Origin of the sequence: Bacillus sp. 103mf (assembly GCF_900116295.1) — a bacterium.
GTDB classification, from domain to species: Bacteria; Bacillota; Bacilli; order Bacillales; family Bacillaceae_G; genus Bacillus_A; species Bacillus_A bruguierae.
On record NZ_FPAF01000008.1, the window covers coordinates 115,343 to 162,470 of the forward strand.

A 47,128-nucleotide genomic window follows, 5' to 3' on the forward strand; every position below is an offset into this window, starting at 1 on the left:
ATGGAATCGCCAAATCCTTCTACAAATTGCTTCTTTAAGGAGTACGCGAACGCTAAGTTAATTTGTTGCCCTAAAACTCCCCAACATAAAGCTTCAAATAAGTCGGGAATGCCGACGACTCGCAAACCATAGAATTTTCGGGCAGGCATTTTAAGTAATGGATCTGCTTTTGCCATTTCATAAAATGGGGTTAAATCGTTATCAAGATCAAACCATTCACGAATATATTTTACAATCTCTTCCCGTTGCCACTTTTCAATAGGCCTAGAATCATTTAAGAACTGAATAATCATTTGTTTATTATCGATTACTCTTACCTGTACCAAGGACCGAATTCCCCCAATGGCTATGACTCTTGTAATGATACCATTCTCGATTTCATACATGCATTCATTTTTTTCCCTTGTTAGATAGCCTAGGTTAGCATTCATGTCAAACTCTTCAGGTAATGTAATAATAATATCATCATTGACTTCATGCCATTTCACTTTTTCATCCCCCTCATCTTAATACTATCTCCTATAATATTCACAAAATAATTAGAAGGAAAACTCACACTGATTGAAGTTTTACTTTATCACATAATAATCTTGATTAATTTCGTTATCTTGCTATTACATTCTAAATACCTTACTTTTTCCTATTTATGAGGTTATAGTGTTAGTTATCAAGAATGCTAAATAGGAAGGGATAAAAATGGTTCAAGATATAAAAACACGTGTTAAAAGCTTAAATTGGGATTCAATTCAAAACGAATTAGATGAGCAAGGATTTGCAAAGCTTCCAGCAATATTAACAAAAGATGAATGTGACTTCTTCATAGAACTTTATAGTGAAGAAGGATCATACAGAACGACAATCAATATGACGAGATATCGTTTTGGGAATGGGGAGTACAAATACTTTTCCTATCCATTACCCAAAATCATCCAAAGTTTAAGAGAATCCTTTTATCCAGAGTTGGCTAAAACAGCAAATCGATGGTTGAGTTATTTAAAGAAACCAGAACAGTTTCCAGATCATCTTCAAGATTTTTTGAAAACATGTGAAGAATATGAACAAACTAGACCAACACCCTTAATTTTAAAGTATGAAAAAGGCGGGTTTAATTGCTTGCACCAAGATTTATATGGAGACGTATTTTTCCCATTTCAAGTAGTGTTTGTATTAAATCAACGAGATAAAGACTTTTGCGGTGGAGAATCCCTATTAGTGGAACAAATTCCTCGTGCTCAGAGTAGGGGGCATGTGATTACTTTGGAACAAGGTGGTGCGCTGATCTTTCCTACTAACCATAGACCTGCTCTAGGTAAAAAAGGATATTACAAAAATACGGTTCGTCACGGAGTAAGTACGGTTACTTCTGGAGAACGATACGGTCTTGGAATCATTTTTCATGATTCCAAGTAAATATTAAATTTCAATATCTTGCTATTTCATTCCTAGAATTGTACATTCTGAATTTATAGGGAGTATATTGTAAGGAGAGGTGAGATAAATGCCGGATAGTATCAATAATGAATTACAAGAGAGCCATGATCATAGAATTTTGAATGACGTGGACATGATGACAAATGAAAAGTGGCAAGCAATTATAGACAATGATGCTTCGTACAATAATCAATTTTTCTATGCTGTAAAGACCACAGGGATCTTCTGTAAACCGTCATGCAAATCTCGCGTTCCGAAAAAAGAAAATGTACGTATTTTCCCAAACGCAGAACAAGCTCTCCGTGCAAATTTTCGCCCTTGTAAACGTTGTAAGCCTACTAATGTGAGATTGCCTGATAATGAATGGGTGATACTTATCACAGAATACATTGATAAAAATTTTACAGAAAAATTAACTCTAGAAACGCTATCAGATATTGCTCACGGGAGTCCCTATCATTTGCATCGAACGTTTAAAAAGATTAAAGGCATCACGCCAGTTGAGTATATACAACAGGTTAGATTAAACGCGGCTAAAGAGTATTTGATTCAGACAAATAAAGCGATTGCGGATATCGCCATATGTGTGGGTATGGCTAACACGCCCTATTTTATTACCTTATTTAAAAAGAAAACCGGACAGACGCCAGCACAATTTCGTCAAATGAGCAAAATGGAGGAAATGTAAAATGGAAACAAAGAATAAACCAACCGTTTATTGGTCTTTACTAAAGTTTAAGGATTGGAAATTTTATATTGCTTCAACCTCTAAGGGTCTATGCTATGTAGGTTCACAGAACAAACCATTCGAAGAATTGTGCGAATGGGCTAAGAAACGCTTTCCAGGAAGTCCTCTTATTGAAGATGGTGAAAAGCTTGAACCTTATGCGGTTGAAATCACCCAGTATCTAGAAAGAAAAAGGAAAACCTTTACTGTTCCATTTGATTATAATGGGACAGCATTCCAGCTTGCAGTCTGGAACGCACTTTGTGAGATTCCATACGGACAGACGAAGTCCTATTCCGACATTGCAAATTATATAAATAAACCAGCAGCTGTTCGTGCTGTAGGGGCAGCCATCGGAGCTAATCCAGTATTAATCACCGTACCGTGTCATCGTGTAGTAGGAAAGAATGGATCATTAACTGGCTATCGTGGCGGATTAGAAATGAAGACACTGCTTTTGGATCTGGAAAGACAAGCTTCTTCCAGCAATGAGTGATTATTGCCGTACAATGAAGGAAAAGGAGGTTCCGTCATGAAAAGTGAATTGTTCTATAAAAACCCGAAAACCATTCTTAATAAAGGTACAGGCTTTCTTTCTGGATATACTCATTCACTAAATCCTTATACAGGCTGTTCATTTGGGTGTTCATATTGTTATGTACGCCAAATGCCTGTATCCCTTTTTCGAGAAGGGGAATGGGGAAATTGGGTCGATGTTAAAAATGGAGCTGCGAATTTACTAAGCAAGGAGCTTCATCGTGCCAAAGCCAAAGGGAATGTAACCATTTTTATGTCATCAAGCACAGACCCGTATCAACCAGTAGAGTATAAGGAAAAAGTAACGCAATCTCTACTAAAGGTTATGGTAGAAGATCCCCCTGACTTCTTATTAGTACAGACGAGGAGCCCGCTTGTAAGTCGAGATATCGATTTGCTGCAGCATTTAAAAGATAGAGTCCGGGTAAGTATGACAATTGAAACGGATTCGGAAACGATACGTAAACATTTTACTCCAGAGGCACCTCCTATTCAGGCACGCTTTAAGACATTGGAAAAATTAGTGGATGCGGGAATACCGACCCAAGTGGCGATAGCACCCATATTACCGAGTGGGGAATATTTTCCTGAGAAATTGAAGCCATTCGTCGATCGGATATGTATTGATGACTACTTTATGGGCGATGGCAGTGGAGGAAAACGGACGAGAAAACTTGGAATTGAAAAAAAATACGCCCAACTTGGTTTAGAAGAATGGTATGGACCGCAAGTTATTAAAAAAGTATATAACAGATTTATAGAAACCTTTCCGGAAAATCAGGTTTATGTGAGCCAGACAGGGTTCGAACCGTAAAAAAATAGGAAGTAATTGCATGTATAAAGATAATGAGAAAAGTGCTGAAAATAGAAAAAAGACATTCACCCTGTTGGGTGCCGATATGCATCCATATCAAAGTGATACACCGGGTATTTTTGGTGGGTATCGACTGAGTAAATTATATGGAAGATTAGATTGTCCCTCAGCGCTTAGAGCTATAGCAAAAGGTGGATACGTTAAACATCGCGTGTTTTTTGCCGATGAACAGACGGCTATATCGGCAGGTTTTAGACCATGTGCAGTTTGCATGTCTGAAAAATATGCACGATGGAAGAAAAAGAAAAGATAAGAGGTGCTGTATTTCTTTTCTCTACTTCACTATCCGCTTGTTCAATCGACTCCCCTCCACCTTTTTTGCTTTTCGATTTTGTTTGTATCCGTTTTGCCTTCTCCCAAGGAGGTACCTCTTCTTTCTTCGTAGGAGTTTCAGGAACCTCCCATCCATCCGTAATATGCGGCCGCTCTTATTTCAATAATTCTTTCAATATAGTTTGCGTATATAGCGCACCGCTTGCTATAAACACAGCAAGTAATAAACAAATACTAACTAAAAGCATCTGAAATACAAAACGCTTTCGTTTATATATCATACTCATGTAGGATCAATAACAATAAAAACTATTGATTATCCCCCTCTACTTTATTTCACCACTTGCAGCCATCCCCCATGTTTTTCAGGTGGATTCCCTATAATAATCGGAATTGCTCCAGCCTCTTGCTGGCGGAAACCTGTTTGATAAAAAAAGGAAGAAGATAACGGAACATCTCGATCTGTTAAGGACGATAATAATTGTAATGTTTTGTGCAATTGTTTTCGGTATTTACCAGCCGTTATATGGACAATTCCGTTTTCACACATACTATTCACCCATAGTTCAAAGGAACAATCTTGCGCTATTAGTTCCCGGCAAACGCCCGCTGTTACTTCGATTAAATACTCTATATCAGTACGCAGTGTATAACCCGTTGAACCTAATACATTTAAATAGACCGCATACCGATCACCTTGCGTATATTCATACTTTTTTGCACTTAATACACCTGTTTTGGCAGTGGCTCCCCAATGAATGGCACGAAATGACTCCTGTTCGTATGCCTTTACTCCAATGATTTTCGTTTCATCATAAAGAGGCGAAACAGCTGCAGTGCGAAATCCGTGCTTCCAGCTGTTTGTTTCCGGAATATTTACTTTGACAATGCGAGGATATATACGAAAGCACGGCATATTCTCTTTCCTTATTGGGATGTGAATGGTAATAAGATGAAATGGATCAGACAGAATGATTTCGGCTTCTTGCCAGCTATGTAGTCCTCTTTGCTGTGCTGATACATGTAAATCTATGTCTAACGTTTCCTGTTTTTTCAGCTGCAAAGGAATACGATAAGAATGAACAGATTGCTCTAATTCTCCTTCTAACCATTCCCATTTCATCTGTTCATCTGAGCGAAACCGAAAGGCAACTTCAAAAATCGGCAGTTTTGTTGGATTTACAATACGTACACGGCAATACCCGGTCTCATCAATAAAGAGACGTTCATGTTGTTGTGTTATTTCACAATATATTTGTGAAGCTTTCCGAACATACCAATGAGCAAAACTAACCATAAGCAAATAGAAAAAAGCAAGTACAAACAGAAAGAAATGTTGTACAAAGAGCCACATTAGTATTGTAATAAAGACGCCGATCCCTGCAACATACGTTTCTACAAACGGACGTTTCATTATTAATTTCTCTTTCATACATTCTCCACTGGAACAGCTACTTGCTCCAAAATCTCTTTCATTACATATGCTTTCGTCGTTTTCATATCTCCTTCAATACTAAGAGTTAATCGGTGAGCACAAACCGGCTCTGCTAGCGTATAAAAATCATCAGGTGTACAAAATTCTCTTCCCTTTAATAGCGCACGGGCTTGTGCTGCTTTCATAAAAGCTAATGAACCACGCGGGCTCACCCCGATTTCAACGAGTTCATGCTGACGTGTCTTTTGCACAATATCCAATAAATAATCTTCCACTTCTTCATGAATTTCCACCTGCTTTGCTTTTTCTTGTAGAGAAAGAATATCCGCAAGAGACACAACACTTTGTAAGCTGCGCAGCGGGTCTTGCTGGCGGAAACGCCGTAACATCTCCTTTTCGTGCACTCGACTTGGGTATCCTTGCCTGATCGTTAATAAAAAGCGATCTAACTGCGCATCGGGAAGCGGAAAAGTACCGGCAGACTCTAGCGGATTTTGCGTAGCAAGTACAATAAACGGCTGCGGCAATACATGCGTCTCCCCAGCAATCGTAACGGTACGCTCCTCCATTACTTCTAATAAAGCAGACTGTGTACGCGGAACGGCACGATTAATTTCATCGACTAACACGATATTAGCGAAAATCGGCCCCATCCTCGTTTTAAAATCAGATTCTTTCATGTCGAAATACTCTAAACCTACTACATCTCCTGGCAATGTATCTGATGTAAACTGTACACGCTGAAATTTTCCATCTATACTTTTCGCAAGACTTTTCGCTAATGACGTCTTCCCCGTTCCTGGAACATCTTCTAATAAAACATGTCCATTTGCTATTAATGCAATCATCGCTAAATCAATAACCTCTTCTTTTCCTACAATCACTTGCGAGACATTTTTTCGAATTCTTTCTAAAATTGACATACCCTCTTCATCCTTTCTCTTCCTATAGATAATTTTCTGTTTTTTCTGATATTTATTTGTAGTATAGCAAAATTCATGTACTAACTCCTTATTTTTTTGAGATTTTTTGTAAAATAAGTTTTCTTCTTACATATACTGAATTATAAAAAATACAATTCATTCCAAAAAAACATTTGCAAAAATAATTTAAATACTGTATATTATGAATCAACATACTAATGCTATAAAAAAGCAACGAAAAGGACACGAGATATTCTTACGGTTTTACAGAGAAGGAAGAATTGCTGAGATCTTCCTAAACGCAGGAGAATATACTTACCACCTTGGAGCTGTATTGGGGAAACAGAGTATCCAATGCCGTAGACGCTACGTTACAGCGAATGGAGCCATCGACGCTTTTTTAAGTACGATGGGAATCTGGGTGGAACCACGGGTTTTAACGCACTCGTCCCTGTTTTAGGGATGAGTGCGTTTTTTATTTTCTTAATTCCATATAACAATTAGCTATGAAAAGGACACGAGATATTCTTACGGTTTTACAGAGAAGGAAGAGTTGCTGAGATCTTCCTAAACGCAGGAGAATACACTTACCACCTTGGAGCTGTATTGGGGAAACAGAGTATCCAATACCGTAGACGCTACGTTACAGCGAATGGAGCCATCGATGCTTTTTTAAAGTACGATGGGAATCTGGGTGGAACCACGGGTTTTAACGCACTCGTCCCTATTTTAGGGATGAGTGCGTTTTTTATTTTCTTAATTCCATATAACAATTAGCTATGAAAAGGACACGAGATATTCTTACGGTTTTACAGAGAAGGAAGAATTGCTGAGATCTTCCTAAACGCAGGAGAATACACTTACCACCTTGGAGCTGTACTGGGGAAACAGAGTATCCAATACCGTAGACGCTACGTTACAGCGAATGGAGCCATCGATGCTTTTTTAAGTACGATGGGAATCTGGGTGGAACCACGGGTTTTAACGCACTCGTCCCTGTTTTAGGGATGAGTGCGTTTTTTTATATTATGAAATGGAGTGATAATGATGAGTAACAAAATGATTCAAATTCGTTTTCCAAATGGTCGTGAACAGGAGTATATGAAAGGAACTACATTAGAGGCAATTGCAGAATCAATTAGCCCTGGATTAAAAAAGAAAGCTATTGCCGGAAAAGTGAATCAGCAACTATTTGATTTACGCAGAAGCATACAAGAAGATGCAGAAATTGAGATTTTAACTTTAGAATCAAAAGAAGGCTTAAACGTAATGCGACATACAGCAGCCCATATATTAGCACAAGCCGTTAAAAGAATACACGGCCACATCAACTTAGGCGTTGGCCCTGTTATTGAAAATGGATTTTATTATGATACGGATCTTCCAAATAGTATTGCAGTTGAAGAGTTAGTTCATATTGAACAAGAAATGCAAAAAATTATTGATGAAAATTTGGAAATTCAACGAATTGAAGTAAGCCGCGATGAAGCAAAGCAAATATTTGAAGAGCTCGGTGACCATTTAAAACTAGAGCTATTACAAGATATCCCTGCTGATCAAAACATAACTCTTTACAAACAAGGTGAATTTTTAGACTTATGCCGCGGACCACATTTACCATCTACTGGTTTTATGAAAGCTTTTAAATTAACAAATGTTTCAGGAGCATATTGGCGCGGTGACAGTAATAACCAAGTCCTTCAAAGAATATATGGGGTTGCCTTCCCTTCTAAAAAGGAACTAGATGAGTATGTAATCTTTTTAGAAGAAGCCGCAAAACGCAATCATCGTAAATTAGGTAATGAATTGGAATTATTTATGTTCTCTGAAGAAGCGCCAGGAATGCCATTTTATTTACCAAAAGGACAAATTATCCGAAATGAAATGGAAGCTTTTTTAAGAGGGATTCAACAAAAGCGTAATTATCAAGAAGTTCGTACTCCTTTTATGATGAATCAAAAACTATGGGAAAACTCCGGTCACTGGGACCATTATAAAGAGAATATGTATTTCACAGAAGTGGATCATGGAAAATTTGCCTTAAAGCCAATGAACTGCCCTGGCCACATGCTAATGTTTAGAAATAAACTGCACTCTTATCGTGATTTACCCGTTCGAATGGCTGAATTTGGGCAAGTCCATCGTCATGAATTTAGCGGTGCTCTAAATGGACTTCTTAGAGTTCGTACATTCTGTCAAGATGATGCCCATATTTTTGTAACACCTGAACAAATTGAAAATGAAATAAAAGAAGTGATTGATTTAATCGATTATGTATATCGTACATTCGGTTTTGAATATGAAGTTGAGCTCTCTACAAGACCGGAAAATTCAATGGGAGACGACGAGTTATGGAACAAGGCGGAAGGCGCCCTGCAAAATGTACTAGAACAACTAAATTTCCGCTATAAAATTAATGAAGGTGACGGAGCGTTTTACGGTCCAAAGATTGACTTTCACATTAAAGATGCTTTAAATAGAAGCCATCAATGTGCAACTGTACAGCTCGATTTCCAAATGCCGGAGAAATTTAACTTAAGCTATATTAATGAAAAAAATGAAAAGCAACGTCCTGTTGTTATTCACCGTGCTGTATTCGGTTCACTTGACCGTTTCTTCGGAATCTTAATCGAACATTTTGCCGGAGCATTCCCAACATGGTTAGCTCCCGTTCAAGCGAAAATCATTCCTGTATCTGCCGAAGTACATGAACAATACGCAAAAGAAATAGAAGAAAAGTTAAAAGATGCTGGAGTGCGAGTAGAACTTGATCTTCGCAACGAAAAACTTGGTTATAAAATGCGAGAAGCGCAAGTTCAAAAAATCCCATATGTCCTTGTTGTTGGCGATCAAGAAGCCGAGCGTAACGAAGTAAACATTCGAAAATACGGAGAACAACAATCTAAAGCTGTACGATTTGACGAATTCTTTGCAAATATTCAGCAGGAAATTCAAAATAGAAGGTTATAATACAAAAAGAAACCGCAAGAAGGCCAAGAGATATAATTTGAACCTTTTTGCGGTTTCTTCTATTTGCTAAGATTGTTTCATATTTTTGATGCTCCTTATTCCACTAAAGCGCCTGTTAGTTCAAGAAGATTAATTGTTATTTTTATAGTAGAAGATGGTAGCAGCTAATTCACCATTTTTAGATTTCGCATAGTTAGGAATCCGTCCAGCTTGAATATAACCTAATGAAGTATATAGTTTATTGGAAGGGTCTCCTTCTCTTGTATCAAGAACTAATAATGACCTATCCTTCTGTTTTGCTATTTCTTCAGCCCTTTGCATAAGTAAACGACCAATACCATTACGTCGATAATTAGGGTGTGTCATTAATTTTGCGATTTCAGCTCTATGGCTTCCATTCTGCTTCGTCGATAATTGTAACTGTACACTTCCAACAATTTGATTGTTTAATTTAGCAACAAATAAAATCACTTCGGGGCTAAGAACGGTTTCCCAGTACTTCTCTGCATCTACTTTTCCTATTGGTGGTAAAAATCCAATCGAAGCCCCATCTTCTACGACCTTTATTAAAAGTTCCGAAAGCTCATTAAGATGTTCTTCAATTAAAAATAATTGTTCAATTTTCACATCAATATCCAAGACAATCACCTCTATTTTAAATTAGCAGTTAAATAAAGTAAAACTTCCATCAGCCCTCACCAATCGGGCTTTTACGGGCAGTTATCCCCCACCTATCTTCTTTAGAAAAGCGGAAGCGGCTCGCTCAGAAGCGCAGGACGTTGGAGTCCCCGACAAAGAGGCGCTTTTCGCCTCGTCGGAAGGGGCAAAACAACCGGAGATTCTAGCCGCTAGAGCTGGACAACGCTTCTCTCTCAATCTTGAGGTGGGGGGCTTACTGCCCACAAATAGCCGGATAAAAATTAGGTGTATCTGTGTTGCCTATCTAATTTCATAAAATAACCATTCGGATATGTGACCATTTTCCATTTAAACTAGAAACATTTCACACAACTATCCTGCACCTTTAGTGAAATAACAGAGTGTAGTTAATTTTAGTACATCTTTTTTATAAACATTAAACTTTTTTCAAAACAGTACAACTTTGTTTTAATTCAATAAAAACATAATTTGAGCTTCCTTGCGCTTTCTTTTATTTGCACCATTTATTTTTAACTATTAATATATGTAACCACTTCATTTATATAACAATCTAAAGGTTGTCCAGAATCAACAATCAAATAATGAGAATCAGATGGTTTTTTACTATTTTCAACCCATTCCTTAAATAATTCTTCTGATTCTACATACTGAATTTGACTAATCATTTGCTTCCGATTTTTTAATCGATTATCAATTTCTTGCATATCATTCAAATAACATTCCACATATTTGTATTTTGCATGATGTTTCTTAGCCACAGCTGTCCCCTTCTCCACCATTTCTACATACAAACAAGGACTATCAAGTATCACATCATGCCCTTGTGACAGATGAAAATCTATTAGCGCCCACTCAATATCATACGAAATTTTACCAGCAAGTCTTGTATCAATATCATCTACCCCAAAAGATTCTAGCAGTGCCGTTTTCACAATATCATGGTCTATTATAATAGCACCTGTCATTTTTGCTATTTCCCTAGACAAAGTTGACTTACCCGAACCTGGAAAACCTGACATTTGTAGAAAAAACATATAAATACCCCTTCTATACACTTTAGTCTTTTATTGTTTAACTCAGCTTTTTAACACAGAGAATATAAATACTTTCTACTCATACAAATTTCTATCATTATTATCAAGTAAATTAAAAATAATCTTTCATCAATTCCTTCATCCATATCGGAGAACGAGTATCTTCTCTTGAATCAAATTCTGATATATACGGCTTAATATCCAGAACTGGCGTCTTATTATTAGCATCTAATCCTTTTACAATCATTACATTATCTTCAATTGATACAATCTCAACAGTAGAAATTCCAATAGGATTCGGACGATACTTTGTTCTTTGTGCAAAACAACCCTTTGCATCTAAAGCTTCTATCCCTCTCGGTTTTCTAATCCAGGACTGCGTTTTTTCCTTAAATTGATCCATATAAAAAATAACTATCGCATGTGAATATTCTTCTAATCCAACTAGCCCATCTTTATATTCTGGATGAATTATGATTGTTGAAACAACCTCTCCCCACCGTTCATATACCTTTTCATCAATCATTGATGCTACTTCACCTATAGGAGACATATTTATTAAATTCAATTTTTGTTCCTTCTTTCTTTACATGGTGTACACTTATCGGCAGTAAATAAAATATCTTCCTCATTTGTTTACAACCCCAAAAGTAATTTTCATACTTGGAGCATAGTTTAAAGAGGAATTTATGTTGAATACCTCAGAAAATCGTAGTTCTGCTTTATACTGTTCATATGCTTCATTAAATGTGGCCCCTCGGTTTATTAAACGTTCAATAAATTCTTCTCTTTCAGCGGGAGCTATACCTAGTCCTTCTTCTTTGAGAGAATCATATAATCTCTGCTTATCTGTTTGATTTGCGTTAGAGTCAAGAAAATTAACTTTATCGCTAACTCGACAATCAATATTTTTTACACCTAAATTACTTAAGTATGTCGGTAATTTGATACCCATGTTTCCATCTTTTCCATTTCGTTTTGCATCTTCTTCAAACAGTTTCTGAAGAAAACCAAGCTGAATAATTTCTGATTGATTGTATTCACTAAGATTATACGAAGACATATTAGAGATCCAATGCGGTTCAAAACATATGATCTTCCCTTTATTAACAACCGAATGAATCATTTTCTGCAACATTTTTATTGGATCAGTCATATGTAGTAGAAAAGCATGACAAACTGCTATATCATATTTACTCTCTAATTCAATTTCAGTTACATCAGCCACTATGAATTCAGCTTCATAGGGAAGGGTTTGAAACAATTTTTTTGCATCATTAATCAATTTCTGTCCTTTATCAATACCTGTATATCTTGAACCTATCGGTAACAGTGGTAATAACTTAAATCCTAAATAACCATACCCACAACCGTAGTCAATAATATGTACAGGCCTAGAAATTTTCCAAACTGAATTCACTAAAAATCCTAAATAGTCATCGTTATAATATAAATCTCTTGTATTTTTTAAATAATCTAACTTATTATCCCAATAATAATCTTCCAATATAATAATCTCCTTTCTCTACATTTAGTTAGTATTTTCAGTTTGTATAAAATTCGTCAACAAAAGTGAAATTAAATATCTTTATCTTCTTTATCTAATAAACGTTTCATATCGTTTCTAAAAAACTTCAGTTCATTTTTTGTTTTAATTAGTTCATACATATAGAATAAAAAATAATGCTAATAACGTTAAGACTCCAATCATAATACTCACATCCCTTTTATATTGTGGTTTTATTTTACAAAATGGGGCTGTACTTGTTGTAAAATTGAGATCAAATGTCTCTAAGTGTAACTTAATTCATTGTTTTTCTAAGCCGATCCGCTATAACTGACAACAAAAACTTCGGTAATACAAGCTGCCGTTTTATTCTCTTCGGCTGTGTTACCAATCTATATAACCATTCTGTTCCTGTATCTCTCATAACTTTTGGAGCTCTTTTTACATTTCCTGATATAATGTCGATCATCCCTCCAATGCCAATGGATAAAGGTACATTTAGTTCTTGAAGATTATTATAGATAAACATCTCTTGCTTAGGAGAACCGAGGCCTACAAGCAGCAAATGCGGTTGAAACTGTTTCATATGACCTTTAACTTCTTCGATCTGTTCTTTATCTATAAAACCGTGTTGTCCTTCAAAAATAGCATGCGGAAAACTCACTTTTAAATTTCCAATCGCTTTTTCATTGTTTTCTGGTGAAGCGCCAAAAAGAAATACGCGATATCTATTTTGATTACAATAATCTATTAAGTCATACGTTAAATCTGCACCTGTCACCCGCTCTTTCAACTGTCCATTTAAAATTTTCGAACCGAGTATAATGCCGATTCCGTCAGCTGTGATTATGTCTGCAGATAACAAAATATTTTTGAAGTGTACAGATTCAGACGCTGTCTCTTTCGCAGACATTACAATTTCAGGATTGGCAGTAACGATAAATCTAGGTTTCTCGTTCTTTTCTGATAACCAATCTTTTAGTATATGTACTACCTGTTTATACTCCAAACTACAAAATGGTATTCCTTTTATATATTGTTGTTTCATTTCTTAAATCGAATTCCCTTCATATGTTTCTATCATTATGTAAATTTCCGCTTCAAACTACCATCATAGTACTTATGATAGCTAATATGTATCATATTTTAAAACACCTATCCATACATTCATCAGTCGCGTACACCCTTTTTAAAAGTAAAAGTTAAAAATTAAAATTACGAATAAGGAATTGAAGCTCTTGTTTTAATTCCTTTTTTTCACATTTCTCTTTAGTCTGTAAGGAGATTTTATCTGCTTCCATTAAGAAATATTTCAATTGCAAGTAACTGCTTAATGGAAATTCGTGTTCGGCCCATAATCTTTGATAACCCACAATTCCATATCTAAGTAATATTTTATCCGCTTCTATTATAACCATTTTAACAAAGTCAAGAAAATTACAAGTGGCATCTACAATGGTTACGCCTTCCTTTCCCTTAATATAGTCTAGTGTGTCATTATATTCTGTTATAGTTAAGAATAGTTCCTTGCTGTCTTGAAGCTCGAGTCTCCAACCTAATCCATGGGGCTCTTCCTCCCATAAAAAAGTTACAACACGTTCTTCACCACTTGATAAGTCAGTTAAACCACCTAATAAATCTCCAAATGCATCAGTTATATAACTGGGACTAAATAAAATTTTTTGGGAATTTAGTTCAATAAATCCGTTTGCCCAACCGGTACCAATTAACTCATATTTAAATTGCATATATACCTCCGACATTATTAATCTTAAAATGTGGCTCTCGTTCTTCACATAAGTATGATTATTAATCATTAATATTTCTTAATTTATATAAAAATATATACCTCTTGAAAATTAGAAGCAAAGCCTCCTACTTGAACATCTGTAATATTACCAAGGTCAGTAGATACATTTACAACAATTTCTGAAGGCTTATTCATTACATGCCCTTGCTCAAAGGTGAAGGTATTATATTTTTCAAATTTTTTATTATGTTTTATTAAATAACATGCTAGTGCCGCATTTGATGTACCAGTAGCGCTTTCTTCTGGAATACCAAACAAAGGTGAAAAATTTCTACAATGCGCTGTGGAATTATATAACGTTTCCAATGTAAATACATGATAACCTGTTACATTATATCTTTTACTTATTTCAGCAACCCTTTTCATGTTAGGAGAAATCTTTAACAGGTCTGAAAGTCCTCTTACAGGTATAATGATATCACGTAAACCTGTAGACACAATTTGAATGGGCATATCTGGTATTAATTTTTCTTTATCGAAACTTAAAGATTTCATAATTTCTTCACAGGGAAGTGTTTGAAGAAATTCCGGAAGATTTTGCTGTAAAGAGATTATTTTATTGTTATGTACCTCTACACTTAGTACCCCTGCTTTCGTTTTTATCGAGTATATCTTTGAGCTCATTCCTATAATCTGAACCAATAAAGAGAAAGTAGCGATTGTAGCATGTCCGCATATAGCAACTTCTTCATTTGGTGTAAAATATTTAATTTCATAGTCTGTATTTACAGAAGGAAGTACAAAGGCAGTTTCGGAAAAATTTAATTTATTTGCAATAGCTTGCATAGCTTTTGTTGTTAAACCCTTTGTGTCTAAAACAACCCCAGCCGGATTCCCACCTTTTCCGTCTTTAGTGAAGGCATTTAACATATATGCTTTAATCTTCAATCCTGTTATCTCCTTTTCCGACTGACATATATATTCCGTACAGAGTTAACGTAAAAAAGCTTGTACTTCCTTCATTTTGGTTTATACTTTCTTCTTTATTAGATTTTGTTAAGGAATAATTTGTCTCTAGAATCTCCCTCTACTCCATATGCTCCTCATACAATTGAACAACCTCAAGCGAGTTATCCAACTCCTGCAGCCTTTTCACTAAACTTTCCACACCAAATATTTCTGTAAATGTATGACTGCCTACAATAAGATTAATCTTTTTAAACTGTGCATACTGAACTGTATATAACGTCTTTTCTCCCGTAATGTATGTATCGCAGCCGCTGTCCAACGCTGCTTGAATATGATCAGTTGAATGACCTGCTCCTGTTATAATACCAACTCGTTTTACTTCTTTATCATTATTTTTCCACGCCTTCACCTTTTCACCTAGTTTATTCTCTACTTTTTCTACAAGCTCTGCAAACGGAATTGGATTTGTATATTCACCAACGCCAGGTAATTCTTCATCGTCACAAGAAGAATACGTTATTATTTCATCAATTTCGATTGTATGAAATAACGAAGTACACGTTCCGAATTCAACAAAATCTAACGGTGAATGCACCCAAAAATGATTGATGTTATATTCTTTCAGTTTTGTTGCACAAGCTTCTTCCATTCCGTATAGAAACTCCCATGCATCATGATGCGTTATCATCATATCTACATTCTCTTTCTTTGCTTCTTCAATCGTTTCAAGTGTTAAATTAGTAGCATAACCAATCTTATGAAAATGTTCATTGCTTACGTTTGTTATCCCAAACTGATCACCGTACTTACGTAAATGTTCTCCAAATAGTTCCTCAATGTATTGGTTGAATTGTTTTATATGCATATTTTTCTCTCCCCTTAATATTCTCATTTCCGCAAAAATTATAATTCAATGACTCTATCGCATACTTGTGCTACATATGGATCATGCGTGACAATAACAATTGTTTTTCCCTCTTTATTTAGATTTTTTAAAATTTGTATAATTTCATTTCTATTAGAATCGTCTAAAGATCCTGTTGGTTCATCGGCCAATATTAATTCGCAAGGCTTTAGGAGTATCCTTGCTATGGCGACTCTTTGTTGTTCACCACCTGAAAGCTCGTGTATTTTTTGCTGTAATGATACGCTCCTCAGCCCAACTTTTTCTAGGGCGACTGTTTTTAGTTCTTTCTTTTCCTTCTTTGTTTTTTTCGCATAAATCAAGGGAATTTCTAAATTTTTATTTACAGTATCATTGTCGATGAGTGCGTAATTTTGAAAGAGATACGACATTTTCGTTCTCAGAAGCTTATTTGCTTTACTAGAGTTCATACTAGGACTCTCTTCACCAAACAATTTAACAACTCCGTTATCTGGATTTTCAAGCATTCCCATAATATTAAGAATCGTTGTTTTACCAGATCCGCTTTTTCCAGTAATCGCAACCATTTCCCCTTCACAAATTTTTAAATTGAACTCATCTAGAATTGCATGATTTCCATAACTTTTACAAATATCTATCAGTTCGCATATATATTGCATTCGTTTCTATTAACCTCCTTTTATTACCGTTGTTTTTTTTCTTTGCTCTATAGTGATTAATGCGATAATAGACGCGGTAAATTCAATTAAAATAAGGACAGCCACCACCGTAAGCAATTTCAGATCAAATTCTTTTTTTACGATGAAGCAAATCGATAGTTGTACGACCCACGTCAATACAAATAACAACATGTATCCCTTATATGTTCTAAAAAAACCTACGCCAAATAAGCGATGCACCACTATTTTCTGCTGATTTTTATTAAAATATATAATCATATTTTGTGTAACCAGAAATAATATGCCGACAATTAGTCCACTAGTAACCGTCAATAACATTTTCATTGTTTTTTGCAGATCGTATATATCTTTTAAAATATATTGATCAACTGTTACAAGATATTTTAAATTATCATCTAGTCCTAACCTTTTAAGTTCTGGCTCCAAAGCCTTATAAGTTAATCCTGCATCTCTGTCAATTAACTTAATCTTTAAAGGATCGTTCGCCCCTCCGCCTAATATAAGATCTCTTTCTCCAACAAAACTATTCTTCTCTGTCATTACCTCTATAATTTCATCTCTAATTTTGTTATTGTCAGATTTATATACATCTGGATTGAAACTAAAGATCTCCTGATTATTCTTTATCCAAATAATGTCTATTTTTCGATTACGTAAATGATTCGGGACCTCTCTATGCATTCTTTTTTCTTCATATTCTATTGCTGGCTTTCTCCATTCTCCAAAATAACGAAGAATTTCTTTTTCCCTGTTCTGGTATTTTTTAGGTACTAATAAAATCCAGTTTTCTGTATCTTCAGAAACTTGCACTTGCTTATTATGTATATCGTATAGCGGAAATTCGAGAAGGTAATTATTATTCACTTTAATTGATCGGATTCCTTTGTAATCCTTATTTGTTAGATTTAGTTCTTCATACTCCTCGGAATCAATCAACACCGCTCCCATTTTATTTAATATAGGATAAAGCTCACCATTTATTATTGACACCGTTTTATCCATCCCTTGTTGAACTTCTTCATTCCCACCAGAAAGCGGATAAAAGACACCATAATCTTTGTTTTTCTCCCAGTTTTTTAAATTCTCTTGTTTTTCTTTCACTGTAATATATTGTTCTAAAATAGACGCCCCTAATAAAACAAATATTATTGAACAAGTAACTTTCAATAGCGAATTTAATACAAATATACCTTTTGTATCTTTTCTATTTTTAATCATTTGATTGACTTTAATTTTAGAAATATAAAAATATGAAACGAAAGATAATACTGTAATGATAAGATACGTTTTACATTGATCAAACACAATGGTGTAGATAAACCCTGAAGTTACATTTTTTACGAAAGCAGTTGCAAGTAAGGAAATACCTAACGATAAAACAAACATACTAGCAATGGTTTTACCTATAACGATAAACCATAAACGCACATTCGATACGCCGTGCATTTTTATAACACCAATTCTTTTCGCTTCGTTAAATACATAATAAATGAGAAAACATAGGAGCACGGTAAACACCATATACTGAATATAGGATAAAGAATTAATTGGTGAACCGAAAGCCTCTTCGTTATTACTAAGATTCCGTTTAAAATCGTCAGCAACAATATACTGTTTCGGCTTAAAATGTTGATTTAGCTTTTTAGAGAAAAGCTTTAAAAATGCATCGTATGATTTATCATCTACTACTTCTACGACATATCGTCCTGCCATAGGTAAGTGTTCATATGACGTTTGAAGCGGTTTAATTGTAATCTTATGATTATCCCCAAAGTCCTTTATAACCCCTTTTTGGTTTGTATCCTTCGTATGTACTGTCGATAAAAAAGCATCACCTTGCAATGTGTCTTTCGGCTTTAATATATTCCCGCTACTTACCTGAAACTGTTTGAAATATGCCGTTTTAGTTGTTAGTAACACATACTTCAAAATTTCTGCCTGTTCATCTTTGTGATACGTAACATTAGTACGAAAAATATTTGTATGTGACTCCTTTGCTGCATCAAGCAATATAGGATAAATTTCACTAGGATTACTAAAAAGCATCACATCTGGGATAACGAACTCTTTACCTATCCGCTGTTCTACCTTTTCCATTTTTTCAAATTCTTTATGATCGGTTTGTTGAAATGCAATAAACCCTGACAATATAGAAGCTACAATAAGAAAAAACACAACAACTTTTTTCATGACATCCTCCTCTGTCATATTTTAGTATATTTTTAGAAAAATGGAAACATTAGGGTGGATATTGTCTATATATATAAATTCATTTTAATTTTTCGACATATAAGTCACTGCTATGCAGAATACAACATGACCGCTACTTGCTTTCTCCTTTTGTTTTAAACCTTGCATGTAGTAGGAAAAGGCTCTGACCGCTTCTATGCATAGCCAGGTACTCTCGCTCGCCTAAAAAGAAAGCGGGTTTTTATGTCGATTTTTTAATTTATATTTATATAGCTTTATTTTTCACTTCAAAATGAAATCTATTAGTAGCTAGCAGCTATAAAGATATTCACTAAACTTGTACATAATAATTCGAAAATTATTGAAAATAAAATTCGAATTATATAGAATAAAATAAAGTGAAACTTTAATCAGTGGGGGTATTACTGCCCCAAAATAGCGGGATAAAAAAGGAGGCCAAACAATGAAAGTAATGAACCTTAATGCAACAAGAGAAACGTATTCTGTTCAAATTAAACATTCGATTTTTTTCGAAATGGGATTAGGTATTGCGGCTTTTACGTATTACGATTTTCACCATACTTTTGAAAAACCGATAGAGTATTGGAAGGAGATTGAGAAAAAATTACCTGCGGCCGTTCGCGAAGCACTACAGTATACACACAAGCACAACACATGGTTCGCTTTGCTGCAATTACTTCACTCTCGTATTTTTGATTCTCTTGAAAGTTTCTTTCATTTTCTTGATGAACTAACTGAAGAGGAATTACGTTGGCACTCTCTTCCTTATATCGGATTACAGCATGAAGATAATCGGCAAAAAGCATCCCAGCAAGACAGTGCAGCTATTGCTTCCCTTATAAAAGCTTGCCAACATCATAAATTCTTTCCAGCATATATGAAACATATTTCATCTATCGATACTTCCTTGCTTAAACAACATTTAAAAATCATTTCTGAAGGTTGGTATGAAACTGTGATACAACCTAATTACATCGAGTTTACCAGTATGCTTGAACGTGATGCCCAGCAAAAACGTGCGCTTCAATCAACATATCATCCAGAAGAGCTTGTCAAATATATAACCGGTAGTCCGTATCAACCTGAGCCTTCTATTCATCAAGTTATACTTATCCCGCAATATGTGTATCGGCCTTGGAATGTAGAAACAACTTTACCAGGGATGAAAGTATTTTATTATCCAATCTCAGACAATAATGTGAGTTTAATCGAAGATCCTTATTCTCCACCTTCTACATTAGTTCATAGTTTTAAGGCACTTGGAGATGAAACGCGATTAAAAATTATAAAGTTGCTAACAGAAAGAGATCACTCACTTCAAGAGCTAACCGAGCAGCTTAAAATTCCAAAAACGACTCTTCATCATCATTTGTCTTTACTTCGAGCAGCTCGCATCATTAATGGCAAAGGTTCTCGGTATTATATACAGCTTGATCATTTAACTTCTCTCCAAGAAAAATTACAGCGTTTTCTAGAAAAGAGGTGAAAAAATGAAGGAAAATCAACATGTATTTACCAACCGTTCTTTTTTATGTTTATGGCTCGGGGAAACCATTTCTGAACTAGGAGGAGCGATAGGCGCTCTATGTAATTCGTTATTATTGTATGAATTGACCGGGTCAAAGTCCGCTATGGGAACGCTATGGCTAACGTATTTTATCCCGTCTTTAATTCTTCAGCTGTTTATCGGCCCGTTCATTGACAGGATAAGTCGTAAATATATTATGCTGTGGGCTCAAATTTTAAGAGGAATGGTGTTTTTTATACCCGTTCTTCTTATGTTTTCAGGTCAGATTGAGATATGGAGTTTGTTCATTATTCAAATCGTACTTGGAATTCTGCAACCTCTATATGTTCCTGCTGCGTCAGCCCTGCTTCCTACAATTGTCGAACATAATAAACTGACACAAGCAAATGCTTGGCTTGACGGTACAGTCCGAACAATGAGCTTCTTAGCTCCTACACTAGGAGGGCTCATCATTGCTTACATAGGAGCTTCATCTACTTATATAATGGTAGGAGTTTTATTTCTTATAAGTGCAAGTAGCCTTGCTTATCTTCATGAGCCTTCCGTTACACACGATAGTAAAAAGGTGACTTGGTTAAAACAAATCATTTCTGGATATCAATATTTTTTCAAGCAACGTACGCTTATATGGCTTGGCTTCTTTACTTCTTTAGTTCAATTTAGCGTTGGGGTAACAATGGTAATCAACGTTCCATATATAATAGAAGAATTAAGCGGAACATCTTTTTCATATGGTATTTTTATGGGGAGTTTTCCTTTCGGTTATGTAATTGGTTCTTTTCTAGTCGGAAAATGGGGAAATACATGGCCGCAAAGATATGTTATGCTTTCTGGTCTACTTATGGGCGGGTTATCCTTTTTCTTACTTGGTTTTGTAACCTCCTTTCCTCTTGCTGTTTTATGCGAAATTCTTGGAGGTATTTGTTTCCCGTTTTTCAATATTTATCAAACGAGTCTTCTTCAAAAAATCGTTCCTTCTCATCTTATGGGACAAATATTTTCTGTTCGACTCTTCTTGATCCGAGCAACTATGCCTTTAGGGATTTTATTTGCAGGGCAAATTGTCGAAATATCAGGTATCCGTTTTTTGTATATCATGATTGGTAGCTTTATTATGATTCCTGCTTTATTTGGTATGTTACTTCCCTTCTTTTCCTTTTTAGATGAGGAGAATGATAGCGTTACTAACACGTAGTTTTCTTTATGTTATCCAAAAGATAGTATAATTTTATTAGGAAATATATTTACACTAAGGGGGATTTTTACCAATGAATAATTTAAAAATGACTTTGCTAGAACATGAAGTTCCATTTGATATTATTCATCACGAAAAACAAATACGTACCGCCCAAGAAGGTGCAGATTATTTCGGAATTGAGATTGGTCAAACGGCTGCAACATTAGTGATCAAGTCAGAAAAAGATTTTTTTGCGGTTATTGTTTCTGGAGCTCGCGGACGTGTAAATTTACAAGAAGTATCGGGAATTTTAAGATGCAATCAATTGAAAATGGCGACTCCGCAAGAAATTAAGCAAATAACTGGATACAATGTTGGCAGCGTATCTTTAGTTCTTCCACTACCTTGTATCTTAGATAGAGGACTTATGTGCTATCCATTTATTTACGGAGGTACAGGCGAACCAACATCAACGTTGAAGATTGACCCAAATGCGTTAGAAAACATAAATCAAGTTACTGCTTTTCTCGATTAAGGTAGTGACTCAAGAAGTTCACCTTTTTTCAGTACTGTTCCCATACCATCTAATAAAGTAACAAGTGGATTTATCAGAATTATAGAAACGAAAAGAAGATGAACATCTATTTACAATAGGTAGTTATCTTCTTTTTCTCTTTAAAAAGATTTTTTAGTATTCATTTTCTATTATTTAGATTGGTTTGGTAAATATTTTTTATATGAATCACTTTTTTAATAGAAAATACACATAGTAAAAACGAATCTAACTTATTTCGTTTTTATTACATCGAAAACTATTGGAGATTTCTTCCATACCCTGAAAACAGCTAAGTATTATTTACACTTAAGAACAACACATTATCGCCTTATTAAAGGCATCTTCAGGAATATACACTTTATTGTCTTTAATTTTATATGGAATATGATTTTTTTCAAGAATACCTGTATTAACAGAATCTACAGTGTCACCCCATCGTACATATTTACCACTGTAGCCTTTTGGGTAAAAAAACACTACTAAAAGAACAGAAAACATAAAAATAAAAATGCGATTCGTTTCTTTCCCAAAATTTTCACCTCTCCATTCATAATATAGCTATATAGAATTCATAAGTATGTTAAATATAAGTAGTCTGTACACCCATGCCCATCAACTTAAGCATCCTCTCTACTTCGTCATAAAGTTTTAATGCTTAAAGATAAAATAAAAAAGCCCTGACACTCAAATTTTTTAAAGTTAATGATATAGGCCTGATTTATAAAGTATAAACTACTATTTATGAACCGTCACAATTACTCCGTCCATATTGTTCCCTGAAATTTCATAATGCTGATTTACCGGGACATTAATGGTCGTATTTTTTGAAACTTTATAATAAGAAACCTTATACTTTTCTCCCCCAACATTAGTTGAAATCTCCTTTTTTTCCTTCAAGAAATCTAAGTATTCTTCTAAAGTAAATTTCTTTTTTTGCATGATTGCACTATGAGGCAAACCGACGTAACGTATATGCCATGGCTCATATTGAATTCCTGTAATATTACTTTTATTTTTCGGATAGCGTAAAACAAAACCGTATTTCCATACATTGTCTTCAATCCATTTTCCTTCAGGGGCTTTCTCCATTTTCATTTGAGTAGACCCTACATCAAGTGATAGCCCTAAATTATGTTCACTATATCCTGCTGGCAATGCATAATCAGAACCCATTTTTTCATATAGATTCCTTTGTTCTTTAAAATCCCGATAACCGCTACTGATCAAAAAATAATGAACCCCTTCTTTTTCTGCAGCATCTACAATCTTCAAAAAATTCCTCAAAATATCCTTTGATAAACGAAGATTTCTATCATGCACTACATATCCTCTTACTAATTCCGTATTTTGAAATACATTTATAATATCAGACCTTATGCTATCTTTCTGAACAGGATAATCTTTATTGACTAATAATAAATCACCCTTATAAATTTGTTCTTTTGTAATCTCTTTCTTTTCAGTATTTGTAGAGTTTGCCTTATCACCTTTTTCTGCGATTTTAACATCTACTCCATTTTGAAATAATGGTGCAATATAAATACCGACACATACTGTGCACAATATAAAAAGAGAAATAAATACCCACTTTTTCATTCCTAGTTCCTCCTTGACCTAACTTACGTATAGGATAGAAAAAACTATTTAAATAAATAGTGGGGTAAACTTTAAATTTTTATTAAATTATTAAATGAGATTCCACGTCATCGTCTTTCGGTAACCTCACTTCAAATATTGTTCTTATTACATTACTTTCTGCAGAAATCGTCCCATTATGCTGTTCCACAATATTTTTCGCAATAAATAACCCAAGGCCCGTACTATCCTGCTGTTGAGTTCTTGCTTTGTCTCCTGTATAAAACATATCAAAAAGATACGGTAAATCTTCCTTTGGAATGCTATCTCCATAATTAATAATTTGTACAACAACTTTTCCATTATCAATATACCCGTTGATATCAACAAATTGTCCATCATATCCGTAGCGAATTGCATTCGTTAAAAGATTTTCAAATACTCTTGCTAATAATTTCCCATCTCCATTAATAGTTAAGTGAGGATTCACATTCATTCTGGCTACTAAGTCTTGTTTCTCTAATAACGGATATAATTCTTCATCTAACTGTATAAGTAATTCACTTATATCAATTGGTCTCTTTTCCAGCTTCAGCATGCCATAGTTCATTCTTGTTATTTCAAATAATTCATCAATCAAGCTCTCAAGTCGTTGAGATTTCGTAAAAGCAATAGTAGAAAAATGTTTAATTTGTTCCCTCGTCAAATTCTCATCTTTAAGAATTAAATCTAAATAACCCAAAACAGATGTTAATGGTGTTCTTAAATCGTGAGCCAGATTGACAACTAACTGATCTTTACTGCTTTCTGCAAAATCTCCTCTTGCTACCGCTTCTTTTAACTTTTCACTTGCTAGGTTAATTTCGTGTGCGATATCCCCAAACTCGTCATTCGATGAAATAAGAACTCGGTTTGTAAAATCACCGTTAGCAAGATGATGAATCCCATTAGAGATTTCATGAAAATACTTCAAATATGGTCTGGTAAGAAAGAAGAAAAACAAAATAGATAAAGGAATAAATATAATTAAAAAGAAATTAATGTCTCCAATTTCTCTTATCGTTGAACGGAATTGAGCTAAAGGATCCTCATAACGAACCACTTTTTTATAGTAGAGTTGTAGCCCTTTGTAGATCATATACGTTACGCTACCAGCTAGTATCATACTTAACGCAAATAGTGCGATCATTTTTGAACGAAAGCTTCTTATCATTTTAGTCATTGAAAGTATAACCTACCCCCCAAACCGTTTTTATCAATTTATTCTTTCTTTTATCTTCTCCAAGTTTTTTCCTTAAGGTACGTATATGTACCATTACTGTGTTTCTACCTTCGTAATAATCTTCTGCCCATACTTGTTGAAAGATATTTTCCACACTGTATACTTTCTTCGGATGACTTGCTAATAAATATAAAATATCAAATTCCTTTGGAGTTAATTCAATTGGTTCTTCATATACACTAACTGTCCGTTGTTCAGGATAAATGACTACTCCACCAATTTCTAAAACTGATTTATTGTCCTCTGCTTTCGGTTGATTTAACATTAAAAATCGGCGTAATTGCGCATTTACACGGGCAACTAATTCAATCGGAGTGAAAGGTTTCGTCATATAATCATCTGCACCTATTACAAGTCCTGTCACCTTATCAAAATCAGATGTTTTTGCACTTAAAAAAATGATGGGCATATGATATTGTGCACGAATTTGACGCGTTACTTCATAACCGTCCATTTTAGGCATCATAATATCTAAAATCACCAAATCAATTGGTTGAGAGTGAATAACACGAATAGCTTCTTTTCCATCAGCTACTTTAATAACATGGTAGTCTTCTTTTTCTAAATGTATCGCAATTAAATCAGCAACTTCTATCTCATCGTCAGCTATTAAAATTGAAATTCGATTCATTTTACTCCACTCCTATATCATTTCGTTTCTATTCTATTAGCGCTCTAAAAAATTTGCTCATTATATATTTTCATACACCCGATTTTATACTAGTCCACTCTGCTTTTACAATAGGGAGATACAGTCGAGATACGTGTAAAACTAGATCATAGTACTAGGGAATCTGACTTCCAGTTTAGTGATCTCATCATAAATGCCCTTCAGCTTAAGATATTTTAATACCCAAAAGTACTTAAAAACCTTTATTTTTTCTAAACAAGCTAGATTAGAAAGGATGGCGCTTTTTATCTGTCTGTTTCTATATCTGACGAGATCTTGCTAGAAATATTAGTTTTGTGCAACGAACCAATAAGTATCAAGCAAATGTATGAATGAACCAATTTGTTTTGAGTATAGACGGGAAATGGCTGTCGGCAAGCATTTGATAGTTAAGTAAGCAACATGCACGATTCTGGAACAACACATTTAAGGGATTAAAAACAACTTACAGATCCTTATTCTACAGAAAATAAAAATAAATCCATAAAAAAAGTCTAATCAAAATAGATTCGTTACTTTTTAAATGAATATTTAGTTTTATAAAAAAGTTTAATCAAAACACATTTAGAATTCTTTAATTGAAAAGATAAAGCATCGCATCTTTTTATAAATGTAGTGTAGTGCCGAAAACAGCTGTTCTTTACCGTTTAAAACACTTACAGGGGTCACAACATATGCCATCAAGCTAGTGAAAAGAAATACCCCAAAACAGTAAAATTGACATCTCCGGAGTAAAAATGTACAAAATTATTGCTTTTCTAGCTTGAGAGAGAGATGGCGGGAACACATATAATATAAAAAAGGATGACTATCTGTATGTTAAAATATAACAGGGAGGAGGATTATGAATATAAAAAAGATTGTGATTTCTATTATAACTCTATTTGCTTTCATTTTCTTTGCTACTATAGTGAGTTTTTTATATTTTTCTTCTGCAAGTAAAGGGGACAAAGTTATACAAGAATACATAAAAGACAAATACGGCATTGATGTTATCGTAACAAAACAGGGCGACATAAATGAAGCGAATTTAGGACACACTTGGCACACGGTTCAAGTAAAAGATAACAAGAACATTCAGTTTCGTGTAGAAGTGACCGGTTTCTTTTTTTCTACAATAATAGGTGATGAATATGAATATGGTAGAAAGACATATGAAGCGTATAAAGAATTTAAACCTCTTTTAAAAGAAATTGAAACGTTAGGATACACCACAGTATCTGATGAAAATGTAATTCAATATATTATTGATGATAGTGAGATTAAGAATGAGGGCATTAATTTTGAAGATAGAAAGATTGATGAAGAAAGACCAACAAATGAATTGCTATTAACTTTAAAAGCGATCCCTAAGATTGATTATAGTCAATTTGAAACTAAAGAACTCGAACGACTATTTGCTCTCTTACAACTTGTTCAAGGCAATAACAAACAAATAACAAAAATTGAAATACTTGATAGCAAAGATAAGTCGCATGGATTGCATTTAGAAAATATACAGCAAATCACATCGAAAGACCAATTGTTATCTGTAATGAAAAATGTCTCAGAAGAGTACTGGACATATTTAATTCGTACACAGATCCATGACAAAATCAAAGAAGTTGAAAATGGACATGTAGCGTTCAAAAAAATTTCCTGTACTCATATAGAAAATGGAGAATGCAAAGTTTACGAAGCTACTTTAGAATTTAAAAATAACTCGTTGCAATATAAGAAAAATCCACAGTTAATCGACGACATCTATAAAGTAGTTTCTTTATTGCAAGCAGAAAAACCTAACAAAACAATTAGTATGGAGCTTATCAATACGGGAAAATCATTCTATGCAAAACATTTTCCTTTTGACACATTGCAAACAAGAGAGGATATTGAAGCCATTGTAAAAAAATATTTAGTTGAAGATCCGTATAAAAATTAAAGTTTTTAAATTTTGTTCTTAGAAATACAAAAAGAAGCCATTTTGAAAATAGATTAATCAAAATAGCTTCTTTTTTCCTCTATACTGAATAAAATCCTCATGATGAGTACTTACTCGCTCTCCATATTCGTCTGACAGTTCTTTTTGTTCTTCATCGCTTATTCTTTTTTCAACACACGTTATCTCTTTATCATGTCTTGGAGTAATATTTCCTTCCCCTTCTACAAAAGGTGATAAGACCCCTGCGGTAAGATTTTGCATGCCCTCACTGACTTTTTTATAACTTTTCGCAAACTTCGCCAATTCTTGCATATCTTCAGGACTTAACTTTTCAACCGCACTTACTACTTCGCTTTTATTTCCTTTTTCGAATGCTTCTAACACACTCTGAATCTTACTGTGCGTCTTCAATAGATTCACCTCCCTTATATGTTTTCTTGTTTTTCAATTCATACCATATTGTTATTCATATAATATATAACGACTTACTAAAAACAAAATACAACACAAAGAATTATTTCGACAAATCAAAAATTAAAGGACTAGATTAATTACAATCCAGCCCCTAAACTTGTTCTTACTGCTTTATTTCTGTTTGAAATATCGAATTGTTTGAAATGATTCCGTATCAAATAATTGGACCTTATCTTTGTCAAAGTACCGAATTGTATACGGTATTTCTTTTCTTGCGTCCTCTAGCAATTGACCACCTTCATATGCTTCTTTAATATGAAGAGCTAACTTATATCCATTAATATTATAATCCCAAGTACCTTTGAAGTAATCTGTTTTATTCGGATACGTACCTTTCACATAACACTCAAATGTTCCATCTTCCTTCAATATAAGAGAAACAGTGAGATTACCATCTTTTTCAAAACCCCAAGTACCTACTAATTCTTTACCGTCTTTTGACAAGTTCTTTCTTACTGTTGTCAAATCTATTCCGGCTGCTTTATCCAAATCATTTAAGTCCTTTGCAGATATAGTACCGTCCCCTATTTTTACTTCACCTGCAATATTGTTAAAGAATTTATCCCAATACTTATCAGCTTCATACATTTCGTCTTTTGCTTTGTCCGCAAGACTCTTATCTCGTTTAGAGTAAGCTTCTTTGCAAAGTTTAAATGCTTTTTCAAAATGACCCATTGATTTTTCAACGTTCTCTTGCGTTTCTTTATATTCACTCGGAGCTTCAATTGCTAAAAACTTATCTACTACTTTTTGAAGTTCATCTAGTTTTTTATAAAACTCCTCTTTTTCTTTACTACTTTTATTCTCTTTTGCTGCTAACTTTGTAAAGTCCGCAAATATTTTGTTAAACTCCTTACATAAATCAGCTATCTTTTTTGGGTAATCCTCTTTTGAAACCTTTTCCTTTTTGATTGACCGTTGTGTTTCGGCAGTTTTATTCTGTTTTTCTGTTGATACTTTATTTACCCCACAACCACCTAATAACATTAAAGGAATCACAACTGCTAATGCTTTTTTCATTTTCATGTTTCGTTCATACCCCTTTTCTACTGTATGAAATGTTAGAACGAACCATTACTCTTTTTCGTATTTAACGTCTTCTCAAAAGAAGTCCCCATCTTCAAGCACGTAACGAGCAAGAAGTGCACCTCAATTGTTAGGCACAGCTTAACTGATTTGTAAGAACTACCAACTGTTCATATGATGAATCCGTTTCACATCTGACATCTTCACTTGCTTATACGATTCAGATGGATTTTAGATCTTTTTCGTTTAGTAATTCTAACAATGAGGCTGTCCCATAAGTCAGGGTAATTTTAAAAAAGAACTATTGAAAAGGGAAAGAAACATCTATTAAATACTTCCTTTGAGTTGAATTAGCTAAGTACGTTCATATGATTTGACTAATTTTAAAATTCAACCATTAAACGTGGACAAATATACAGTCAGTTAAAATCGTGCAGAATAGATTTACATCGAAAACTATTGATCAATTTGACTCATAAAATTGTATAATCATCAAAATATTGATCAATACTTTGCAATTTTTCTACTTTAAAATTTGTAATAGCAAAAGAAGTACCATCTAACTCTAACTTTTCATCTAAAATAATTATGTTACTATCTTTATCAATAAGAATAAATGAATAAACACCCTCAATAGTGGCTGTTACTTTCCCTAAAGCTTTTTTATTCAGCCATATAGACAACCCTGCAAACAAGGTAGCAGTCACAATTACTTTACGATCTATAAATTCAACATTTATATAGTCTGGTCCGTCAACATCAAATAGCTCCACGTAGTCACATTCTGAACCCCTATACACTTCCATAAAATAACAAATAAAACTACTTATAAATTTTTCTTTGTTATTCAAATTCCCCATTATTTCAGTACTTTCGTTCAGTATAAATTCTTCCAATTTTTCGCTCTTAAATAATACATCATGTACTCCCATAACTTTTCCTCCTACAGAAGGTATATATATATAAATCCAACTTGACTTTCCAACACACAAGTCGCCGCCATGCTGAACAAAACATAACCTGCTATTTTTCTCTCTCTTTGTTTGAACTTCGCATATGGCAGGAAAAGGCTCTGACCGCTTCTATGCATGGCCAGATGCTCTCGCCCACCTAAAAAGAGGGGTTTTATGTCGGTTTTTAATTTGTATTTATATATTTTATCTCCCTTATTATAATATAGTGAAATAAAAGGTACATTCCGCTTAATCGTTTTTTATATTTATGAACAAAAAAGATAGACGAAGTAGAAGATTCTACTACTCTATCTTTTTTTGTATTATGAATTATTTAGCCTTAAATTCAATGACTTGAGTTTCATTTATTTTTCTATCATTCAATTTCTAAATCCACAATTAAATATGCAAAAATTACAACAAAATAAATACTTACTCCAGGAGCTGTTAATACATGACCTGCTATAAACGCAATACCTAAACTTAATGCTAGCGAGGTTGCTAATAATCCGTATTTTACTGTAAATACCTCTCTAAACCTAGTTATTAGCACGAAAAGAATTTTTACACCAAAGTATAAAAATGGAATTAAAAGTAGAGCAAAACCGATAATTCCAAATGCATAGAACCAATCATGGAAATCTCTTTCAATTAGCTTCGGACCCGGATTCTCTTTGAAATTTCCAGCATATCCCATGCCTAATAATTTTTGAGGTGTTGGAGCTTCTGTATAGTAGTCTTTATACGTTTTCTCAAATACCTCACGTCCACTGAAAATAAGCGCTTGTGTTTCCTCTTTCTTCTTTATTTCTTTTTCCTCTTGTGTAACAGGAGGTTTATGGTGTTGTTTACCTTCTTTCTTTTCCTCTGCCTCTTTCATCTCTTGTTTATTCTCAAGAAATTGGAAATGAAACCCCATATTTTTGAGGAATGGAGAAAACGGTGTATACGCTAATACTCCAGCAAAAACAACAGTTGCAATGATACCGTTCAGTAAATATGGTTTCTTTTTTCTATCTTTACGCTGTAAAAATGCTTGAACATAACACATAAACACAGCAACAATTATTGTACCAAAAATGGCCCCAACTCCCACCTTTGTACCAATAGAAAATAATGACAAAATCATTAAAAGAGAAGGAATCCAAAAATAACTCTTTGCTATACTTGTTGTTTTTTCAATTGAGTATAGAACAACAATTGGGCATACCACTGCTAAAATGGAACCTAATTCATTCCCTGCATAGAACCAACCGCGTGAACCGATTTTCATAGACGTGTAACTATTATAATCCGTTCCTGTTGCAATCGAAATAACCATGATTGCATTTATAATTAATGTTGAATATACGATATAAATACGCATTTTTGAATACGTATTTATTTTATTTTTTAATGATTTAAACACAAAGATGTAACAAGTAAGCATAATGAGTGGGTATAAAGATTTTGCTATAAATTTAATTTCTTCCCCCAATATGATAGGGCTTTTGACAAATTTATTATTTACAAAACCTGCCGCACAAACAATCCCAACTACTATTAAGTATATGATATATTTACGATTCTCTTTTTCTCTTGCTTGAAGCAAAATATAGATTCCACCAAGAGCCATTACAAATAAACGCGTAATAACTCCAATTGTTGTATCAATTTTTAAAACCATAATACAGAATGATGTGAGTAAATCTAAAATCGGTTGTAACATAATGAAAATCAATAAAAAATTTTCAAATTTATTACTTAAACTATTATTCTCTAACATCCCAAACCCCCATAATTATCATATCTCACTTTATACAACTTACAATAAACCTTTCACTCGTCTCAAATACTCATTATAAGTAAACATTAAGTAACTCCAAAATATACAATAACAGTTGATTTTGGAGTTATTTTTTGTTTGCTTCACTTTTTTTCGGTACTCTGCAACTAGATGGTAAATTCATTGACTCGGGCACAACAACCATATACTACCATTATTTATACTATTTTTCCAATTTCATTTGTATTTAACATAAGTGCCACAAAACAACTCAATCCTTTAGAAAGCCAGTTAATGTCTTTTATGACTGGTTTGCACGTAGGCGAACCGAAACAAGCCGTTGAATTGTGGATATTAGGCGTGAATAATCGAAGCGGTGCTGTTCAATATGCGATGTTGTCCCCTTCGCTTCAGAAAGAATCAAGGATAAAATTTGAGCAAACTCACTGGGTGACAGGTCAGTCAAGCCCTTGGGTTAGTAATTTTCGTTTTACCAAAGTAGAAAAGCTTAGCGAATCCAGAATGCGGTATACCGTTAAATATGATTTAGAGATCTCATATGCAGATTTTGGTAGTGGGCAGAAGATTATAACCGTGGAAAAGAATCTAGAACCATTTAGAGAGTATTGGTTTATTTCATCAATAACAACGAAATATAATCAATGGGAAGCATTTACCCCAGCCGAGACAGTTTTAAAATAGAGCATTGCAGTTTCTCCTTTTTGATAAAAAATTAAATAAAGGGTAAAGTTTGTGAATAAATTCACTTAAACAAACGTGTGCGTTAATAAAAATAGAAAACAAATCGGACCACTGTGTAATGATAATAAAGTTTTTTAATTTCTACGCTATAAACACGCATAACACCGTCCGAACAATCGAACGATGTTTAGAATAATTGTTTAATTTTATTTATCCTTCTCTAATTTTTAAAAAATCAGCAACAATAAAGTTTTTTAATAAGTTAAGTATTCTTCTGCAATAGTGGAACAATTGGATGAAATTTTATTTTTTAAAATTAATTTAAAAAAGTAGTTCTCCATGATAATTCTAAGTATAAATAATATTGTAAGTAGGTTTGATAACTCCATTAGAATACTGTTTCATGTCCACTAACTTTAATTTAAGACGTGGTTTTACGCTACCAAATAGAGAAATACCTTCACCGACTATAATTGGATTAACCTTTAATACTAATTGATCAATAAGTTTATGTTTAAACAACGACCCAGCCAATTCTCCGCCTCCACACAACCAAATTTTACCGTTATATTGTTTTTTGAGGTTCTTAATAAACCCTATAGCATCTCCTTTAATAAGTTCAACTTCCTCGTTTGCCTCAAACTGTATGGAGTTTGAAAATATGTAATGTTTTATGCCCTTATATCCAGGTTCACCAGGTTTAGCACCGAATTGAAACCCAAACTCATATGTTTTCCCCCCCATCAACACGGCATCGTATTCCTGAATATCTGCTAAAAAGTCTGGGACATGATCCCCCTCAAATAAAAAGAGAGAATTATTAATATTTCCTTCTATCATACCTTGATCCGCAATAAAATTGTCCAGTGAAACCGCAACATGATAAATCAATTCAGCCATTCAGTCATTCCTCCAAGATAATGAATTGCCTAATTAATTCTATGAAACCAGCTTAATTTCCTTTATGTATTAATCAAACTGCTCAGTTAACTGAATAAACTTTATTTCGTTAATTGAATACCATCACTGACATTTTTAAATAACTTTATTGTAAATGTAACGACTCCTTTGGAAATTCAACAATTTTATTGTCATTTTACAACCACAACATTTTAGATATGTCTAAAATGTTGTGATCCTTTTAATATCAAACGATACACTTACCTAACCTAAAGATAACTTTTAAGGCTCTTTTATATATATTTCATTCAAATACCATAACCCAATATCTTTCTCCCGTTTCTCCTTCTTCAACAACTTTCTTCCAACCTTTATTTTCATAGAATTTCATTGCTTTTTCATTTTTAGATACGCACTTCAATCTTAACGGTTTATTCATTTTTTCTATGGAGGCATGAATCAACGCTCCACCAACACCCTTACCGAAAAAATTAGGATGAACAAATAAATTATGTATAAAGTTTTCTGGCAAATATAAAGAAGCAAATCCAAGAATACGATTATTCTCTTCTGCTAAAATAATAAATTCTCCTACAGTATCCTTATCAAAATCTTCTAGAGTCATTTCCTCTATATCCGCCCAATGGAAACTTTTACGACGTGATTCTAAATATATCAACCTTAAAGCAGGGTAATCTAAATTATTTGCTACTCTAATATTCAAATTTCCACTCTCACTTTCTTTTACATAATGAATTCAATTTTTAATTTTATTCAGTTCTTTTAAAACAAAATTTTCTCGATGTATCCACCAATTACGTTCACATTGATTAATGATTTTTTCATTTTGATTAATCGCATCATTAAGCCTCACCCATTGTGGTGTAAATTCTTGTTCAAGCTCATAGTCTTCTAATTTTTGAGTGGTTTTCTCACCATCCACTTCACAAAAATAATAATGTGATGTCATTTGAAATATAGCATTTTCATCATATTCATCTATATATCTTTCAACGACCACACCCATTTTATTTCTAATTGCACAGTTAAGATAGCCTGTCTCTTCAGCTACCTCTCTCATTAATCCTTCTGCATGGCTTTCATTCTTTTCAATTCCACCTCCAGGAAATATATAATCCCCCAAGTTAGAATGAACGAGAAGAATCTTATTGTTTTGAATAATAATAGCTCTAACAGCTTCTCTGTAGTTGATCTTAACTTTGTTTTCATCAATAATTTCTGAAATTCCTAATAATGCATTCAAAATCTAAATACCTCCATCCGTTAACAATTGCCAAACATTTTTATAAAGTAACTTCAAACCCGTCCACATACACCGCACTTCCCGAAATCTCAACTTCTAAAATACCATTCCATTCTTTTCTCACCACTACTCTCACTCGTCCATCTTTCCCCATTTCGTGCCCTTGCTCTATTAAGAACTCTTTTTCCTCTTTACATTCCTTATCGATAAACGTAACGTAATATGCCCCCATAACGCCGGAAGCTGTGCCCGTTACTGGGTCTTCTATTGTACCCGCATATGCTGATGAAAAATGACGTGCATGCATGTGAGCATTTGAGTCGTATGTTTCGAAACAGAAAGGGTGAACCGAAGCCCGGGGCATTTCTTTTAAGATAGATGGGAATAACTTGTTGTTAGGTTTCATCTCTTTAAACGACGCAAGCTTTTTCACTGGAACTAATAGAGTCCAATTCCCTGTACTTCCATATACAATTGGTAAGTTTTCTTCTAAATCATTCTCATGTAAACCTATGGAAGCAGCTAACTCTTCTCTTGAACCATCAAACTTTTGAAACTGTGGATTTGCTTGTTTCATCATTATGTATGGTCTTCTATCAGAATTTAGCTTCACTTGTATTGGTAAAATTCCTGCTTTCGTTTCAATTGTAAAGTTTCCTGTCTCTTTTATGAAGCCTCTAGTTTGCAATGCGTAAATGGCAGCTACAGTTCCGTGACCACAAAGATCCATTTCATACCCTGGCGTAAAATAACGAATTCTCCAATCCGCTACGCTTGATTGCATTAAAAAGGCAGTCTCGTTAAATCCTACTTTATAAGTTATATTTTGCATCTCATCATCTGTTAATTTGTCAGCATGTAAAACAACTCCTGCTGGATTTCCCTTATTTGTTTTATTGCTAAATGCATCATAATGATAAACTTTTACTGTATGCAATGGATTCATCCCTTCGTCACATAAGATTCAAAAAATTTATTACTTCAAACTTCCCATATATACTAATCCATTAGAGCGGTTGCCATTCATCGTCACATATTCTACTTTTTCATATTCTAACTGCTGAAAATTGCTTGTCCATTCTTTTACTCGTTCCTCATGATGATGACGTAAAACTGCACCATCAGCTAACTCAAATACACCGTACAAATTCATGAATTGATTTTGTTTCAACTCAAGTAACGTTCTTCCATATCCACATCCATAATCTAATATGGCCGCTTCTTTGTTCACATATTTTGAAAACCAATCAAATTGAAAAGGTGTAGTAAATTGTTTTTCATTCGCTACTTCATTCCAGTATTCTTTTTGGTGATTCATCTCTTGCATTCCCTTCATTATTATGTAATATAGACGCTTCTATTTTTTTCATCTTGTTGAGAATGTTTAATCCTATCATAATTATCATTAAATATTTTATCTAATAATTTCAATTTCTTGTTGTTAAAAATCTCATTAATTATACGAATCTTTTTATTCTCATCGGTGTTTTTAAAATGTATATCATTGTTTTCTATAGGTTTTCCAACAGATAAAATGGTACTTGAATGATTTTCGTAATATTGACAGTATCAATCATTTGTAATTCCCATATAAATAATTGAAATACACTACGCATAGAGGTGAGATTATGAATGCTTCTTCATTTTACTCTATTGTAATCATAATTACTGCGTTGGTCTTATGGTGGAGAACTAGGGCAATGTATCGTCCAATTAAAGGAAATGGAATCCGTCTTCTTTTACCCATATTATTTCTACTATTACCTAGTCTTTTCACAATTCTGAATCCAAATGCACATGCCGCTGCCTGGGAATGGATTTGTGCAGTTATCTTTGGATTCCTTTTGTCAATTCCACTTATTTGGACCACTAACTATGAACTCCGATCAGATCAGCATATTTATGCTGTAAGAAACAAGAGCTTTATCATTACCTTTCTTATCGTATTTATTGTCCGATTTTTATTTCGTGATTATTTAAAATGGCTAGGTCCAGAAACAGAAGTAGCACTATTTATGACTGTAGCGCTGGGATATATCTTACCTTGGAGGATTATCTCTTTCATTAAATTTCGTCAACTATACAAAAATCGAATCCGAACTAACGATAACATTGACTTCCGATAACACTGATTCTGGAAATGAAAAGTCCCAGAATCAGTGTTATCGCTTGGCTTGTTAGGAAGAAATATCACTTATAAAAAATCATTTACACTTTCTATGTTAATTGAATATTGTATTTTTCTAATAAATCTTTAAAAGCGGGTCTTTCATTTCCATTTCGTCCAATAACATGTGTGGCAGTCACTAATGAGTTCAAAACAGCCTCTTCAGTAGCCTCGCCAATAGCTCGAAATGCTAAATCTATATCTTCTTCATGAATCATTGGAACCGAAATGCAATGTGCAGTTTTTTCATGGGATATTTTTGTAGCTGTTGAAAAACCAATTACCACCTCACCACTTCCAGTTGTAATGATAGAACCAGTACGTGATAAGCCTGTTATAGTTCTTTTTATAATCCGGTTTAGCTGCCTTTCTGATACGGGAAGATCTGTTCCAACAATTATAATAATTGAACCCTTATCTTGTTCCTCACGTGACTGAAGAATAGCATCTCTCAATTCTTCTCCAACAGCTTTTCCATTCACTTTTAAATCACTCAAGATTCCAAAGTTAGACAACACTAAAACACCCATCGTATAAGTTCCATGTTCCATTCTCATTAATCTGGAGGCAGTACCAATACCACCTTTTAATGAATAACACAGCATTCCAGTACCTGCTCCAACAGTGCCTTCTTGAACTTCGGATGAGGCATTGTTTAATGCTTGAATAACATGTTCTTTAGTTATAAATCTAGCTCGAACATCGTTTAATAGCATGTCGTTGCATTCACATACGATTGGATTAACAGTCCCAGTCGTTCGTCCTATTTCTGGATTATGTTCTAGCATATATTCAATTAATGCATCTGCAGCTGTTCCGATACTTAATGTATTCGTTAAAATTATGGGAGATTCTAATGTACCTAACTCATTGATTTGTATGGTCCCCATAGTCTTGCCAAACCCATTAATTACATAGCTTGAGGCAATTAGTTTTTCCTTAAATATATTGCCTTGATGAGGAAGAATAGCTGTGACACCTGTTTGTATATCCTTATCACTAAGAGTTACATGCCCAACAGTAACTCCTTCAACATCTGTAATAGAGTTATAGTAGCCTGTTTCTAAGCGTCCTATTTTCACACCATAATCTCTTATTCTTTTTTGACTAAACATAAATAAGCCTCCATTTTTCCAAACAAATGTGTTCAAATCAGATTATAGTTGGTTCTATTTTTACGAAAAATATTCTTTAGGACAGACCCTAAAGAAACTTGTTGCTAATTCTTTCAATAAAGAAGGTATGTCCAAACCACAAAAAAAATAACGAAGCAACACATTCCACACCGCTAATCCACTATATAGAAACAACGATTGAACATTTCCTTTTATTGTTATTCATCTTATAATATATAAAAATCCTCTCATTCCAGGAATGATATAAACTACAATTGAATAGCTACATGAGACTGTATTCATAAAAAGAACATATTTACAACACGTGACACCTTTTTAATGTATAAGTAAAAAATATAAATCATTCATCTATTCATTTTTGAAAAAATACTTTGAGGAGAAATTTATATATGACATATAAACGTAATCGATTACTGTACGCAATGATGACCATCATTGTAATTGTATTAGGACTATGCTCAAGAAAAATTGCTCATGTGTTACCACATATTTTGAATACATACTTAGGAGATACCCTGTGGGCGTTAATGATTTTTATTAGTTTTGGATTTATTTTTAAAAGCGTTCAAACAAAAGTTATTGCGTTACTTGCCATATCGTTTTGTTATATCATTGAGTTCAGCCAATTGTATCATGCTGGTTGGATTGATCATATTCGCGAAACAACTTTAGGTGGATTGATATTAGGTTATGGCTTTTTATGGAGTGACTTATTGGCTTATGCGATAGGCATTGGAATAGGTGTGATAAGCGAAATGTTATTTGTATGGATTCGAAAACCTAGCAATCTCAATTAAACTAGCTTCTAGAATCGAATTCTTACACATAGCCAATACGTAAAAACTTAGAGTTTCTATGTATTGGCCCATATTTCTTGAAAACATCCATTACTTGTCTATCGCTCATTAATCTCGTTTTTTGTTATGTTTTTGTACCAAAACTCCTTTTTCGATAGATAAAAAGTCAAATTCGGCTACAAAACCTTTTCCTTGTGGACTACAAGCATATACTCCGCATTGAAATACTTGTCCCTCAGTATCCTCCATTAATCTCGCAATACGTAGTTGAGTCCACTCGCGTTCCATCAGTTCACTTATTGAAAATGTTTTATCTTCTTCAACTTCCAAAAATTCGACGATATAATCTCCAGATTCCCTACGAATACGAAAATATAAATCTAATAGCCCCTGAGTATAATTTTGAGTAGACCAATCTGAGTATCCGTGATTTGTAACAACTGCTCCAAGTTTACATGAACCATTTGGTTCGTATTCAATAGATGTTTTGATCCAACAATCTTTAGAAAAGCGAACCATTAGTCCCGCTTGATCATATTGATGCACAGGGTATGATCGTACTCTAGTCGTAATAATGACATCCTCATTCATCTCTGTATAAAGAAAATGCCCATTGTCAATAGCAAAACCATAGTGAGTTTTTTGCCAATAATCAGTCATCTCATTAGGTTCAATGATAAGGCCAGCATTTTCCTTTTTTATGTTCCAATTCTCTGGTTGACAATACCACTTTAAATCCGAATGAATCGTATCACTTCGAAACGATTCATATAATGCTAATGAATTCATCTAATATATCCCCCTAAATTCTTCTCAATTATTACCATAATAATAATTTTATCAAATATTCCAATAAACATAAAATGTCTCATAATTTCTTTCTTGTTCTTCTACTCATGCCCATCAACTTAAGGATGGAAATAAACTGAACTTTCGTGTAGCTAAGTTCAAACGTTCTTAAAAATGAAATGAAAGGAACTACGCTTCTTCTTCACAATATTTCTTCCTTTTTTCTCTCCAAGTGATATATACAATACATGAAACGGCTACAATGATTGGAATCGCGATAAAAGAACCGATGAAAGGATAAGCTGCAAGACAAAGTATACAAGCTATCACAGCTAACACCTTACCCAAGACATTTGTAATCAACTTAACTCCAGCTGCTGTGCCAACAACATAAGTGGCGATTGCTAATGAGTTAGGAATAAATACTAACTGTTCTAATCCAATGTCAAAGATAAAACTTAACAATAAACCCATTGCTGCAATCGATCCTACTAATAAAACCGCACGACTAGGGGTTAAATATTTTTCGTTAATGTGATCCAACCATGACGGTGCTAGGTGTTCATGAGATAAGGAATAACCTAACCGACTCATACTCGCAATAAACGCGTTGTTTGTGCCTAAACATATAATAAAAGCGAGAATTGCTGTTACCCAGACACCATTTACCCCTGCAACTTTTTCCACAACTTGGGCTAGTGCTGCATTATTCATAGCCTGATTAACAGTTTGTTCTCCTGTTGAATAGGATTCCGTACCAATCACAGCCAAAATAATACCAAAGTACAAAACACCGATTATAACAATAGCTCCCCATGTAGATCGCATAATGTTTTGTTTTCTTGGGTTTTTAAATTCTGGTGCTAAGCTGGAGATAGCTTCCCATCCAAAAAATGACCAAAAAATAAGCATTGCAGCTTGACCAATTGGAATGAGGCTGTTCTTTGTAATATGGAGTGTTATACTCTCAAGGTTAATAACTGGAAAAGCTAACACTGATGTACTCAATAAAATAAAAAATGTAAGCCCGGCCAAACCTAATTGAACTTTCCCACTTGTTTGTAATCCCACATAGTTTCCGATAACCGCAATGATGAGCAATACGCTTGCAATGACATAGGCAGCAAAATGTGGCAAGTTAAATGCAAAAGCTATGTAAGTCCCACCTGTTAATGAGACAATGATTTGCCCTACACTTCCTGCAATGAAAAAAAACCATCCAGAGAGAGCACCTACATAATGCCCAAAAGCTTTATTTGCAAAAGTCAATATTCCTCCTGAACTTGGGAAATCAATTGAGAGAAAGGCAAATGTACAGGCTAATGGAATACTAAGAAGTATCATCATGGTCCATGAAATTAATGCGTTTGCTCCCGCGATACCAGCTGTCATACCAGGCAATATTAAAATTCCTGATCCTAAAACAGCTCCGACATATAAGGCGATTCCTTGTGGAACTGAAATGGTTTGCTTCAATGATTGTGACAAAATCATCCTCTCCTTACTATTTATGTATAACTGTATTATAGAAGGTTATTTACTTATTTTATATAAACCATTGAATATTTCAGACTGTTGAAACTTTATGTTTTGAATAAATAACAATATAATTATTTACAATTAGGAAAAGGAGAGGATAACTTTGGATAACATTGACCGAAAAATATTAGAACTCCTTCAGGAGGATGGACGAATAACAATTATTCAGTTATCGAAAAAATTGAATCTTAGTCGTCCTAGTGTAAATGAGCGATTACGGCGATTACAAGAAAATGGGGTCATTCAAGGTTTTACAGCACGTATTTCTCATGAGGAAATTGGAAAAAGTACACTTGTAATCATTCAAATAGGAAACTTAAAAATAGAGTGCCACCGATTTGAGGAGATAATTAAAGAGGAAATGGATATTCTAGAGTGTCATAGGGTGACAGGAACAAATAGCTATTTTATGAAGGTAGCAGTCGCTTCAATGAAAGATGTAACAGCCCTCGTAGATCGACTTATTCCTTTCGGACAATTAAACACATCTGTAGTACTTTCATCACCTATTATGTATCGCCCTTTGCTCCCTGTTAATGGTTACTAAGTTTCACTTAAATTGAAAGTCACCACTCTATAGATTCAGTTTTTTATTATTGAACGAACGATTAACAAGTTAAGAAATGTATTTCTCCTCAAAACGAAAAAACTGTTGATATTTTTTAACCAATATTCTACAACTATCCTGCTCCATTAGTTCAATAAAAAGGATGAAATGAAATCCCTTCGCCACTTAAATAAGTTATTTCAGTTCATCTTTTTTATAAACAGTACGACTTTCTTACAAACCGTGCATCTTTGTTTCAAACCGACAATGTAAGCATTTAAGTATTCAAAATGATCCCCATAATGAATAAACCATGCCACCAACAAAAAATGCTAAACCTAAAGCAAAAACAATCAAAGCGAGTATTCCATTTTTATTATTTTCCATAAAATTGTCTCCTTGTAATTTTATATTTGTTTCATTTTTTATACTAAAAAAACCTTTAGTCGTAATTATGGCTAAAGGTTATTATCATCATACTTCTCAGTTTATAAAAGTTTATATTCTCCATTTTAAAATTTAGAAGCATATAGTCCTAACGAATGTTTCTAATTCTAATTAAGATTGATAAATTGCTTAGTGTATATTTTCGTTAAAATGTAGGTGGGACCACATCCAATATTTACTGTTGTGTAGCAACATTTGAGCTCATCCATACACATAAAGCGACTAAATCTTTTGCTTGGTACTTACTAGTTCGCTGCACAAAACCAACATCTCTAGCAAGATCTCGTAAGATATTTGGGGATAAGAAGCTTTGAATTTCTTGAGCAAATAGTTGTAATTCATCAGATACAGAAATAGACATACAAAAACGCCATCCTTCCCTATGATTCTACAGAAAGAATAGCGTATTTTTTCATTTTGGGAGCTTTATAAAATTCTTAAGTTGATGGATGTGTGTCCCCCCTTCCAAGGTATCATTTTCCTCATAAAAGTGTATATTTGCAACCTATTAACATTTGAGAATCGGGTGTAACTAATCGCTTATCAACAACCTTTTCAGAGAAAGAAAAATGCCCCTTTTCTATCAGTTAAAAAATATTCATTTGTAATCAGCCCTTTAAAAATGATAGCAGTGCTTCATTAAATTCTTTGGCATGTGTTGCATTAAACCCATGTGGACCACCCTTTATTAAAGCTACCTTAGAATTAGGAATTGCTTCATGCGTTAGCTTTCCACTATATTCAAATGGAACAGTTGCATCTGAATCACCATGAATAACAAGGGTAGGTATATTAAACTTGGCTAAATCTTCTCTGAAGTCCGTTTTGCTGAAAGCAGCGATACAATCTAGTGTTCCTTTAGGCGATGCACCCGCTGCAATATCCCTATTGTAAAGTCGAAATGGTTCACTGACTAAGTCAGTTCGATCTCCAGCAGTAAAAAATCCTTTCGTAAACTCATCAAGAAATGCTAGGCGATCATTTTTTACTCCATTTTCAAACTCTTGAATTGCTGCATCATCTAATACTCCCTCAGGATGATCTGCTGACTTGTAAAGAAATGGTGGTACAGCTCCTGCAAATACAGCCTTCTCTACTCTATTTGTTCCATAGTTTCCGATATAGCGAGCTACTTCTCCACCACCCATTGAAAATCCGACCAGTGTGACATCTTGGAGATCCATATGCTCTAGTAACAGATGTAAATCAGTAGCAAACGTATCATAGTCATAACCGTTCCATGGCTGAGAAGATTTCCCGAACCCTCGACGGTCATAAGTTATGACTCTGTATCCAGCCTCAACGAGAGCAAGAACTTGGTATTCCCAAGATCGACCACTTAATGGCCAACCGTGAATGAATACTACTGGCTTCCCTGTGCCATGATCCTCATAATATAGCTCAATGGGTGCTTGATTTTCGGTTCCTACAGTAATTTTTGCCATTCTTCTACCTCCAAAAAATATTCTAATATATATCCTTTTCTTCAATAATCCGGATGAATCTCGTAACCTATTTATGCACGTCTATGTTGTGGACTCTAAGCATGAAACTCTATTGTTCCGCTGAATTCATTTTCTGTTTTTGTAACAATTCCCCATCTAATACCTTTTTCATCATGAAATAATTGCTGAACATTCCTCATATTCAATTCTAATAACAAAAATAGGTGACTATCAATATTGTTCTATCTATAGAATGTATAGGTAAAACCAATCAATTTTATGGTAAAAATAACTATAGTTACCATCTATGAAAATTATAGATAATTTAGAATTGATTAATGAATTGGTTTTCAAATACTATAAATTTGTATAGCGCTTCATGTTCTGTGAATGCTGCTATAACTAATATAACGAAACTAGGAATTTATGATAATATTCCACTGTTTAAACTTTCTTCGATTACTTAATTTTTAGGAGGAATACATAATGTCTGATCTCTATTCTCGTATTAACAAAGATGATGCTGTCGTTCTTTTAGTGGATCATCAAACTGGCCTTATGTCCGGACTAGTACGTGACTATGGTGTTAATGAATTCAAGAACAATGTTTTAGCTCTTGCTCACACTACTAAGTTTTTTGATTTACCAGTTATTTTAACAACAAGCTTTGAACACGGACCTAACGGACCTTTAATGCAAGAATTGGTTGATCTATTTCCTCACGCACCAAAAATAGCTCGACCTGGACAAATTAACGCATGGGATAATGATGATTTTGTAAAAGCAATCGAAGAAACTGGAAAAAAACAACTTATCATCGCGGGCGTAGTTACGGATGTTTGCGTTGCTTTCCCGGCACTTTCCGCTATAAAAGCTGGGTATGAAGTATTTGCTGTTACTGATGCTTCAGGAACTTTCAGTAAACAAGTTGCAGATGCTGCCAATACGCGTATGGCACATAGTGGCGTGCAACTTATGAACTGGTTTAGCGTAGCGTGCGAATTACAGCGCGATTGGCGCAACGATGTCGAAGGTTTTGGCAATTTGCTTGCTAGTAATCTTCCAGGTTATCAAAATATAATTGGAAGCTATATAGGAGCTCAGCGAGATCTTAGTAAACAAAATGCATAAATTTAGCGCTGGCTAAATCAGCGCTCCTTTTTAAATTAAGAAGTATAGCAAAGCTTTTATTTTTACGATTACAGCTAAAACTAATAGAAAATATAATTGTTTCAAAAAACTTTATTTGAAACAATTTTAAAAAAGGAGAGTTTTATTATGAGTAATTTAGAATTGTTAACTCCGGAGAACAGTGCATTAATTTTGATCGATTTTCAGCCTCAAATGACTTTTGGAGTTGCAAGCATTGACAGACAAACATTGATTAATAACGTTATGCTGCTTGCTAAATCAGCAAAAACTTTTAACGTACCTACTATTCTTACTACAGTTGAAACACGCAGCTTTTCTGGTTATTTTTGGCCACAAATTCTTGACATATTCCCAAACCATGAAATTATAGAACGTAGTTCAATGAACTCTTGGGAAGATCCAAAATTTGTTGAGGCAGTTAAAGCAACAGGTAGAAAGAAATTAATATTTGCAGCACTTTGGACTGAAGTTTGCCTTGCATTCCCTGTGCTTGAAGCAATTAAAGCTGGCTATGAGGTTTATGCAGTTGATGATGCTTCAGGTGGTACTAGTTTGACAGCACATAACGCTGCTATGCGTCGTGTAGAACAAGCTGGAGCAATTCCAGTGACAGCAATTCAAGTTTTACTTGAATACCAACGTGACTGGGCACGCAAAGACACTTATGATGCTGTTATGGAAATTGTAAAAGAACACACTGGCGCTTATGGTCAAGGCGTGGAATACGCATATACTATGGTACATGGCGCGCTTCCAAGCAGGAAAATATGAAACAAGAAAGAGTAACTGCCGGAGAAACTCATACAAGGAACACGATGAATGCTGGCGGTCCAGTAACAACGATTGTTACATGGGAAATTCAAGAAGGTAGAGAAAAACAGTTTGAAACATGGAGACATGAAATCGAAGCTGCCGCTACTAAATTCCCAGGGCATTTAGGCGTAAATCTAATAGTCCCCAATAACGGATCCAGAGGGTATACTGTTATTTTTCGCTTTGATACGTATGAGCATCTACATACTTGGCAAGAATCAGATATTCGTCGAGATTTGTTAAAAAAGGCAGAACAATTTCAAGCTACTAATCCAACTTACAAAACTGAAAGCAGTTTGGCTTATTGGTTTGTTACTCCTAAAACGCCAGTTCCACCGCCAAAATGGAAAATGTCTATTGTTACCGTTCTTGGTGTATGGCCTCTTAGCATGTTGGTTCCTAAAGTGATAGGACCTATTATAAAAAATATGAATCCTATTATTTCAGCTTTTTTTGTTTCTGTATGTATAGTGTCCTTGCTATCATGGGTAGTAATGCCGATTCTCGGTAAAATATTTCATCCATGGTTACAGAATAATAGGAAGTAGACGAGGTGTGAACATGAATTTACCGGATATGATCTTATATAACGGAAAAATCACTACCCTTGACCCATCTCAACCTGAGGTATCGGCTATCGCCATAACTGAAGGTTTAGTCACTGCAGTAGGTGGAGATGAACTTCTTGATAGTGCCACAGAAAAAACCCAAAAAATAGACCTTAAAAGAAAGAGAGCTATTCCGGGCTTGAATGACTCTCATATACACGTTATTCGTGGCGGTCTTCATTATAATATGGAATTGCGCTGGGAAGGTGTGCCATCACTTGCTATTGCTCTGGAAATGCTTAGAGAGCAGGCAAGGCGTACACCTGCTCCTCAGTGGGTAAGAGTAGTTGGAGGTTGGTCTGAATTTCAATTTAAAGAGAGACGGATGCCAACTTTGGAAGAGATTAATGCTGTTTCTGAATACACGCCTGTCTTTGTGCTACATCTTTACGATAGAGCACTTGTAAATCGTGCAGGGCTGCGTGCACTGGGATACACAAAAGATACTCCAGACCCTCCGGGCTGTTTAATTGAGCGGGATAAACGAGGTAATCCAACGGGTCTTTTAATTGCCAATCCTAACGCTTCTATTCTTTATTCAAGTTTGGGTAGAGCTCCAGTACTTGATTTTGACGACCAGATTAACTCAACTCGCCATTTTATGCGCGAATTAAATAGATTAGGTATCACAAGTGCCATTGACGCAGGTGGTGGATTCCAAAATTATCCTGATGATTACAAAGTTGTTGAACATTTAGCCGAGAAGGATCAATTAACTTTGCGTATTGCGTATAATCTATTTACGCAAAATCCAAATCATGAATATGAAGACTTTGCTTCATGGGCAAAAATTGTTTCTCCGGGTCAAGGAAATGATAAGTATAAAATGAATGGTGCCGGAGAAATGTTAGTATTCTCGGCAGCCGATTTTGAAAAATTTCAAATGCCGCGGCCCGAACTAGCTACGGTGATGGAAGCTGACTTAAAGAAAGTAATTTCTCTATTGGTGGAAAACCGTTGGCCATTCCGTTTACATGCAACTTATGACGAATCAATAACACGTTTCTTAAATGTTTTTGAGGAAGTCA

At 34.3% G+C, this 47,128-nt stretch carries 47 protein-coding genes and 1 pseudogene (1 of these 48 only partly in view); 18 read left to right on the top strand and 30 right to left on the bottom strand.

The annotated features are described in order from the left end of the window. Nucleotides 1-488, bottom strand: partial view of a DNA glycosylase gene (locus BM350_RS17585; RefSeq protein WP_090917315.1) — the 5' portion only. Its footprint begins 424 nt before the window's first position; 488 of the gene's 912 nt are visible here — the first part of the coding sequence; it begins with the start codon at nt 486-488; its stop codon lies off the left edge, out of view. A 208-nt stretch (nt 489-696) separates the two neighbouring features. Here BM350_RS17585 and BM350_RS17590 point away from each other — a divergent pair, with 208 nt between their 5' ends. From BM350_RS17590 to BM350_RS17610, 5 genes are all read left to right on the top strand, one after another. Beyond that, the gene (locus BM350_RS17590; protein WP_090917317.1) at nt 697-1,410 is read left to right on the top strand and encodes a 2OG-Fe(II) oxygenase; all 714 of its coding nucleotides are present in this window, start codon (nt 697-699) and stop codon (nt 1,408-1,410) included. Between the two features lie 88 nt (nt 1,411-1,498). Continuing rightward, nucleotides 1,499-2,119, top strand: coding sequence for a bifunctional transcriptional activator/DNA repair enzyme AdaA (locus BM350_RS17595; protein WP_090917319.1), 621 nt, complete (start codon nt 1,499-1,501; stop codon nt 2,117-2,119). Between the two features lies 1 nt (nt 2,120). Then, the gene (adaB, locus tag BM350_RS17600) at nt 2,121-2,654 is read left to right on the top strand and encodes a methylated-DNA--[protein]-cysteine S-methyltransferase (protein WP_090917321.1); all 534 of its coding nucleotides are present in this window, start codon (nt 2,121-2,123) and stop codon (nt 2,652-2,654) included. Nucleotides 2,655-2,690: 36 nt separating this feature from the next. Next, on the top strand, nt 2,691-3,509 hold the full coding sequence (locus BM350_RS17605; RefSeq protein WP_090917323.1) for an SPL family radical SAM protein: 819 nt from the start codon (nt 2,691-2,693) through the stop codon (nt 3,507-3,509). Nucleotides 3,510-3,528: 19 nt separating this feature from the next. Continuing rightward, the gene (locus tag BM350_RS17610) at nt 3,529-3,822 is read left to right on the top strand and encodes an Ada metal-binding domain-containing protein (protein WP_090917325.1); all 294 of its coding nucleotides are present in this window, start codon (nt 3,529-3,531) and stop codon (nt 3,820-3,822) included. A 351-nt stretch (nt 3,823-4,173) separates the two neighbouring features. Here the strand turns inward: BM350_RS17610 and BM350_RS17615 are convergent, their stop codons facing one another. Then, nucleotides 4,174-5,274 carry a DUF58 domain-containing protein gene (locus BM350_RS17615; RefSeq protein WP_090917327.1) on the bottom strand — a complete coding sequence of 367 codons (1,101 nt, stop codon included), beginning with the start codon at nt 5,272-5,274 and terminating at the stop codon, nt 4,174-4,176. Next, nucleotides 5,271-6,200, bottom strand: coding sequence for an AAA family ATPase (locus BM350_RS17620; protein ID WP_090917329.1), 930 nt, complete (start codon nt 6,198-6,200; stop codon nt 5,271-5,273). Before BM350_RS17620 ends, BM350_RS17615 begins: the two co-directional genes overlap by 4 nt. Nucleotides 6,201-7,247: 1,047 nt before the next feature. Between BM350_RS17620 and thrS the strand changes: the two genes are divergently transcribed. Beyond that, on the top strand, nt 7,248-9,170 hold the full coding sequence (thrS, locus tag BM350_RS17625; RefSeq protein WP_090917330.1) for a threonine--tRNA ligase: 1,923 nt from the start codon (nt 7,248-7,250) through the stop codon (nt 9,168-9,170). Between the two features lie 129 nt (nt 9,171-9,299). On the opposite strand, the gene BM350_RS17630 is transcribed toward thrS, so the two are convergent. The 10 genes from BM350_RS17630 to BM350_RS17675 form a co-directional block, all read right to left on the bottom strand. After that, entirely contained in the window at nt 9,300-9,809 is a 510-nt protein-coding gene (locus BM350_RS17630; protein WP_090917332.1) for a GNAT family N-acetyltransferase, read from the bottom strand. 530 nt (nt 9,810-10,339) lie between these two features. Continuing rightward, a complete protein-coding gene (locus BM350_RS17635; RefSeq protein ID WP_090917334.1) occupies nt 10,340-10,864 on the bottom strand; it encodes a P-loop nucleotide/nucleoside kinase family protein in 525 nt (174 codons plus the stop codon). Nucleotides 10,865-10,976: 112 nt separating this feature from the next. Next, entirely contained in the window at nt 10,977-11,432 is a 456-nt protein-coding gene (tsaA, locus tag BM350_RS17640) for a tRNA (N6-threonylcarbamoyladenosine(37)-N6)-methyltransferase TrmO (RefSeq protein WP_090917336.1), read from the bottom strand. A gap of 60 nt (nt 11,433-11,492) precedes the next feature. Beyond that, nucleotides 11,493-12,371, bottom strand: coding sequence for a class I SAM-dependent methyltransferase (locus BM350_RS17645; RefSeq protein WP_090917338.1), 879 nt, complete (start codon nt 12,369-12,371; stop codon nt 11,493-11,495). 295 nt (nt 12,372-12,666) lie between these two features. Continuing rightward, nucleotides 12,667-13,419, bottom strand: a complete 753-nt coding sequence (locus BM350_RS17650; RefSeq protein WP_090917340.1) for a WecB/TagA/CpsF family glycosyltransferase — start codon at nt 13,417-13,419, stop codon at nt 12,667-12,669. 154 nt (nt 13,420-13,573) lie between these two features. Next, the gene (locus tag BM350_RS17655; RefSeq protein WP_090917342.1) at nt 13,574-14,119 is read right to left on the bottom strand and encodes a hypothetical protein; all 546 of its coding nucleotides are present in this window, start codon (nt 14,117-14,119) and stop codon (nt 13,574-13,576) included. 83 nt (nt 14,120-14,202) lie between these two features. Next, the gene (locus BM350_RS17660) at nt 14,203-15,069 is read right to left on the bottom strand and encodes a PhzF family phenazine biosynthesis protein (RefSeq protein ID WP_090917344.1); all 867 of its coding nucleotides are present in this window, start codon (nt 15,067-15,069) and stop codon (nt 14,203-14,205) included. Between the two features lie 139 nt (nt 15,070-15,208). Beyond that, the gene (locus BM350_RS17665; protein ID WP_090917345.1) at nt 15,209-15,955 is read right to left on the bottom strand and encodes a Nif3-like dinuclear metal center hexameric protein; all 747 of its coding nucleotides are present in this window, start codon (nt 15,953-15,955) and stop codon (nt 15,209-15,211) included. Between the two features lie 38 nt (nt 15,956-15,993). Continuing rightward, nucleotides 15,994-16,635, bottom strand: coding sequence for an ABC transporter ATP-binding protein (locus BM350_RS17670; RefSeq protein WP_090917346.1), 642 nt, complete (start codon nt 16,633-16,635; stop codon nt 15,994-15,996). Between the two features lie 9 nt (nt 16,636-16,644). Then, entirely contained in the window at nt 16,645-18,846 is a 2,202-nt protein-coding gene (locus tag BM350_RS17675; protein WP_090917347.1) for a bacteriocin-associated integral membrane family protein, read from the bottom strand. Nucleotides 18,847-19,309: 463 nt separating this feature from the next. On the opposite strand from BM350_RS17675, the gene BM350_RS17680 reads away from it, so the two are divergent. The 3 genes from BM350_RS17680 (at nt 19,310) to BM350_RS17690 (ending at nt 22,107) form a co-directional block, all read left to right on the top strand. Further along, the gene (locus BM350_RS17680) at nt 19,310-20,353 is read left to right on the top strand and encodes an ArsR/SmtB family transcription factor (RefSeq protein ID WP_090917348.1); all 1,044 of its coding nucleotides are present in this window, start codon (nt 19,310-19,312) and stop codon (nt 20,351-20,353) included. 4 nt (nt 20,354-20,357) lie between these two features. Further along, nucleotides 20,358-21,590, top strand: coding sequence for an MFS transporter (locus BM350_RS17685; RefSeq protein ID WP_090917350.1), 1,233 nt, complete (start codon nt 20,358-20,360; stop codon nt 21,588-21,590). Between the two features lie 73 nt (nt 21,591-21,663). Next, a complete protein-coding gene (locus BM350_RS17690) occupies nt 21,664-22,107 on the top strand; it encodes an aminoacyl-tRNA deacylase (RefSeq protein WP_090917352.1) in 444 nt (147 codons plus the stop codon). A 756-nt stretch (nt 22,108-22,863) separates the two neighbouring features. Here the strand turns inward: BM350_RS17690 and vanY are convergent. The 3 genes from vanY to BM350_RS17710 form a co-directional block, all read right to left on the bottom strand. After that, entirely contained in the window at nt 22,864-23,724 is an 861-nt protein-coding gene (vanY, locus tag BM350_RS17700; protein ID WP_090917355.1) for a VanY-A/VanY-F/VanY-M family D-Ala-D-Ala carboxypeptidase, read from the bottom strand. Nucleotides 23,725-23,806: 82 nt separating this feature from the next. Next, nucleotides 23,807-24,925 (bottom strand): HAMP domain-containing sensor histidine kinase, encoded by a 1,119-nt coding sequence (locus BM350_RS17705; RefSeq protein WP_090917356.1) that lies wholly within the window; start codon nt 24,923-24,925, stop codon nt 23,807-23,809. Further along, entirely contained in the window at nt 24,918-25,616 is a 699-nt protein-coding gene (locus BM350_RS17710; RefSeq protein ID WP_090917358.1) for a response regulator transcription factor, read from the bottom strand. The genes BM350_RS17705 and BM350_RS17710 overlap by 8 nt, the downstream gene beginning before the upstream one ends. 883 nt (nt 25,617-26,499) lie before the next feature. On the opposite strand from BM350_RS17710, the gene BM350_RS17715 reads away from it, so the two are divergent. Further along, a complete protein-coding gene (locus BM350_RS17715) occupies nt 26,500-27,576 on the top strand; it encodes a hypothetical protein (protein WP_090917360.1) in 1,077 nt (358 codons plus the stop codon). 57 nt (nt 27,577-27,633) lie between these two features. Here BM350_RS17715 and BM350_RS17720 read toward each other — a convergent pair whose 3' ends face one another. The 4 genes from BM350_RS17720 to BM350_RS17735 form a co-directional block, all read right to left on the bottom strand. Then, nucleotides 27,634-27,987, bottom strand: a complete 354-nt coding sequence (locus BM350_RS17720) for a hypothetical protein (RefSeq protein WP_090917362.1) — start codon at nt 27,985-27,987, stop codon at nt 27,634-27,636. Nucleotides 27,988-28,161: 174 nt separating this feature from the next. Continuing rightward, nucleotides 28,162-29,076, bottom strand: a complete 915-nt coding sequence (locus BM350_RS17725; protein WP_090917364.1) for a DUF3994 domain-containing protein — start codon at nt 29,074-29,076, stop codon at nt 28,162-28,164. Between the two features lie 473 nt (nt 29,077-29,549). Further along, on the bottom strand, nt 29,550-30,008 hold the full coding sequence (locus BM350_RS17730; protein ID WP_090917366.1) for a hypothetical protein: 459 nt from the start codon (nt 30,006-30,008) through the stop codon (nt 29,550-29,552). A gap of 397 nt (nt 30,009-30,405) precedes the next feature. Next, nucleotides 30,406-31,794 (bottom strand): O-antigen ligase family protein, encoded by a 1,389-nt coding sequence (locus BM350_RS17735; protein WP_090917368.1) that lies wholly within the window; start codon nt 31,792-31,794, stop codon nt 30,406-30,408. A gap of 183 nt (nt 31,795-31,977) precedes the next feature. Between BM350_RS17735 and BM350_RS17740 the strand changes: the two genes are divergently transcribed. After that, nucleotides 31,978-32,496, top strand: coding sequence for a hypothetical protein (locus BM350_RS17740; protein ID WP_244548037.1), 519 nt, complete (start codon nt 31,978-31,980; stop codon nt 32,494-32,496). A 348-nt stretch (nt 32,497-32,844) separates the two neighbouring features. On the opposite strand, the gene BM350_RS17745 is transcribed toward BM350_RS17740, so the two are convergent. The 5 genes from BM350_RS17745 to BM350_RS17765 all read right to left on the bottom strand — a co-directional run bounded on the left by BM350_RS17745 (nt 32,845) and on the right by BM350_RS17765 (nt 35,978). Further along, nucleotides 32,845-33,396, bottom strand: coding sequence for a dihydrofolate reductase family protein (locus BM350_RS17745; RefSeq protein ID WP_003202991.1), 552 nt, complete (start codon nt 33,394-33,396; stop codon nt 32,845-32,847). 304 nt (nt 33,397-33,700) lie between these two features. Then, on the bottom strand, nt 33,701-34,120 hold the full coding sequence (locus BM350_RS17750) for a GNAT family N-acetyltransferase (RefSeq protein WP_090917369.1): 420 nt from the start codon (nt 34,118-34,120) through the stop codon (nt 33,701-33,703). 33 nt (nt 34,121-34,153) lie between these two features. Continuing rightward, a complete protein-coding gene (locus BM350_RS17755) occupies nt 34,154-34,660 on the bottom strand; it encodes an NUDIX hydrolase (protein WP_090917371.1) in 507 nt (168 codons plus the stop codon). Nucleotides 34,661-34,700: 40 nt separating this feature from the next. Continuing rightward, the gene (locus BM350_RS17760) at nt 34,701-35,597 is read right to left on the bottom strand and encodes a PhzF family phenazine biosynthesis protein (protein WP_090917402.1); all 897 of its coding nucleotides are present in this window, start codon (nt 35,595-35,597) and stop codon (nt 34,701-34,703) included. Between the two features lie 39 nt (nt 35,598-35,636). Then, nucleotides 35,637-35,978 carry a class I SAM-dependent methyltransferase gene (locus tag BM350_RS17765; RefSeq protein ID WP_090917373.1) on the bottom strand — a complete coding sequence of 114 codons (342 nt, stop codon included), beginning with the start codon at nt 35,976-35,978 and terminating at the stop codon, nt 35,637-35,639. A 310-nt stretch (nt 35,979-36,288) separates the two neighbouring features. Here BM350_RS17765 and BM350_RS17775 point away from each other — a divergent pair, with 310 nt between their 5' ends. Further along, complete coding sequence (locus tag BM350_RS17775) at nt 36,289-36,786, top strand: CcdC protein domain-containing protein (protein ID WP_090917375.1); 498 nt, start codon at nt 36,289-36,291, stop codon at nt 36,784-36,786. 91 nt (nt 36,787-36,877) lie between these two features. Here the strand turns inward: BM350_RS17775 and BM350_RS17780 are convergent, their stop codons facing one another. Continuing rightward, on the bottom strand, nt 36,878-37,942 hold the full coding sequence (locus BM350_RS17780; protein ID WP_090917377.1) for a DmpA family aminopeptidase: 1,065 nt from the start codon (nt 37,940-37,942) through the stop codon (nt 36,878-36,880). A 410-nt stretch (nt 37,943-38,352) separates the two neighbouring features. Between BM350_RS17780 and BM350_RS17785 the strand changes: the two genes are divergently transcribed. Beyond that, nucleotides 38,353-38,760, top strand: a complete 408-nt coding sequence (locus tag BM350_RS17785; RefSeq protein ID WP_090917379.1) for a ribosomal maturation YjgA family protein — start codon at nt 38,353-38,355, stop codon at nt 38,758-38,760. A gap of 108 nt (nt 38,761-38,868) precedes the next feature. Here BM350_RS17785 and BM350_RS17790 read toward each other — a convergent pair whose 3' ends face one another. Together BM350_RS17790 and BM350_RS17795 are read right to left on the bottom strand one after the other, a co-directional pair. Then, nucleotides 38,869-39,549: a DUF1349 domain-containing protein gene (locus tag BM350_RS17790; RefSeq protein ID WP_090917380.1), complete on the bottom strand. Its 681-nt coding sequence runs from the start codon at nt 39,547-39,549 to the stop codon at nt 38,869-38,871. A gap of 189 nt (nt 39,550-39,738) precedes the next feature. Then, entirely contained in the window at nt 39,739-41,043 is a 1,305-nt protein-coding gene (locus BM350_RS17795; protein WP_090917382.1) for an APC family permease, read from the bottom strand. Between the two features lie 148 nt (nt 41,044-41,191). On the opposite strand from BM350_RS17795, the gene BM350_RS17800 reads away from it, so the two are divergent. Continuing rightward, a complete protein-coding gene (locus tag BM350_RS17800) occupies nt 41,192-41,635 on the top strand; it encodes an Lrp/AsnC family transcriptional regulator (protein WP_090917384.1) in 444 nt (147 codons plus the stop codon). Between the two features lie 634 nt (nt 41,636-42,269). On the opposite strand, the pseudogene BM350_RS17810 reads toward BM350_RS17800, so the two are convergent. Both BM350_RS17810 and BM350_RS17815 read right to left on the bottom strand, forming a co-directional pair. Next, nucleotides 42,270-42,443: pseudogene (locus BM350_RS17810) on the bottom strand (IS4 family transposase); the annotation flags it as partial. A gap of 247 nt (nt 42,444-42,690) precedes the next feature. Beyond that, nucleotides 42,691-43,527, bottom strand: a complete 837-nt coding sequence (locus BM350_RS17815; RefSeq protein ID WP_090917390.1) for an alpha/beta fold hydrolase — start codon at nt 43,525-43,527, stop codon at nt 42,691-42,693. A gap of 486 nt (nt 43,528-44,013) precedes the next feature. On the opposite strand from BM350_RS17815, the gene ycaC reads away from it, so the two are divergent. The 4 genes from ycaC to BM350_RS17835 form a co-directional block, all read left to right on the top strand. Next, complete coding sequence (ycaC, locus tag BM350_RS17820; protein ID WP_090917392.1) at nt 44,014-44,658, top strand: isochorismate family cysteine hydrolase YcaC; 645 nt, start codon at nt 44,014-44,016, stop codon at nt 44,656-44,658. A 147-nt stretch (nt 44,659-44,805) separates the two neighbouring features. Further along, a complete protein-coding gene (locus tag BM350_RS17825) occupies nt 44,806-45,450 on the top strand; it encodes a hydrolase (protein ID WP_090948288.1) in 645 nt (214 codons plus the stop codon). Continuing rightward, nucleotides 45,447-46,040 (top strand): antibiotic biosynthesis monooxygenase, encoded by a 594-nt coding sequence (locus BM350_RS17830; RefSeq protein ID WP_090948289.1) that lies wholly within the window; start codon nt 45,447-45,449, stop codon nt 46,038-46,040. Before BM350_RS17825 ends, BM350_RS17830 begins: the two co-directional genes overlap by 4 nt. Before the next feature lie 13 nt (nt 46,041-46,053). Beyond that, the coding region (locus BM350_RS17835; RefSeq protein WP_139232929.1) for an amidohydrolase family protein at nt 46,054-47,128 on the top strand (1,075 nt) is incomplete at its 3' end.

Coding starts and splice junctions, on each gene's coding strand:
- BM350_RS17590 (WP_090917317.1), top strand. CDS start 697: ATGGTTCAAGATATAAAAACACGTGTTAAAAGCTTAAATTGGGATTCA.
- BM350_RS17595 (WP_090917319.1), top strand. CDS start 1,499: ATGCCGGATAGTATCAATAATGAATTACAAGAGAGCCATGATCATAGA.
- adaB (WP_090917321.1), top strand. CDS start 2,121: ATGGAAACAAAGAATAAACCAACCGTTTATTGGTCTTTACTAAAGTTT.
- BM350_RS17605 (WP_090917323.1), top strand. CDS start 2,691: ATGAAAAGTGAATTGTTCTATAAAAACCCGAAAACCATTCTTAATAAA.
- BM350_RS17610 (WP_090917325.1), top strand. CDS start 3,529: ATGTATAAAGATAATGAGAAAAGTGCTGAAAATAGAAAAAAGACATTC.
- BM350_RS17615 (WP_090917327.1), bottom strand. CDS start 5,274: ATGAAAGAGAAATTAATAATGAAACGTCCGTTTGTAGAAACGTATGTT.
- BM350_RS17620 (WP_090917329.1), bottom strand. CDS start 6,200: ATGTCAATTTTAGAAAGAATTCGAAAAAATGTCTCGCAAGTGATTGTA.
- thrS (WP_090917330.1), top strand. CDS start 7,248: ATGAGTAACAAAATGATTCAAATTCGTTTTCCAAATGGTCGTGAACAG.
- BM350_RS17635 (WP_090917334.1), bottom strand. CDS start 10,864: ATGTTTTTTCTACAAATGTCAGGTTTTCCAGGTTCGGGTAAGTCAACT.
- BM350_RS17650 (WP_090917340.1), bottom strand. CDS start 13,419: ATGAAACAACAATATATAAAAGGAATACCATTTTGTAGTTTGGAGTAT.
- BM350_RS17655 (WP_090917342.1), bottom strand. CDS start 14,119: ATGCAATTTAAATATGAGTTAATTGGTACCGGTTGGGCAAACGGATTT.
- BM350_RS17665 (WP_090917345.1), bottom strand. CDS start 15,955: ATGCATATAAAACAATTCAACCAATACATTGAGGAACTATTTGGAGAA.
- BM350_RS17670 (WP_090917346.1), bottom strand. CDS start 16,635: ATGCAATATATATGCGAACTGATAGATATTTGTAAAAGTTATGGAAAT.
- BM350_RS17675 (WP_090917347.1), bottom strand. CDS start 18,846: ATGAAAAAAGTTGTTGTGTTTTTTCTTATTGTAGCTTCTATATTGTCA.
- BM350_RS17680 (WP_090917348.1), top strand. CDS start 19,310: ATGAAAGTAATGAACCTTAATGCAACAAGAGAAACGTATTCTGTTCAA.
- BM350_RS17685 (WP_090917350.1), top strand. CDS start 20,358: ATGAAGGAAAATCAACATGTATTTACCAACCGTTCTTTTTTATGTTTA.
- BM350_RS17690 (WP_090917352.1), top strand. CDS start 21,664: ATGAATAATTTAAAAATGACTTTGCTAGAACATGAAGTTCCATTTGAT.
- vanY (WP_090917355.1), bottom strand. CDS start 23,724: ATGAAAAAGTGGGTATTTATTTCTCTTTTTATATTGTGCACAGTATGT.
- BM350_RS17705 (WP_090917356.1), bottom strand. CDS start 24,925: ATGACTAAAATGATAAGAAGCTTTCGTTCAAAAATGATCGCACTATTT.
- BM350_RS17710 (WP_090917358.1), bottom strand. CDS start 25,616: ATGAATCGAATTTCAATTTTAATAGCTGACGATGAGATAGAAGTTGCT.
- BM350_RS17715 (WP_090917360.1), top strand. CDS start 26,500: ATGAATATAAAAAAGATTGTGATTTCTATTATAACTCTATTTGCTTTC.
- BM350_RS17725 (WP_090917364.1), bottom strand. CDS start 29,076: ATGAAAATGAAAAAAGCATTAGCAGTTGTGATTCCTTTAATGTTATTA.
- BM350_RS17730 (WP_090917366.1), bottom strand. CDS start 30,008: ATGGGAGTACATGATGTATTATTTAAGAGCGAAAAATTGGAAGAATTT.
- BM350_RS17735 (WP_090917368.1), bottom strand. CDS start 31,794: ATGTTAGAGAATAATAGTTTAAGTAATAAATTTGAAAATTTTTTATTG.
- BM350_RS17745 (WP_003202991.1), bottom strand. CDS start 33,396: ATGGCTGAATTGATTTATCATGTTGCGGTTTCACTGGACAATTTTATT.
- BM350_RS17765 (WP_090917373.1), bottom strand. CDS start 35,978: ATGAATCACCAAAAAGAATACTGGAATGAAGTAGCGAATGAAAAACAA.
- BM350_RS17775 (WP_090917375.1), top strand. CDS start 36,289: ATGAATGCTTCTTCATTTTACTCTATTGTAATCATAATTACTGCGTTG.
- BM350_RS17780 (WP_090917377.1), bottom strand. CDS start 37,942: ATGTTTAGTCAAAAAAGAATAAGAGATTATGGTGTGAAAATAGGACGC.
- BM350_RS17785 (WP_090917379.1), top strand. CDS start 38,353: ATGACATATAAACGTAATCGATTACTGTACGCAATGATGACCATCATT.
- BM350_RS17790 (WP_090917380.1), bottom strand. CDS start 39,549: ATGAATTCATTAGCATTATATGAATCGTTTCGAAGTGATACGATTCAT.
- BM350_RS17795 (WP_090917382.1), bottom strand. CDS start 41,043: ATGATTTTGTCACAATCATTGAAGCAAACCATTTCAGTTCCACAAGGA.
- BM350_RS17815 (WP_090917390.1), bottom strand. CDS start 43,527: ATGGCAAAAATTACTGTAGGAACCGAAAATCAAGCACCCATTGAGCTA.
- ycaC (WP_090917392.1), top strand. CDS start 44,014: ATGTCTGATCTCTATTCTCGTATTAACAAAGATGATGCTGTCGTTCTT.
- BM350_RS17825 (WP_090948288.1), top strand. CDS start 44,806: ATGAGTAATTTAGAATTGTTAACTCCGGAGAACAGTGCATTAATTTTG.
- BM350_RS17830 (WP_090948289.1), top strand. CDS start 45,447: ATGAAACAAGAAAGAGTAACTGCCGGAGAAACTCATACAAGGAACACG.